The sequence below is a fragment of the Streptomyces sp. NPDC057002 genome (genome assembly GCF_042673825.1).
Lineage (GTDB): Bacteria > Actinomycetota > Actinomycetes > Streptomycetales > Streptomycetaceae > Streptomyces.
The window spans coordinates 1-57,671 of record NZ_JBHURZ010000014.1 but is presented as its reverse complement, the minus strand read 5'-3'; the positions used below and the strand labels follow the sequence as shown (position 1 = coordinate 57,671).

At 71.6% G+C, this 57,671-nt stretch carries 44 protein-coding genes, 1 other RNA gene and 1 pseudogene (1 of these 46 running past the window's edge); 35 read left to right on the top strand and 11 right to left on the bottom strand.

All coding sequences use genetic code 11. The annotated features are described in order from the left end of the window. Both ACFT32_RS42770 and ACFT32_RS42765 read right to left on the bottom strand, forming a co-directional pair. On the bottom strand, positions 1-794 hold the 5' portion of the coding sequence (locus tag ACFT32_RS42770; RefSeq protein WP_382500011.1) for an ABC transporter substrate-binding protein. Its footprint begins 613 nt before the window's first position; 794 of the gene's 1,407 nt are visible here — the first part of the coding sequence; its start codon is at positions 792-794; the stop codon falls past the left edge of the window. 199 nt (positions 795-993) lie between these two features. Next, the gene (locus ACFT32_RS42765; RefSeq protein ID WP_382500008.1) at positions 994-4,737 is read right to left on the bottom strand and encodes an FtsK/SpoIIIE domain-containing protein; all 3,744 of its coding nucleotides are present in this window, start codon (positions 4,735-4,737) and stop codon (positions 994-996) included. 365 nt (positions 4,738-5,102) lie between these two features. Between ACFT32_RS42765 and ACFT32_RS42760 the strand changes: the two genes are divergently transcribed. The 4 genes from ACFT32_RS42760 (at position 5,103) to ACFT32_RS42745 (ending at position 10,415) form a co-directional block, all read left to right on the top strand. Continuing rightward, the gene (locus ACFT32_RS42760) at positions 5,103-6,803 is read left to right on the top strand and encodes a serine/threonine-protein kinase (protein WP_382500005.1); all 1,701 of its coding nucleotides are present in this window, start codon (positions 5,103-5,105) and stop codon (positions 6,801-6,803) included. A gap of 122 nt (positions 6,804-6,925) precedes the next feature. After that, positions 6,926-8,170, top strand: coding sequence for a serine/threonine-protein kinase (locus ACFT32_RS42755; RefSeq protein ID WP_382500003.1), 1,245 nt, complete (start codon positions 6,926-6,928; stop codon positions 8,168-8,170). Positions 8,171-8,399: 229 nt separating this feature from the next. After that, complete coding sequence (gene prfB / locus ACFT32_RS42750; protein ID WP_382500001.1) at positions 8,400-9,506, top strand: peptide chain release factor 2; 1,107 nt, start codon at positions 8,400-8,402, stop codon at positions 9,504-9,506. A 288-nt stretch (positions 9,507-9,794) separates the two neighbouring features. Next, a complete protein-coding gene (locus tag ACFT32_RS42745; protein ID WP_382499999.1) occupies positions 9,795-10,415 on the top strand; it encodes a hypothetical protein in 621 nt (206 codons plus the stop codon). Between the two features lie 108 nt (positions 10,416-10,523). Here the strand turns inward: ACFT32_RS42745 and ACFT32_RS42740 are convergent, their stop codons facing one another. After that, positions 10,524-10,715 carry a hypothetical protein gene (locus tag ACFT32_RS42740; protein ID WP_261683029.1) on the bottom strand — a complete coding sequence of 64 codons (192 nt, stop codon included), beginning with the start codon at positions 10,713-10,715 and terminating at the stop codon, positions 10,524-10,526. A 220-nt stretch (positions 10,716-10,935) separates the two neighbouring features. Here ACFT32_RS42740 and ftsE point away from each other — a divergent pair, with 220 nt between their 5' ends. From ftsE to ssrA, 5 genes are all read left to right on the top strand, one after another. Beyond that, the gene (gene ftsE, locus ACFT32_RS42735; RefSeq protein ID WP_382499997.1) at positions 10,936-11,625 is read left to right on the top strand and encodes a cell division ATP-binding protein FtsE; all 690 of its coding nucleotides are present in this window, start codon (positions 10,936-10,938) and stop codon (positions 11,623-11,625) included. A gap of 39 nt (positions 11,626-11,664) precedes the next feature. Next, the gene (gene ftsX / locus ACFT32_RS42730) at positions 11,665-12,582 is read left to right on the top strand and encodes a permease-like cell division protein FtsX (protein WP_382499996.1); all 918 of its coding nucleotides are present in this window, start codon (positions 11,665-11,667) and stop codon (positions 12,580-12,582) included. 68 nt (positions 12,583-12,650) lie between these two features. Continuing rightward, the gene (locus tag ACFT32_RS42725) at positions 12,651-13,820 is read left to right on the top strand and encodes a S41 family peptidase (RefSeq protein ID WP_382499994.1); all 1,170 of its coding nucleotides are present in this window, start codon (positions 12,651-12,653) and stop codon (positions 13,818-13,820) included. 46 nt (positions 13,821-13,866) lie between these two features. Beyond that, positions 13,867-14,349 (top strand): SsrA-binding protein SmpB, encoded by a 483-nt coding sequence (smpB, locus tag ACFT32_RS42720; RefSeq protein WP_382499992.1) that lies wholly within the window; start codon positions 13,867-13,869, stop codon positions 14,347-14,349. A gap of 121 nt (positions 14,350-14,470) precedes the next feature. Continuing rightward, positions 14,471-14,874, top strand: a transfer-messenger RNA (tmRNA) gene (gene ssrA, locus ACFT32_RS42715). A gap of 60 nt (positions 14,875-14,934) precedes the next feature. On the opposite strand, the gene yicI is transcribed toward ssrA, so the two are convergent. Together yicI and ACFT32_RS42705 are read right to left on the bottom strand one after the other, a co-directional pair. Next, on the bottom strand, positions 14,935-17,151 hold the full coding sequence (yicI, locus tag ACFT32_RS42710) for an alpha-xylosidase (RefSeq protein WP_382499990.1): 2,217 nt from the start codon (positions 17,149-17,151) through the stop codon (positions 14,935-14,937). An 86-nt stretch (positions 17,152-17,237) separates the two neighbouring features. Further along, entirely contained in the window at positions 17,238-18,446 is a 1,209-nt protein-coding gene (locus ACFT32_RS42705) for an MFS transporter (RefSeq protein ID WP_382499988.1), read from the bottom strand. A 211-nt stretch (positions 18,447-18,657) separates the two neighbouring features. Between ACFT32_RS42705 and ACFT32_RS42700 the strand changes: the two genes are divergently transcribed. From ACFT32_RS42700 to ACFT32_RS42630, 15 genes are all read left to right on the top strand, one after another. Continuing rightward, positions 18,658-18,903 (top strand): hypothetical protein, encoded by a 246-nt coding sequence (locus tag ACFT32_RS42700; protein ID WP_382499985.1) that lies wholly within the window; start codon positions 18,658-18,660, stop codon positions 18,901-18,903. A 12-nt stretch (positions 18,904-18,915) separates the two neighbouring features. Then, entirely contained in the window at positions 18,916-19,749 is an 834-nt protein-coding gene (locus ACFT32_RS42695) for a hypothetical protein (protein ID WP_382499983.1), read from the top strand. Between the two features lie 328 nt (positions 19,750-20,077). Next, on the top strand, positions 20,078-21,043 hold the full coding sequence (locus ACFT32_RS42690) for a LysR family transcriptional regulator (protein WP_382499980.1): 966 nt from the start codon (positions 20,078-20,080) through the stop codon (positions 21,041-21,043). A gap of 167 nt (positions 21,044-21,210) precedes the next feature. Then, positions 21,211-22,278, top strand: a complete 1,068-nt coding sequence (locus ACFT32_RS42685) for a hypothetical protein (RefSeq protein ID WP_382499978.1) — start codon at positions 21,211-21,213, stop codon at positions 22,276-22,278. A gap of 150 nt (positions 22,279-22,428) precedes the next feature. Continuing rightward, the gene (locus ACFT32_RS42680) at positions 22,429-24,618 is read left to right on the top strand and encodes a bifunctional polysaccharide deacetylase/glycosyltransferase family 2 protein (RefSeq protein WP_382499977.1); all 2,190 of its coding nucleotides are present in this window, start codon (positions 22,429-22,431) and stop codon (positions 24,616-24,618) included. After that, on the top strand, positions 24,618-25,829 hold the full coding sequence (locus ACFT32_RS42675; RefSeq protein WP_382499975.1) for an acyltransferase family protein: 1,212 nt from the start codon (positions 24,618-24,620) through the stop codon (positions 25,827-25,829). Before ACFT32_RS42680 ends, ACFT32_RS42675 begins: the two co-directional genes overlap by 1 nt. A 93-nt stretch (positions 25,830-25,922) precedes the next feature. Next, a complete protein-coding gene (locus ACFT32_RS42670) occupies positions 25,923-26,879 on the top strand; it encodes a hypothetical protein (RefSeq protein ID WP_382499973.1) in 957 nt (318 codons plus the stop codon). A gap of 154 nt (positions 26,880-27,033) precedes the next feature. Then, the gene (locus tag ACFT32_RS42665; protein ID WP_382499971.1) at positions 27,034-28,419 is read left to right on the top strand and encodes a nitrate/nitrite transporter; all 1,386 of its coding nucleotides are present in this window, start codon (positions 27,034-27,036) and stop codon (positions 28,417-28,419) included. 116 nt (positions 28,420-28,535) lie between these two features. Continuing rightward, positions 28,536-29,687, top strand: a complete 1,152-nt coding sequence (locus ACFT32_RS42660; protein ID WP_382500080.1) for a uroporphyrinogen-III synthase — start codon at positions 28,536-28,538, stop codon at positions 29,685-29,687. A gap of 953 nt (positions 29,688-30,640) precedes the next feature. Then, positions 30,641-31,234 carry a CGNR zinc finger domain-containing protein gene (locus ACFT32_RS42655; protein ID WP_382499970.1) on the top strand — a complete coding sequence of 198 codons (594 nt, stop codon included), beginning with the start codon at positions 30,641-30,643 and terminating at the stop codon, positions 31,232-31,234. 373 nt (positions 31,235-31,607) lie between these two features. Beyond that, on the top strand, positions 31,608-32,129 hold the full coding sequence (locus ACFT32_RS42650; protein WP_010039908.1) for a sigma-70 family RNA polymerase sigma factor: 522 nt from the start codon (positions 31,608-31,610) through the stop codon (positions 32,127-32,129). Next, positions 32,129-32,956, top strand: coding sequence for an anti-sigma factor family protein (locus ACFT32_RS42645; protein ID WP_382499966.1), 828 nt, complete (start codon positions 32,129-32,131; stop codon positions 32,954-32,956). Before ACFT32_RS42650 ends, ACFT32_RS42645 begins: the two co-directional genes overlap by 1 nt. 60 nt (positions 32,957-33,016) lie before the next feature. Further along, a complete protein-coding gene (locus ACFT32_RS42640) occupies positions 33,017-35,305 on the top strand; it encodes a HelD family protein (RefSeq protein ID WP_382499964.1) in 2,289 nt (762 codons plus the stop codon). A gap of 367 nt (positions 35,306-35,672) precedes the next feature. Further along, positions 35,673-37,091: an NAD-dependent malic enzyme gene (locus ACFT32_RS42635; protein ID WP_382499962.1), complete on the top strand. Its 1,419-nt coding sequence runs from the start codon at positions 35,673-35,675 to the stop codon at positions 37,089-37,091. Positions 37,092-37,381: 290 nt separating this feature from the next. Further along, positions 37,382-37,663, top strand: coding sequence for an HU family DNA-binding protein (locus ACFT32_RS42630; RefSeq protein ID WP_003950507.1), 282 nt, complete (start codon positions 37,382-37,384; stop codon positions 37,661-37,663). Between the two features lie 101 nt (positions 37,664-37,764). Here ACFT32_RS42630 and murA read toward each other — a convergent pair whose 3' ends face one another. After that, positions 37,765-39,105 (bottom strand): UDP-N-acetylglucosamine 1-carboxyvinyltransferase, encoded by a 1,341-nt coding sequence (gene murA / locus ACFT32_RS42625; RefSeq protein WP_382499960.1) that lies wholly within the window; start codon positions 39,103-39,105, stop codon positions 37,765-37,767. 252 nt (positions 39,106-39,357) lie between these two features. Between murA and ACFT32_RS42620 the strand changes: the two genes are divergently transcribed. The 10 genes from ACFT32_RS42620 (at position 39,358) to ACFT32_RS42575 (ending at position 52,598) form a co-directional block, all read left to right on the top strand. Next, on the top strand, positions 39,358-39,930 hold the full coding sequence (locus ACFT32_RS42620) for a YqgE/AlgH family protein (RefSeq protein ID WP_382499958.1): 573 nt from the start codon (positions 39,358-39,360) through the stop codon (positions 39,928-39,930). A gap of 29 nt (positions 39,931-39,959) precedes the next feature. Continuing rightward, entirely contained in the window at positions 39,960-40,241 is a 282-nt protein-coding gene (locus ACFT32_RS42615) for a DUF3039 domain-containing protein (protein ID WP_003990595.1), read from the top strand. Positions 40,242-40,453: 212 nt separating this feature from the next. Next, positions 40,454-41,752: an extracellular solute-binding protein gene (locus ACFT32_RS42610; RefSeq protein WP_382499956.1), complete on the top strand. Its 1,299-nt coding sequence runs from the start codon at positions 40,454-40,456 to the stop codon at positions 41,750-41,752. Positions 41,753-42,192: 440 nt separating this feature from the next. After that, entirely contained in the window at positions 42,193-43,044 is an 852-nt protein-coding gene (locus ACFT32_RS42605) for a carbohydrate ABC transporter permease (protein ID WP_382500079.1), read from the top strand. Then, positions 43,041-43,886, top strand: coding sequence for a carbohydrate ABC transporter permease (locus ACFT32_RS42600; protein WP_382499954.1), 846 nt, complete (start codon positions 43,041-43,043; stop codon positions 43,884-43,886). The genes ACFT32_RS42605 and ACFT32_RS42600 overlap by 4 nt, the downstream gene beginning before the upstream one ends. Before the next feature lies 1 nt (position 43,887). After that, positions 43,888-45,540: a beta-N-acetylhexosaminidase gene (locus ACFT32_RS42595; RefSeq protein ID WP_382499952.1), complete on the top strand. Its 1,653-nt coding sequence runs from the start codon at positions 43,888-43,890 to the stop codon at positions 45,538-45,540. A 259-nt stretch (positions 45,541-45,799) separates the two neighbouring features. Further along, positions 45,800-46,693, top strand: coding sequence for an FAD binding domain-containing protein (locus ACFT32_RS42590; protein ID WP_382499950.1), 894 nt, complete (start codon positions 45,800-45,802; stop codon positions 46,691-46,693). Then, positions 46,690-48,825: a 2Fe-2S iron-sulfur cluster-binding protein gene (locus ACFT32_RS42585; protein ID WP_382499947.1), complete on the top strand. Its 2,136-nt coding sequence runs from the start codon at positions 46,690-46,692 to the stop codon at positions 48,823-48,825. Before ACFT32_RS42590 ends, ACFT32_RS42585 begins: the two co-directional genes overlap by 4 nt. After that, positions 48,822-51,131 (top strand): xanthine dehydrogenase family protein molybdopterin-binding subunit, encoded by a 2,310-nt coding sequence (locus tag ACFT32_RS42580; protein WP_382499945.1) that lies wholly within the window; start codon positions 48,822-48,824, stop codon positions 51,129-51,131. The genes ACFT32_RS42585 and ACFT32_RS42580 overlap by 4 nt, the downstream gene beginning before the upstream one ends. Positions 51,132-51,431: 300 nt before the next feature. Beyond that, positions 51,432-52,598 (top strand): SUKH-4 family immunity protein, encoded by a 1,167-nt coding sequence (locus tag ACFT32_RS42575; protein WP_382499943.1) that lies wholly within the window; start codon positions 51,432-51,434, stop codon positions 52,596-52,598. Here the strand turns inward: ACFT32_RS42575 and ACFT32_RS42570 are convergent. From ACFT32_RS42570 to ACFT32_RS42560, 3 genes are all read right to left on the bottom strand, one after another. After that, entirely contained in the window at positions 52,553-53,380 is an 828-nt protein-coding gene (locus ACFT32_RS42570) for a MerR family transcriptional regulator (protein ID WP_382499941.1), read from the bottom strand. The two genes, ACFT32_RS42575 and ACFT32_RS42570, sit on opposite strands and share 46 nt — an antisense overlap. A gap of 14 nt (positions 53,381-53,394) precedes the next feature. Next, positions 53,395-54,219 (bottom strand): alpha/beta hydrolase, encoded by an 825-nt coding sequence (locus ACFT32_RS42565; RefSeq protein ID WP_382499938.1) that lies wholly within the window; start codon positions 54,217-54,219, stop codon positions 53,395-53,397. 63 nt (positions 54,220-54,282) lie between these two features. Beyond that, a complete protein-coding gene (locus ACFT32_RS42560; RefSeq protein ID WP_382499936.1) occupies positions 54,283-55,446 on the bottom strand; it encodes a helix-turn-helix domain-containing protein in 1,164 nt (387 codons plus the stop codon). Between the two features lie 815 nt (positions 55,447-56,261). Between ACFT32_RS42560 and ACFT32_RS42555 the strand changes: the two genes are divergently transcribed. Next, positions 56,262-56,750, top strand: a complete 489-nt coding sequence (locus ACFT32_RS42555) for a DUF6083 domain-containing protein (RefSeq protein WP_382499934.1) — start codon at positions 56,262-56,264, stop codon at positions 56,748-56,750. A 259-nt stretch (positions 56,751-57,009) separates the two neighbouring features. Here ACFT32_RS42555 and ACFT32_RS42550 read toward each other — a convergent pair whose 3' ends face one another. Beyond that, entirely contained in the window at positions 57,010-57,291 is a 282-nt protein-coding gene (locus tag ACFT32_RS42550; RefSeq protein ID WP_382499932.1) for a hypothetical protein, read from the bottom strand. 203 nt (positions 57,292-57,494) lie between these two features. After that, a pseudogene (locus tag ACFT32_RS42545) lies at positions 57,495-57,671 on the bottom strand (IS5/IS1182 family transposase); the annotation flags it as partial.

Sequence of the window (57,671 nt, the reverse complement as noted above, 5' to 3'; positions counted from 1 at the left end):
GACGGGTCCGTCCACTTGATCTCGTGCTTGGCCAGCTGGTCGTACTTCTCCGGGCCCGCCTGGGAGAGGTAGACGTTCTCGAACCAGTCGGTCAGCGTCCAGCCCTCGGCGGCGCCGACGGAGAACGGGGTGACGCCGGAGTCGAAGACCGTCTGCGCGGTGTTGAGCAGATCCGGCCAGGTCTCGGGCTCACTCGCCCCCGCGTTCTCGAAGACCTGGTTGTTGTACCAGATCAGGGACTTGTTGGCGGCCTTGTAGTAGACGCCGTACTCCTTGCCGCTCACCTTGCCGATGTCCTGCCAGCCCTGCGAGTAGTTCTCGCCGAGCTCCTTGAGGGCGTCGGCGCCCAGTGGCTTGGCCCAGCCCCGGTCGACGGCCTGCTTGATGGCGCCGGGCTGCGGCAGCATCGCGATGTCCGGCGGCTGCCCGCCGGCCACCTTCGAGCCGATGAAGTTGATGATCGGGTCCTGGGCCGGCACGAACGTGACCGTGGCGCCCGTGCGCTTCTCGAACTCTTCCAGGACCTTCTTGAAGTTGGCCTGTTCGGTGCCGCTCCACACGGCGGCGACCTCGAGGCTCGTCCCGTCCAGCTTCGGAAGGGTGACGTTGTCGGCGGTCTGCTGGGTGTCGCCCGTGCTTCCACCGCTGTCGTTGTCGCTGCTTCCGCAGGCGGTGAGCGAGAGCGCGAGCGCTCCCGCGGCGACGGCGGCCGCTGCCCTGGTGGCTCTGCGGCTCTGAGGGGTCGCCTTGTCGGGCGACCAGCGTGTCCGGATGGTGCTGCTCGTCATGCGCATGACTGCCCCGTTCTTCGTTCCTCGTCGAACGTCGAGCGCGCTCCCGTGCGATCTGGTCTACGCCCGGGTGTGCGGGGCGGCAAGATGGCGTCGGCTGTCAAGCGGGGGATCGTGACCCCCTCGTGACCAGGGGCAGAACCTCTGATCATCGGATGGGGGTCGGCTTCCGGCCAGCACCACGTACGCGTGCTGGCGAGTGCTACAGAAGTGACGGCACCTCTGCCGCCGAGACCTCCCTCGCCGCCCTTTCCAGCGCGCTGGCCAACAGTGCCAGGTCGGTCGGGCCGTTTCCGAGTTCCCGCACCGGGCGCCGGGCCGGAGGGTCACCCATGCGGTGCCATTCCAGGGGTACGACCGTGGGGCGCAGGGTCGCCGTCCGGGGGATGCGGCCGGTGACCCGCCCGCCCTGGAGCGGTGTGACCCGCCCGTCCGCGCACGTCAGGCTGCCCCGGCCGGGCGCGGGCTCGTCCGGGCCGGGGGCCGGGGCGTCGAGCGCGACGCGCAGGGTGGCCCGGCGGGCCGGTTCCGTCTCCGCCGTACGGGGGCACGGGCCGGAGGCCGTCACCAGATGGACGCCCAGCCGCTCGCCCTCCCGGGCCACGGCCTCCAGCGCGCGCATCACCGAGCCGGCGGCGGGCCGCCCGGTCGAGCCGAGCGCGGGGGAGACCAGGGCGTCCAGATCGTCGACGACCACGACGAGCCGGGGCAGCGGCGGCGCCGCCTCCGTCCGCCGCCGGGCCGCTCCGGGCCGCAGCCGCATGGTCGAACTGGACGGGGAGTCGAGATCCCCGGCACCGGCGGCCGTCTCGCCCTGGACACCGCCCCGGGCCGTGGCCGTGCGCTGGGCGACCATACGGCCCGACAGCTGGCGACCGCTGTGCCACTCGGCGAAGTCGGACCGGCCCAGCAGCTCGGCGCGCCGCTTCAGCTCGGCGCTCAGGGACTGCGCGAACTCCCGCATCCGGACCGGGTCGTGGGCCGAGAGATGCGTGGTCACATGCGGTACGTCCGTACACACCCGCAGCCCCTCGCCGTGCCCGGCGCCCGCGCCGGAGCCGCCCCGGCCGTCGACCAGCACGATGCCCAGCCGGTCCGGCCGCTCGGCGGCGGCCAGGGACGCGACGACCGCCCGCAGCAGCTCGGTGCGGCCGCTGCCCGGCGGGCCCTCGATCAGCAGATGCGGTCCCTGGGCCGCGAGGTCCGCGCCGACCGGGCCGCGCGGCCCGGCGCCCAGCACCGCGCGCACCCGGCCGCCCAGCGCGTCCGCGTCGTCGGCCGCGTCCGCCCAGCGCGCCATCAGCGACGCCGGGGTGGCCCGGGCCAGGCCCAGCTCGTCCAGCAGCCGGGCCGCCTGGGGCAGCGGCGCGGAGACCCGCGGCTGCCGCTCGCTCGTCGCCGCGTCCGTCCGCAGGGGCGCCAGCGCCCGCGCGAACCGCTCCGCCCAGGCGGGGGAGACCGCGTCGACGGTGGCGACCGTGCCGTGACCGGCCGGCGCGGAGCCCGCTCCGGCCCGGGCCACGCGCATCAGCCGCAGCGCCGTCGCCACGTCCCCGCTGAGCAGCGCGACCGCGCCGCACTGCCGGAACGTCGGCGACACCGCGCAGGCCGCCTCGTATGTCTCCGTCACCGGTGAGGCCGGGGAGGCGGCGGCCGTCTCGGCCAGACACACCACGTGTATTCCGGCCCGCGGGCCCTCCGCCGCCAGCCGCGCCACGGCCTCGCGCAGATCGGCCCCGCCGGGGTCGCCGTCCACGACGAGCACGGTGAACGGGCCGGGGAAGGGGACGGAAGCGTCGGTAGCGAGGGCGTCGTCCGGGGCCGGGTGGCGGGTGAGGGGCTCGGCGCTCCCGGCTCCCGCCTCCGCCAGCTGGTCCTCCAGACGGCGGAGGAGCTCGTCGGTGCGGGCCGCCGCCTGTTCGCGGTCGTGGGCGAGGAGCAGCCGGCAGTCCTGGCCGTGCCCCGGACGGACATGCGGCAGCCAGCCCAGCCAGGACCACTCGGCGGTGCGCTCCTCCAGAGGGCGGGAGCGGTCAGCGGCGATCAGGACGATCTCCAGCATATCGGGGGAGTGCAACGCGGTGAGCTGGGCCAGCAGGGCCCGGGCCAGTCCGCCGAGCCGCGCCCGAGGCCCGGCGAGACCCAGAGCACCGACCTCGCGCAGCCCGGCGGTCACCGGCACCGCGGGCAGCAGGCCCGAGCCGTCCGGCACCGCGCGGTCGGCCGTGCCGAGGCGCACCGCGAGCGCCTCCGGGTGGCCCGGACCGCGCTCCCACAGCCGGGGCCCCGGGCCCAGTGCCGTCAGCAGCAGGGTGGCCGGATCCGGCCAGCTCTCCGGCACCGCCTTCACGACGGCCGAGCGCTCCGCCACTCCGTCGGCCGGCTCGTCCTCGTACGTCTCGCGCGCGTCCGGCCCCTGCTCGCCGCGCCCACCGGCCAGCCGCCGGGCCCACGCCCCGAGCCCGCCACGCCTGCGGGACCCTTGCGGTATGTCGGTCCCCCGGAGGGGAGTGCCCTTGCGCCCACGCCCGGAGGGCTCGTCCGGGGAGCCGCCCGGGGTGCCAGGACCCTGGCCACCACCGGAACGCGCGTCCCGTCCCGGCCCGGAGACAGCGGAAGCGGACCCGGCCTCCGCGGAAGCAGGCCCGCCGACGGCTCCGGCCCGAGGACCGGCACCGTGGGCCTCGCCGGTGCCGTAAGCCCCGCCCAGCGCCCCCGCGCCAAAGCGCCCCGCATGGGTGTCGCCGTCGCCGAGCCCCGCCTGCGACGCATCGCGCTGCCGGGACTGGGCCGGGCCGTTCGGGGAGGCCGTGGGTGACGAGCCCTCGGCAGCATCGCGCTGCCGGGACGCCTGCGCCGGGCCGTCCGGGGAGGCCATGGGCGACGAGCCCTCGGCGGCACCGCGCTGCCGGGGGGCACGAACCACCTCGTCCGGCGAAGCCGCACGTGTCTCTTCCCGGGACGCCGCACGCGTGGAGTCCTCAGGGGAGACGCCGGCAGCGTCGCCCCGGGCCCCCGAGACCCGCCGCCCCCGCGCACCCGGCACGGCACCGGACCTGCCCTGTCCGGGCTCCGGGTACGCCCCATGCTCGGCCGCCCCCGCACCTCTGCTCTCGACCCGGGGCGCCCCGCCCTGCCCCGGCACCACGGCCGAGTCGGCGGAGCCCTGCCCGGCGGTGCCCGGGGCGCCCCAGGCCGCCGAGCCGTAGGCCTGCCGCGTAGGGCCGGAAGGGCCGGCCGGGGTGGGGTTCGCCGCGCGCGGGTGGGTCGTCGGGCCTTCCCCGGCGGGGCCCGGCACGCGCACGTGCCCCTCCCCGTCCGGAGTCGTGCCGACCCGGGCGCCCGGTCCTCCGGCGGGAGCCAGCCGCAGGGCCGACTCGCCGATCCGCAGCAGCGCCCCGGGCGCGAACCGGACGGCGCGGCCGCCCACCGGCCTGCCGTCCAGCGACGTGCCGTTCGTGGAGTCCAGGTCGGCGACCGCGACACGGCCGTCGGCGCCCACGGTCACCGCGCAGTGCAGCCGGGAGACGTCCGGGTCGTCCAGGGGCACATCGGCGTCGGCGGAGCGGCCGATGCGGATCTCGCCGCCGTGCAGCAGATGGACGCCGCCGGCGTCGGGGCCGGCGACCACCTGGAGCTGGGCCGGGGCGTCGTCCAGCTCGGGGTGCGGCTCCGGCTCGCCCGGCGCGCCCACGGACAGCACCGCGCCGTCGGTCAGCGGGGGCTCGCCGAGCGTGCAGCGCTGGGCGTCGAGCCGCTGCTCCCCGGCGTACAGCACCACCGTGCCCGAGCCGTCCCCGCCGGAGACCACCTGGGCGAGCGCCGAGGACACCGCCGCGAGCGCCGTACCGGCGGGCGCCGTGACCAGCACGTCGCTGCGTGGGGCGCGGCCCTGCGCCGGCACCGACGGGCCCAGCGGATCTACGACGGTCAGCCGGATCTGCATCGCCGTCAGCGGTCCCTTCTGCCCGGGCGCGGAGTCCCCCACCCCGCCCCAGCACGTCGGCCAATACCTGCAGGCATCCTCGCACCTGCCACTGACACCGCGCCCCTCGCTCGGGAAAAGGTGATCTTGATTGGTCGGCTCTGCCCGCAAAAGTGCCTGAGAGATGACCCACAGGCGACGTCTTGAGATCAGTCACGTTCATTCCCGGCAACCACAAGACCGAGGTGAGCGTCTTTGCTTCGAACGGATGTGAGAACGGCTACGTAAGACCCACAGAAAGCCGACACGCCGGTCCCCGGCATCGCGGCACTACAGTGGGTCGGACACAAGCCAGCAGGCAAGGCAAGCAGCAGGGAGCGCATGACGTGCGGCCGGTAGGCAGCAAGTACCTGCTCGAGGAGCCGCTCGGACGCGGCGCCACGGGCACCGTCTGGCGAGCCCGCCAGCGCGAGACCGCGGGCGCCGAGGCGGCCGTGCCGGGGCAGCCCGGCGAGACCGTCGCCATCAAGGTCCTCAAGGAGGAGCTGGCCAACGACGCGGACGTCGTGATGCGGTTCCTCCGGGAGCGCTCCGTCCTGCTCCGGCTGACCCACCCGAACATCGTCCGGGTCCGTGACCTGGTGGTGGAGGGCGATCTGCTGGCCCTGGTCATGGACCTCGTCGAGGGCCCCGACCTGCACCACTACCTGCGCGACAACGGCCCCTTCAGCCCCGTCGCCGCGGCCCTGCTCACCGCGCAGATCGCCGACGCGCTCGCCGCCAGCCACGCCGACGGCGTCGTCCACCGCGACCTCAAGCCGGCGAACGTCCTGCTCCAGCAGTACGACGGCCGGATGCACCCGCTGCTGACCGACTTCGGCATCGCCCGCCTCGCCGACTCCCCGGGGCTGACCCGCACCCAGGAGTTCGTCGGCACCCCGGCGTACGTCGCGCCCGAGGGCGCCGAGGGCCGTCCGCAGACCTCCGCCGTCGACATCTACGGCGCCGGCATCCTGATGTACGAGCTGGTCACCGGCCGTCCGCCGTTCGCCGGCGGCTCCGCCCTCGAGGTGCTGCACCAGCACCTGAGCGCCGAGCCGCGCCGTCCCTCCACGGTCCCGGACCCGCTGTGGACGGTCATCGAGCGCTGTCTGCGCAAGAACCCGGACGAGCGGCCCAGCGCCGAGAACCTCGCCCGCGGCCTGCGCGTCGTCGCCGAGGGCATCGGCGTGCACGCGAACTCCGCGCAGATCGCCGCCGCCGAGGGCGTCGGCATGCTCCTGGCGCCCGACCCGGCGCCCGCGCCCGTACCGGACATGTCCGGCGGGGCCGACCCCACCCAGGTCCTCCCGCAGGGCGCGGGTTCGTACGACCCGAACGCGGCGACCAGCGTCATGCCGCACACCGGCGGCCCGGCCGGCGCCTCCGACCCCACCTCGGTCCTGCCCCACCGGGGCGCGGCCGACCCGACCGCCGTCATGCCGCCGGTCCCGCCGGGATCGCCCGGCCACCCCGGCCAGCAGGGCCAGGGCGGCGGGCCCGAGGACCCGCACCCCTGGCAGAACCAGCTGCGGGCCGCCCGCGACCGCAATGAGCAGACGCAGGTCCAGAACTACCTCGACCCGGGCCAGGACCCGCTGCGCCGCCGCCCCCAGCGCCAGGTCGCCCGGCCGCAGCAGCCCCCGCAGCGAGGCCGCCAGCCCCAGCCCGGACCCGGCTACGGCCATCCGCAGCAGCAGCCTCAGCAGTACGCCCCGCAGCATCAGCCCCAGCAGCCGCAGCGCTACGCCCCGCCCCCGCCGCCTCCTCAGCCGCAGCAGCCCCAGCAGCCGCAGCAGCCGCAGCGCGAGCCCCGGCAGCCGCGACAGCGCAGCGCCAACCCGATGCGGATCCCCGGGCTCGGCTGTCTGAAGGGCTGCCTCTTCACGATCGTCATCCTGTTCGTCGCCGGCTGGCTGATCTGGGAGCTGAGCCCGCTCCAGGAGTGGATCGGCACCGGCAAGGGCTACTGGGACCAGCTCACCGACTGGTTCAGCACGGTGACCGGCTGGATCGAGAAGCTCGGCGGCTCTTCGGGCACGAACTGACCCGAACCGCCATGCGGGGTTGGTGATTTGTCGACACCTGGCGGGTGATTTCCGCCCGGGCGGTGAAGGTTGGCTCTTCCTGCGCGTAGTTTTAGCGACAACACGCGTCGGTAGGAGCAGCCTTGGCACGGAAGATCGGCAGCCGGTACACCGCTCACCAGATCCTGGGGCGGGGCAGCGCCGGCACGGTGTGGCTGGGCGAGGGCCCCGAAGGCCCGGTCGCCATCAAGCTGCTGCGCGAGGACCTCGCGTCCGACCAGGAGCTCGTCGGACGCTTCGTACAGGAGCGGACGGCGCTGCTCGGCCTCGAGCACCCGCACGTCGTGTCGGTGCGCGACCTGGTGGTGGACGGCAACGACCTGGCGCTGGTCATGGACCTGGTCCGCGGTACGGACCTCAGGACCCGGCTGGAGCGGGAACGCCGGCTGCCGCCCGAGGCGGCCGTGGCGATCGCGGCCGACATCGCCGACGGGCTGGCGGCCGCGCACGCCGCGGGCGTCGTGCACCGGGACGTGAAGCCGGAGAACGTGCTCCTGGACATGCAGGGCCCGCTCGGCCCCGGCGGCTCCCATCGCGCGCTGCTGACCGACTTCGGCGTGGCCAAGCTCATCGACACCCCGCGCCGGACCAAGGCCACGAAGATCATCGGGACACCGGACTACCTCGCCCCGGAGATCGTCGAGGGCCTGCCACCGCGCGCGTCCGTCGACATCTACGCGCTCGCCACGGTGCTGTACGAGCTGCTCGCGGGCTTCACCCCGTTCGGCGGCGGCCATCCGGGCGCGGTGCTGCGCAGGCACGTCACGGAGACGGTCGTCCCGCTGCCCGGCATCCCCGACGAGTTGTGGCAACTGCTCGTGCAGTGCCTGGCCAAGGCGCCGGCCTCGCGGCTGCGGGCCTCGGAGCTCGGGGCGCGGCTGCGGGAACTGCTGCCGATGCTGGCGGGCATGCCGCCGCTGGAGGTGGACGAGCCGGACACGGAGTCCGAGGAGGCCGACCGGGAGGAGCAGCCGGCCGGACCGGCGCCGGCCGCGGAGCGGGTCCGCAGACGCGGCGCCGTCCCCTTGGTCCCGGGCGCGAAGCCGGCCGACTCCAACCGGGACACCCACACCTCGATGCGCGTCCCCGCCCCCGACGAACTGGCCGGCGGCGCCCACGGCACGGCCCGCGCCCCGCGCACGACGGGCACGCCGCGGCCCGGTTCGGCCCGCAACCGCGCCGCCGCCCGGCGCCGCCGTCTGGCGCTCGGGGCGGGCGCGGTCGCCCTCGTGGCCGCGATCGGCGTCGGCGCGTGGCTGTCCACGTCGGACGACGACGCGAGCACCCCTCCCCAGGACACGAGGAACTCGGCCCCGCAGTCGCCTTGACCCGTTCCGGAGAACCGGCGCGGGTCGACGGCGGTGGCGGTCGGAGCGGGTGCCGGGGGCTGTCGATGCCGGGTGACCGATGCCGCGGTGCCGCCGGAGACCGGGAACTGGGCACGAGCATCGTCCTGACCGGCCCCGGAGCGCGGGGGCGCCCCGTTCGCGCTCTCCCCGGCCGGTCGTCTCCGCCCGCCCGGCGATGGCCGCCGGACGGAGCCGTTACGCTGGAGGCGTGGCAGTCGTCGATGTATCCGAAGAGCTCAAGTCCCTCTCCTCGACCATGGAGTCGATCGAGGCCGTTCTGGACCTCGACAAGCTGAGGGCAGACATCGCCGTGCTCGAGGAGCAGGCGGCCGCGCCGTCCCTGTGGGACAACCCCGATGAGGCGCAGAAGATCACCAGCAAGCTGTCCCACCTCCAGGCCGAGGTGCGCAAGGCCGAGGCCCTGCGCGGTCGCCTCGACGACCTGGGCGTTCTCTTCGAGATGGCCGAGGAGGAGGACGACCCGGACACCCGCGCCGAGGCCGAGTCCGAGCTCGCCGCGGTGAAGAAGGCGCTGGACGAGATGGAGGTCCGCACCCTCCTCTCCGGCGAGTACGACTCCCGTGAGGCCCTGGTGAACATCCGCGCCGAGGCCGGCGGCGTCGACGCCGCCGACTTCGCCGAGAAGCTCCAGCGCATGTACCTGCGGTGGGCCGAGCAGCGCGGCTACAAGACCGAGATCTACGAGACGTCGTACGCGGAGGAGGCCGGCATCAAGTCGACCACCTTCGCCGTCCAGGCGCCCTACGCGTACGGCACGCTCTCCGTCGAGCAGGGCACGCACCGGCTCGTGCGCATCTCGCCCTTCGACAACCAGGGGCGCCGCCAGACCTCCTTCGCGGGCGTCGAGATCCTGCCTGTGGTCGAGCAGACCGACCACATCGAGATCGACGAGTCCGAACTGCGGATCGACGTGTACCGCTCGTCCGGCCCCGGCGGCCAGGGCGTCAACACCACCGACTCCGCGGTGCGCCTCACCCACCTCCCCACCGGCATCGTCGTCTCCTGCCAGAACGAGCGGTCGCAGATCCAGAACAAGGCGAGCGCGATGAACGTCCTCCAGGCCAAGCTCCTCGATCGGCGCCGCCAGGAGGAACAGGCCAAGATGGACGCCCTCAAGGGCGACGGCGGCAACTCCTGGGGCAACCAGATGCGTTCGTACGTGCTGCACCCGTACCAGATGGTCAAGGACCTGCGCACCGAGTGCGAGGTCGGCAACCCCGAGGCCGTGTTCAACGGCGAGATCGACGGGTTCCTCGAGGCCGGAATTCGCTGGCGCAAGCAGCAGGAGAAGTAAGTTTGTCGACAAGGCAACTGCCGACGCGAGTGCGGCAGTTGCCTTTTCTGTGCCCGGATGTCTGGGTTTTACATCACACTCACAGAGTTCGACTCTCCGCATAGCCCTCAGAGTTGGACATGGCGCCCGCAAACGCCCTTGACGTGTTCTTGAAAAATGGGAAGGGTAAAGCGCGGCATGCGTGTCTCTGGGGCGCATGTGAACCGGGGGGCTTTTTCACCGCAGCCGCCCTGTCGATCGCAGCCCCGAGCCTTGCCTCACTGACGAGCTACTGGGGGTAGCAACCACATGACGAAGAAGACGCGGATCCGTGTCGCACGGATAGCGGCCGGCGCCGTGATCGCGGCCGGTGCCTCGCTGACCGCCGCCGGTGCCGCATCCGCCGCGGAGGCCGAGGACTGCCTGCTCGGCATCCTGTGCGCCAACGAGTCGCCGTCCCCGACGCCGACCGACCCGCCGACCGAGCTCCCCACCGACCCGCCCACGGACCTCCCGACCGACCCGCCGTCGACCGAGGAGCCCACGGACGAGCCGACGGAGCCCACGGACGAGCCCACCGAGCCGACCGAGGACCCGACCGACGCGCCGACCGACCCGGGCAACGGGAACGGCAACGGTGGCGGCAACGGCAATGGTGGCAACAACGGCGGCGGCAACAACACCGACCCCGACGGCGGCACCTCCCCGCAGGAGGAGGGCTCCTCCTCCATCACGGACACCGGCTCGGACTCCACCCCGGCGGCCCCGCAGGGCCAGGCCCAGGCCCAGGGCAACGGCGCGGAGCTCGCCGAGACGGGTGCCGCGCAGACCACCTTCCTGGTGATCGGCGCCGCCACGATGATCGCCGGCGGTGTCGGCTTCCGCCTCCTGCCGCGCCTCGTTGGCGGCCGCGGCGGGGCTGCCGCCTGACGGTAGCCGCGTCCGTACGGACCGTAGGCACAGTGCGAAGCCGAGGGCCCGGAGCGAAACGCTCCGGGCCCTCGGCCTTGTCTGTGGTGTGTCTGTGGTCCGCGGGTGCTACGCGGTCTGGTGCGCCAGCAGCGCCACCGCGGCGATCAGCACCGTCAGCAGTGCGATCAGCGTCATCGGGTTCAGATTCGCGAGGAAGTTCTCCTGCTGCAGCCGCTCGCGGTTCGCGCGGCACACGGGGCACCTGCCCTCGCTCACTGGGGCCGCGCAGTTCGCGCACACCAACCGGTCGTACGTCATGCGCTCGCCCTCCTTGCGCCGGTTCCTTGTATGTAACGCTCGTGCGGGTGCGAACGTTCCCTCTCCACTGTGCCAGGTTCCTCCGGAGGGCGCGCGGCTCGCTCTCACAGGGGCGTACAAAACGGCACATCCCTTGCGCAACCACAGTCGGTGACTGCGGTCTGCTCCCCGGTTCGCGTATGGTCACGCTCATCTACCCCCGGCGACCCGTGGTGCATCCGTGATCCGATTCGACAACGTCTCCAAGGTCTACCCCAAGCAGACCCGCCCCGCCCTCAGGGATGTATCCCTGGAGGTCGACAAGGGCGAGTTCGTCTTCCTCGTGGGGTCCTCGGGCTCCGGAAAGTCCACCTTCCTGCGGCTGGTCCTCCGCGAGGAGCGGTGCAGTCACGGGCAGGTGCACGTCCTGGGCAAGGACCTCGCACGCCTCTCCAACTGGAAGGTGCCGCAGATGCGGCGCCAGCTGGGGACGGTCTTCCAGGACTTCCGCCTGCTGCCGAACAAGACGGTCGGCGAGAACGTCGCCTTCGCGCAGGAGGTCATCGGCAAGTCGCGCGGCGAGATCCGCAAGTCCGTCCCGCAGGTGCTCGACCTCGTCGGCCTCGGCGGCAAGGACGACCGGATGCCCGGCGAGCTGTCCGGCGGTGAGCAGCAGCGCGTCGCCATCGCGCGGGCCTTCGTCAACCGGCCCAAGCTGCTCATCGCCGACGAGCCCACCGGCAACCTCGACCCGCAGACCTCCGTCGGCATCATGAAGCTGCTCGACCGCATCAACCGGACGGGCACGACCGTGGTGATGGCCACGCACGACCAGAACATCGTCGACCAGATGCGCAAGCGCGTCATCGAACTGGAGCAGGGCCGCCTCGTCCGCGACCAGGCCCGCGGTGTCTACGGCTACCAGCACTGAGACCGCACCCGAGATCACGGAAAGGCATAACCAGTCGCCATGCGCGCCCAGTTCGTCCTGTCGGAGATCGGCGTCGGTCTCCGCCGCAACCTGACGATGACCTTCGCCGTCATCGTCTCCGTCGCCCTGTCGCTAGCCCTGTTCGGCGGGTCGCTCCTGATGAGCGACCAGGTCAACACCATGAAGGGCTACTGGTACGACAAGGTCAACGTCTCGGTCTTCCTCTGCAACAAGAGCGACGCCGAGTCCGACCCCAACTGCGCCAAGGGCGCGGTGACCGACGACCAGAAGAAGCAGATCCAGACCGACCTCGGCAAGATGGGTGTGGTCGAGAAGGTCACGTACGAGTCCCAGGACCAGGCGTACAAGCACTACAAGGAGCAGTTCGGCGACTCCCCGCTGGCCAGCTCCCTCACGCCGGACCAGATGCAGGAGTCGTACCGCATCAAGCTGAAGGACCCGCAGAAGTACCAGGTCATCGCGACCGCCTTCGACGGGCGGGACGGCGTGCAGTCCGTTCAGGACCAAAAGGGCATTCTGGACAATCTGTTCGGGCTACTCAATGGCATGAACTGGGCGGCGCGGGCGGTGATGGCGCTGATGCTCGTCGTCGCGCTGATGCTGATCGTCAACACAGTGCGCGTCTCGGCGTTCAGCCGGCGGCGTGAGACCGGCATCATGCGCCTGGTCGGCGCCTCGGGCTTCTACATCCAGGCGCCGTTCATCATGGAGGCCGCGGTCGCCGGACTCATCGGCGGCACGGTCGCCTGCGGCTTCCTGGTGGTCGCCAGATACTTCATCATCGACCACGGTCTGGCGCTGTCCGAGAAGCTGAATCTGATCAACTTCATCGGCTGGGACGCGGTCCTGACCAAGCTGCCGCTCATCCTCGCCACGAGCCTGCTGATGCCCGCGTTGGCCGCGTTCTTCGCGCTGCGCAAGTACTTGAAGGTGTGACACATGCCAACAGGGGCCGTACGGACAACAGACCGTACGGCCCTTCCCCTTGTCCTAGACTCACCGGCATGTCAGGTCGTGACCCGTTCTGTCAGCCCCGCCGCATCCGCCGCGGGGCCGCCCTGACCTTGCTCTTCACGAGCGTGCTCGTCGCCGGCGCGGCCACCGGGTCCCTCCCGCAGGCCGACCGCAAGTCCGCTCCCGACGAGGCCCGTTCGGCCACCCCGGCCGCGCGCCACGCCGATGTCGCCAGGGCCGCAGAGGAGGCCATGGCCGACGGAAAGTCCCCGATGGAGGCCGCGAAGCGCGCGGTCAGCCGCAGCGGGGACCGCTGGGGCGCCGTCTACTCCCAGGGCGAGTACGAGGAGTTCGAGGAGTCCCTCGACGGCCAGTACACCGGCGTCGGCCTGTGGGCCCGCAGCGAACGGGACGGCCGTATCGAGGTGACGAAGGTGCGCTCAGGCTCGCCCGCGGCCGCCTCCGGGATCCGCCCCGGGGACCTGCTGCGCAGCGTCGACGGCGCGAGGACCGACGGGCGGCCCGTCACCGAGGTCGTCTCCTTACTGCGCGGGGACGCCACCGAAGCCGGCGCAGGCACCACCGTCCGGCTCGGCCTGGAGCGCGGCACGCGCGCGTGGAGCGAGACCCTGCGCCGGGCCCAGCTGTCCACGGACTCGGTCAGTGTCCGGGAAGTCGCCGGTTCGGTCACCGTCATCAGGGTCGACACCTTCACCAAGGGCTCCGGCGAACAGATCCGCGAGGCCGTCCGGCAGGCCCCGCGCGGCGCCGGAATCGTCCTCGACCTGCGCGCCAACTCCGGCGGCCTGGTCACCGAGGCCGTCACCGCCGCCTCCGCCTTCCTCGACGGCGGCCTGGTCGCCACATACGACGTCGACGGCGAGCAGCGCGCCCTGCACGCCGACCCCGGCGGCGACACGACGAGACCCCTGGTCGCGCTCGTCGACGGCGGGACGATGAGCGCGGCCGAGCTTCTCACCGGTGCCGTCCAGGACCGCGGACGGGCCCTCGTCGTGGGCTCCCGCACCTTCGGCAAGGGCTCGGTCCAGATGCCGAGCAGGCTGCCCGACGGCTCCGTGGCGGAGCTGACCGTCGGGCACTACCGCACCCCCTCGGGCCGGGGCGTCGACGGCCGGGGCATCACGCCCGACCTGGAAACCGACGACGGAGCCCTCCAGCGGGCCGAGACCCTGCTGCGCGGCCTCGCCGGCCCGTCGTAATCGACTTTCCCGCGGCCCCCTCCGTAGTGCGAAAATGGACGGCACTATGGCTAAGGAAAAAGGGCGCAAGATGATCGCGCAGAACAAGAAGGCGCGGCACGACTACCTCATCATCGACACCTACGAGGCCGGTCTGGTCCTCTCCGGCACCGAGGTGAAGTCGCTGCGCCAGGGACGAGCGTCGCTGGCCGACGGCTTCGTGCAGATGGACGGGCACGAGGCGTGGCTGCACAACGTGCATGTGCCGGAGTACAGCCAGGGCACCTGGACCAACCACAGCGCCCGGCGCAAGCGGAAGCTGCTGCTGCACCGCGTCGAGATCGACAAGCTGGAGTCCAAGTCCCAGGAGACGGGACACACCATCGTGCCCCTCGCGCTGTACTTCAAGGACGGCCGCGCCAAGGTCGAGATCGCGCTGGCGAAGGGCAAGAAGGAGTACGACAAGCGCCAGACACTCCGCGAGAAGCAGGACCGGCGCGAGACGGAGCGGGCGGTCTCCGCGGTGCGCAGGAAGCAGGGGGCGTCGTAGGTCCCCGCACGTCACCCGGGGGTCTCCGGCGGGTGGGGGAATACGCTGGCACCGACCCGCGTTGGTCACGTACGATGGCACCTGCACCCCACGCAGGGCGCACGGTTTGAAAAATCAACATGGGGATGATCGGTTTCGACAGCGGCTGTCGAAGCAGGGGAAGCGTGTCGAGGAAGCGGCCATGATCTCGTAAACCACAGGCCGAAAAAAATAATCGCCAATTCCAAGCGATCTGTCTCCCAGGGCGAGCTCGCCCTCGCTGCCTGATTTTCAGGTAGCGAGCAGCGGCTCCCCTACTTAAGGGAGTGTCAGCCCGGGGGTGTTCCCGACCCGGATCCTGGCATCATTTAGGGGACTAAACCTTGATCCCGGTCACGGGGTGAAGAGGGAAACCAAACAGTGACTGGGCCCGTCGGAGACTTGTCGGCGTGATCTCCGGGGCCGAGAAAAGCACAGCCGACTGCACACGGAGAAGCCCTCCTTCCGCACCGTTGGACGCGGGTTCGATTCCCGCCATCTCCACTCATCCCATGTGGGCACAGGCCCCGTCGCTTCCGAGCGGCGGGGCCTGTGTCATGGCCTTTGTCATGGCCGGACATCGTGGCCACCGGCGTCTGTGAGCGTCCAGGCTGTCGCCGGGTCGCTGCACGACGCCCGCAGGGTGTCCCCTTCGCGTACGACCGTGAAGGTCACGTCCCCGACCGGCACGGTCACGCTGTCGCCGTCCCGGAGGCGGTACGCCCGCAGAGTCACCCCGGCGGCATGGTCGTAGTCCGGGCGGTCGTCCACCGCGCCCACCGGGATCACGGCCCCGGGCCGGACCAGCAGCGGCACACTCAGGAAACCGTGGCGTTCGCGCACCCAGCGCGGGCCGGTCACCGTCTCCCCGGTGAGGAAGTGGGTCCAGGTGCCCTCGGGGACGTAGTAGGTGACGTCGCCCTCGTCGCTGAACACCGGCGCGACCAGCAGGTCGGGGCCGAGCATGTACTGCCGTTCCAGGTGCGCGCACCCCGGGTCGTCCGGGAACTCCAGCACCATCGCCCGCATCACCGGCACGCCCTCGGTGTGGGCGGTCCGGGCCGCCTCGTACAGATAGGGCATGAGCCGCAGCTTCAGCCGGGTGAAGTGGCGCGTGACCTCCACCGACTCCTCGTCGAACAGCCAGGGGACGCGGTACGACGAGCTGCCGTGCAGCCGGCTGTGCGAGGAGAGCAGGCCGAAGGCCAGCCACCGTTTGAACAGGGCCGGGGACGGCGTGCCCTCGAAGCCGCCGATGTCATGGCTCCAGAAGCCGAAGCCCGACAGGCCGAGGGACAGGCCGCCGCGCAGGGACTCGGCCATCGACTCGTACGTCGCCTCGCAGTCGCCGCCCCAGTGCACCGGGAACTGCTGGCTGCCCGTGGTCGCCGAGCGGGCGAAGAGGACGGCCTCCTCCTCGCCGCGGTGCTTGCGCAGTACCTCGAAGACCGTGCGGTTGTACAGGTACGTGTAGTAGTTGTGCATCCGCTCCGGGTCGGAGCCGTCGGACCAGGTCACATCGAGCGGCACGCGTTCGCCGAAGTCGGTCTTGAAGCAGTCGACGCCCTGCGCGAGCAGCGCCTCCAGCTTGGCGGCGTACCAGTCGCGGGCGGCCGGGCTGGTGAAATCGACCAGGGCCATGCCGGGCTGCCACATGTCCCACTGCCAGACGCTGCCGTCCGGGCGCTTCAGCAGATGCCCGAGTTCCTTGCCCTCGGCGAACAGCGGGGAGCGCTGGGCGATGTACGGGTTGATCCAGACGCTGACACGCAGGTCACGGGCCTTGAGCCGGGCCAGCATGCCCTCCGGGTCCGGGAAGACCCGCGGATCCCACTGGAAGTCGCACCAGTGGAACTCGCGCATCCAGAAGCAGTCGAAGTGGAAGACGGAGAGGGGCAGCTCGCGCTCCCTCATGCCCTCGATGAAGGACGTCACCGTCTCCTCGTCGTACGAGGTGGTGAAGGACGTCGACAGCCACAGGCCGAACGACCAGGCGGGCGGCAGGGCCGGGCGGCCGGTCAGGGCCGTGTACTTGCGCAGGATGTCCTTCGGGGTCGGGCCGTAGATGACGTAGTACGTCAGCTCCTGCGTCTCCGCGCTGAACTGCACCCGGGACACGACTTCCGAGGCGACCTCGAAGGACACCTGGCCCGGGTGGTCGACGAAGACGCCGTAGCCCGCGTCCGTGAGGTAGAAGGGCACGTTCTTGTAGGCCTGTTCGCTGCACGTGCCGCCGTCGGCCTGCCAGATGTCGACGACCTGCCCGTTCTTCACCAGCGGGCCGAAGCGCTCACCGAGGCCGTAGACGGCGGTGCCGACCTGGAGCACCAGCTGTTCGCGCAGATGGTGGGCGCCGGTCGCGTCCCGCATGATGCCCATGCTCCTGTGGCCGCTGCCGGTGAGCGTGCGGCCGCGCGCGGCGAACTCGACATGCCAGGGGCCGCCGCGGGCCACCCGGACCGACAGCTCGCCCGAGGTCAGGGTCGTGTGCTCGTCGTCGTACGAGATCCGTGCGTCCGGCCGGGAGCCGGTGAGCTCGAACTCCGGGCCGCGGCGCTGCCCGCCCGTGAAGTGCGTCAGCGTCAGGCCGATGACGTCGGGCATGGGGGTGTGGGCGCGCAGCGTCAGGACGGGGCCCGTCATCAGGTCGCCGCGGGAGCGGATGGGCCGGGTCGGCGCGTGGAACTCCAGCGCGTCGTCCGACTCGGTGACGTCGAGGACCTCGGCCGGGTGGGCGGCGGTGACGCCCTCGCGCAGCAGCCAGTAGCCGTCGGTGAACTTCATGTGGGGGGTCCCTAACTTCCCGGCGCATGATGTCGATGATGTCGAAGCGCTTCGACAGTCGAACGTATGCGGGGTGCGTGAGGGCGTCAATGGGCAGTGAGGCAATCGGTGAAGCGATTCGACGCCACGATCGGGGACAACGCCAGGGCCAGGGCTGCCGCCGTCACCGGGATGCCGTATCCGGCCGTGGCCGACACATGCTCCACCGTCCAGCCGCCGAGCGCGCCGCCACCGGCGATGCCGCCCAGCAGGCCGGTCACCGCGAGGGTCATGCCCTCGTTCAGCCGGCCCTCGGGGGTGCGCTCCTGGACCAGCGTCATGGTGGTGACCATCGTCGGGGCCGTAGCCATCCCGGCGACCAGCAGCGCGCCCGCGAGGACCAGGAGGGAGCCGGTGAGGACGGCCGCGAGCAGCGGCAGCGTCAGCAGCGCGGTCATCGCGGCCACGCACCACGGCAGACGCGCCCCGGCAGGCCCGGTGGGCTTCGCGGCGCCGTACAGCAGGCCCGCCGCGCAGGAACCGGCCGCCTGGAGCGCGAGTACGGCACCGGCCGCCGACTGCTGCCCCCGGCTGTCCGCGAACGCGAGCGTGACGACCTCCGTCGAGCCGAAGATCCCGCCCATCGCCAGACAGACCGCGAGCAGCGGGGGCATGCCGGGGGCGCGCAGCGGCGCCTTCGCGGGTATGTGCTCGCGGACCGGCGGCTCCGTGGCGCGCCGGGTCGTGAACAGGAGCATGCCCGTCAGCAGCAGCACCGCACCGACGAGCGTGCCCGCCTCCGGGAAGAACGCCCCGCACAGGAAGGCCGCGAGCACCGGGCCCAGCATGAAGCACAGTTCGTCCGCGGCCTGCTCGAAGGAGTGGGCGGTGTGCAGGCCCTTCGGGTCGCCGGCCAGCAGATGCGCCCAGCGGGCCCGTGCCATGCCGCCGGTGTTGGGGGTCGTGGCGGTGGCCGCGTAGGAGGCGAACAGGGTCCAGTCCGGGGCGTCGTGACGCACGCACAGCAGCAGCGCGAGGGAGCCGAGGACGGCGATCACCGTCGCGGGCAGGGCCACCCGGGCCTGCCCGTGCCGGTCGACGAGCCGCGCGGTCCACGGCGCGACCACCGCGGTCGCCGCGAGCCCCGTCGCCGTGACCGCGCCGGCCAGGGCGTACGAACCCCGCGTCCCGGCGATCATGACGACCGCGCTGACGCTGAACATGCCCATCGGCAGTCGGGCGACCAGGTTCCCGGCGGTGAACGCGCGGGCGCCCGGCAGGCGGAAGAGGCGGCGGTACGGGGTGAGGTGCGGCATGCCCCCACCGTCGCCCGGCGGTGATCAAGCGGTCCAACACCTGTTCCGTACGGACTCACGCACCTGGGTTGTAGGACCGCCCGGTGTTTCTTCATACAGAGATATGGAGAGTACTGATGCTTCTATTGGCGGATGGAAAAGATGCTCAACCGGGAAATCCTTCACTCGTTTGCCGCGCATCCGCCGCAGAGGACCGACGGTTAGTCGGTACATGACCGAGGCGACCAGGAAAAATGGTTGGGCGGTAACGCTCGGCCCGTACACCTACATTCCCGCTCCGGCGCACTCGTCGGCCACCGTCAACGGCACGCTCACCAACGGCGGTTGCCCGGTCACACTGCAGGTGACCGAGCCGGTTCTGCGCGATTTCATCGACACCATGAGCGTGCTGGAAAAGGATCTTGCGCGACGGTGGATCAGTGCGACGGAATGGCCCGCATTCGCGCTTGCGGAATAGTCGGGTCGCGCCATGTATGACAATAAAATCGAAGGCAGTGGCCGGCACCGGGCTCCGGCCCGGGAATTCTTCACCCCCCTGACACCACCGGACCCGACCTGGGATCCGGCCGAGGAACTGGCGTTCATCCTCGAGGAGGCCCTGGGGCAACAGGCGGCGAGGGTTCCCGCTCCCCGTGACGAGGCGGCGGAGGCGGACCCGGACCCGATGGACCCGGAGCCGGTACCTGCTCCGGCGCCGGGCGTCCACATGAGGCGGCTCCAGGACATCACCGAGGAACTGCCGCCCGTGCGGGATTTCCACCGGCGCCACCGCAAGGTCCGCACCCGCAAGAAGCTCGGCCTGCTCCGCACCACCAGCCTCTTCGTCGCCGCCCTGGCGGCCGTCATCGCCTCCGCGGTGAGCCTCCTGGGCGGCATGGTCGCCTACGACCCCCTGCGCCTGGTCGGCGTGTCCCCCGAGGGGAAGAGTTTCGGCAGCTGGTGGCCCCTGCTGGTGTACGGGCCCTGGCTGGTGGCGTCCCTGTCCGTGCTGCGGGCCGCGCTCCATCAGCGCCGGGCCGTGCACTCCTGGTGCGTGGTCCTGGTCTTCTCCTGCGTCGCCGTACTGCTCTGTGTCGCCCAGGCGCCGAAGACCGTGCTCGGCACCGCGGCGGCCGCCCTGCCGGGTGTGGCGGCCCTGGCCTGCTTCCAGCAGGTCGTCCGCCAGATCACCCTGACCCGCCCGCCCCTGCGCTCGGTGCCCCGGCACCGCCTGGGCCAGACCGGCCCGCGGGACGTGCCAGGCGCCGACCCCGGCGAGGGCACGGGGCAGGGCGAGACTCCCGGGCGGGGCACCGGTTCCTGAGGCTCTCGGGCGGTCGGGGAGCGGCGTGGCCTGAGCTCTCGGGCGGTCGGGGAGCGGCGTGGCCTGAGGCTCTCGGGCGGTCGGGGAGCGCGGCGTGGCCTGAGATCCCGGGCGCTCCGGGAGCGGCGTGGCCTGCGTCCTTGCGCTGTCGGGGAGCGGGGTGGCCTGCGTCCTTGCGCTGTCGGGGAGCGGCGACGCCTGAGCTCCTGCGCTGTCGGGGAGCGGCGTGGCCTGCGTCCTCGCGCTGTCGGGGAGCGGCGAGGCCTGTCCTCCTCGTGCTTGTCGGGGAGCGGCGTCACCGCGTCGCTCCCCGCTGTAGGTTCACCGCATGCCCGCCCACCTCGACCCCCGGCTGCTGCGCGCCTTCGTCACCGTCGCCGAGGAACTCCACTTCACCCGTGCCGCGGTGCGGCTGCACGTGGCGCAGCAGGCGCTCAGCCGGGATGTGCGGCGGCTGGAGCGGGAGCTGGGCGCCGAGCTGTTCGTGCGCACCACCCGCCAGGTGACGCTCACGCCCGAGGGAGAACGGCTGCTGCCGTACGCCCGGCGCGTGCTGCGGGCGCAGGAAGAACTGCTCGCCGCCTTCGACCAGGCCCGGCCCCTGCTGGTGGACCTCAACTCCCCGGGACTGGTCACACCGCGCCGCGTACTGCACCGGGCGCGCGAACTCGCCCCCGGGCAAGAGCTGATGGCCCGCTACGAGAGCGGCCTGACCGGTGCCGCCGGGGAGCTGCTCGCCGGGCGGCTGGACGCGTCGTTCGGACGGTTCGGCGGGCTGGACCCGGCGCTGCGGGCCGGGCTCGACCACCAGCCCGTGCGGTACGAGCCCATGGCGGTCGTACTGCCCGAGGACCACCGGCTGGCCGCGCTGGCTGCGGTGCCGCTCGCCGAGCTGGCCGGCGAGACCGTCTACGCGGGGGCCGGCAATCCGCGGACGCCGGAGTGGACCGGCCTCGCGCGGCAGCTGTTCGAGGGGCGGGGCATCGAAATCGCGCCACCCGCGCCGCTGGCCGTGGGAGAGGAGGAGTTCCAGCGGATCATGGCCAGAACACGCAACCCGGTCCTGGCCGTTGTGGGGTTTCCCGCCCTGCCGTCCATGGTGTCGCGGCCCTTGGTCGATCCCGTTCCGCTGTCTCCCGTGTCGCTGGTGTGGCGCAGGGGCCTGACCCACCCCGCGTTCGACGCGCTGCGACGGGCCGCGGCCCGGCTCGCGGCCGAGGAGGGGTGGCTGGACAGGCCCGCCGGGGCCTGGGTTCCGGCCGGAGACGATGTCCGCATGGCGTCTCGCGGCTGACACGATTCGGTACGCCGTCCACACAGGACCTCCGCGTGCGCTACATTCAACGCCTGAGCACGGTGTGGTAATGGGGGGCGCTCGGACGGGTGAGGGGGCCCGGTCCGACGACGGGTGCTCAGGTCGTCAGCGCACCTGAACCATCCCGTGGGGGGAAGTGCGTGCGCGTGAAAAAGTGGCGAGAAGACGCCCAACCCGAGTGGCCCGAGGCCGCGGCGGTGACCGGTGAACTCCCCGCAGACGGCAGAGTCCGGGACCGCAGAGCCACTCAGCTCTTCGCCGGGAGCGACCTCCAGGGGACCGGCCACCGGCTGCCCGCCGGGACGGAGATACTGCGCGGCATTCCCCGGCAGAGCGAGGGCGAGACCGACTCGTTCGTCCCGGAACCCGGGTCCCGGCCCACCGTCCGCGACCCCTGGGAGGAAGAGCCCGGGGAAGCCGTCCCGTCCGGCCACGGCCGCGACTCCGCAGGGGACACCGACGACCCTGACGGGCACAGCCACGACCCGCACGAGGTCACCGTCCAGCTCGACGCCGTCCAGCTCGGCGACGGGATCCTCCGGCACGTCAAGGAAGTCCCCGGAGCGGGCTCCGCGGCCGCCGCCGACTCGCCCGTCTTCGTCGACGAGTCCGGCCGCCGCAGCCGCCGCTTCCGCCGGATCGGCATGGCGATCGCACTGGCCTGCGGGGTCTACGCCGTCGTCATCGTCGCCACGCTGATGTCGGGCAACTCCCAGGCGCCCTGGCTGCCCGTACCGGGCCAGAAGGACGCCCCGCCGGCCGGGCAGGTCGACACCCCGCCGCTGCCCGAGCAGTCGGCGCCGACCGACGGCACCGGAGCCACCGCCCCGGGCAGTACGCCAGCGACCGAAGCAGGCACGGTGCCCTCGCCCGGCGCGAGCGCGGGCGAACCCGTGGCCCCCGCGGCCCCCGGACGTTCCGGCACGACCGCCAAGCCCTCGCCGAGCGCGTCCCGGACCGCACCGGCCCCGGGCACCGGCGTCACCGACCCGGCCCCGAGCAAGCCGGCGGACCCGCCGAGCACGCCGGTGTCCGAGCCGACGCCGCCGGTCGAACCCACGCCCGACCCGCCGACCGAGACGACCGGCACCGGCGACAGCGGCGGCACCGGCACGGTCGCCGACGGGCCGGCTCCGACCCAGCCGGTCGCGCAGTCGCCCGTTGCCGACCAGCCCGTCGCCGAGCCGCCCGCGGCCGACCAGCCTGCCGCCTGAGCGCTCCGCTGAAGGTGCCGCGACGGGCCGTAGCTCGTCCGCGGCACCGTCGTGGCCGGTCGCGCGGTTCCCCGCGCCCCTTCAGGGCGCTGCCGCCGGCACCCGTCCCCGTACCACTCGCTCCCCGCACCACCCGGAGTACCACCACCCATGGCATCCCGTACCCGCCGTTCCGGGCTCGCGTCCCGAGCCCGTGGCGGCTCCAGGCGCCGCCGCCTGCCCATGCGCCTGCTGCTGCCCCTGCTACTCCTCGTCGCGCTGATGGCGATGCTCATGCTGCGCGGCTACGTGCACAGCGAGATCCTCGCCGACCACCGGGTCGGGCCGCCCACCTCTAGTGACCAGGTCCCGAAGGAGATCCTCGAGGGCGGGCCCGTCATAGACACCCGGGAGGAGAAGGCGACCGCGCTGGACCTCCCGGACCGCGAGCTGGTGCTGACCTTCGACGACGGGCCCGACCCCGTGTGGACGCCCAAGGTCCTCGACATGCTGAAGAAGCACGACGCCCACGCCGTCTTCTTCATCACCGGCACCATGGCCTCCCGCTACCCCGACCTCGTCCAGCGCATGGTCGACGAGGGCCATGAGATCGGCCTGCACACCTTCAACCACCCGGACCTCGCGCTGCAGAGCAAGAGCCGGGTCGACTGGGAGCTGTCGCAGAGCCAGCTCGCGCTGGCCGGCGCGGCGGGCATCCGCACCTCGCTCTTCCGCCCGCCCTACTCGTCGTACTCCCACCTCATGGACAACAAGTCCTGGCCGGTGACCGAGTACATCGGCAGCAAGGGCTACATCACCATCGTCAACGACACCGACAGCCAGGACTGGCGCAGGCCCGGTGTCGACCAGATCATCCGCAACGCCACGCCGAAGAACGGCGACGGTGCCATCGTGCTGATGCACGACTCCGGCGGCGACCGCTCCCAGACCGTGGCCGCGCTCGACCGGTTCATCTCGGGGCTGCAGGACGACGGCTACCGCTTCGACACCCTGACCGCCGCCCTCGACGCCCCCAGCGCGCACACCCCGGTCGCCGGGCTCGACGCGCTGAAGGGCAACGCGTGGGTCTTCCTCGTCCAAGCATCAGAGAAGACGACCGGCGTTCTCGTCGCCGGGCTCGCCGTCGTCGGCGTGCTGGTCTTCGCCCGGCTCGGGCTGATGCTGATCCTCTCCGTCGCGCACGCGCGCCGCGTCCGCCGCCGCGGCTTCCGCTGGGGCGAGACCGTCACGGAACCGGTGTCCGTCCTCGTGCCCGCCTACAACGAGGCCAAGTGCATCGAGCAGACGGTCCGTTCCCTCGTCGCGAGCGACCACCCCATCGAGGTGCTGGTCATCGACGACGGCTCCAGCGACGGCACCGCGCGCATCGTCGAGAACCTCGGCCTGCCCGGCGTACGCGTCGTGCGCCAGCTCAACGCGGGCAAGCCCGCCGCGCTCAACCGGGGCATCGCCAACGCCAAGTACGACCTGATCGTGATGATGGACGGCGACACCGTCTTCGAACCGACGACCGTCCGTGAACTGGTGCAGCCCTTCGGCGACCCGCGCGTCGGCGCCGTCGCGGGCAACGCCAAGGTCGGTAACCGGGACTCGCTGATCGGCGCGTGGCAGCACATCGAGTACGTGATGGGCTTCAACCTCGACCGGCGCATGTACGACGTGCTGCGCTGCATGCCGACCATCCCCGGCGCGGTGGGGGCCTTCCGGCGCAGCGCGCTGGAACGCGTCGGCGGCATGAGCGACGACACGCTCGCCGAGGACACCGACATCACCATGGCCATGCACCGCGACGGCTGGCACGTGGTGTACGCGGAGAAGGCCGTCGCCTGGACCGAGGCCCCGGAGTCCGTGCAGCAGCTGTGGTCCCAGCGCTACCGCTGGTCGTACGGCACGATGCAGGCGATCTGGAAGCACCGCCGCTCCCTCGTCGAACGCGGACCCTCGGGCCGTTTCGGCCGGGTGGGCATGCCGCTGGTGTCGATGTTCATGGTCGTGGCGCCGCTGCTGGCCCCGCTCATCGACGTGTTCCTGCTCTACGGCCTGGTGTTCGGCCCGACGGAGAAGACCATCGGCGCCTGGCTGGGTGTCCTCGCGGTGCAGGGGGTGTGCGCGGCCTACGCGTTCCACCTCGACAAGGAACGCATGACCCATCTGCTCTCGCTCCCGCTCCAGCAGCTCCTCTACCGCCAGCTCATGTACGTCGTGCTGCTCCAGTCCTGGATCACCGCCCTCACCGGCGGCCGGCTGCGCTGGCAGAAGCTGCGGCGCACCGGCGCGGTGGGCCTGCCCGGGGCGGGCAGCGGCGCGCCCCAGCAGCCGGTGGGCGGGAGGCAGGCCTGATGACCACGCACCCCGAAGTCGTAGCCGACGCCCCTGAGAAGGAGCGGACCACCGGCACCGGCCCCGTCCGCGACCGGTACTTCGATCTGCTGCGCGCCCTCGCCCTGTTCCGTGTCGTGCTGTACCACCTGACGGGCTGGGCCTGGCTGCCGCTGGTGTTCCCGTCGATGGGCGTGATGTTCGCCCTCGCCGGCAACCTCATGGCCCGCTCGCTCAAGCGCCCGCCCGTCCAGGTGATCCGCGGCCGGCTGCGACGGCTGCTGCCGCCGCTGTGGCTGCTGGGCGTCGTCGGCGTCACCGGCATGGTCCTCCAGGGCTGGGGGCCGGGCGACGACGGCCATCCGGGCTGGTGGTGGCTCCACCTCACCTTCTGGATCGTCCCGCTCAGCGACCCGCCGTACGCCGAGGGACTGCCCGGCGTCCACGGCTTCATCGGCGAGGACTGGGCCGCCGAACTCGCCGGCCCGCTCTGGTACATCCGCGCCTACCTCTGGTACGTGCTGCTGTCCCCGCTGCTCCTGAAGGCCCTGCGCGCCCTGCCGGTCGTCACGCTCCTGGCGCCGATCGCCCTGGCGGTCGCCCTGGAGCACAGCTACCTCACGCTGCCCGGCGAGCGGTTCCCCTCGGCGCTCACCGACTTCTCCACCTTCGGCGCCTGCTGGATCCTCGGCATGGCCCACCAGGAGGGCATCCTCAAGCGGCTGCCGCGCTACATCGTCCCGTCGGTGGCACCCGTCATCGCCCTGGCCGGCCTCTGGTACGCCCTGCACCACGACTTCGGCACCGGCAACGACCTGGACAGCATGCCCCTGGCCCAGGCCCTGTGGTCCTTCGGCACGGTGTTCCTGCTGCTGCACATCAGCCCGTCCTGGTCCGAGTGGCCGCCCAGGCTGCGCCGCTGGGCCGGGGCGATCACCCTGCTCAACTCCCGGGCCGTGACGATCTATCTGTGGCACAACACCTGCATCCTGATCGCCGCGACCCAGTGGGACCGGCTGTGGAGTGTCACCGTGCTGGAGCAGAACGTCCCGGGCCTGCTGGAGAGCCCCTGGCCGGTGCTGGTCCTGGTCTGGGTGCTGCTCGGCGGCTGTGTCCTGGCGTTCGGCTGGGTGGAGGACCTGGCGGCGAAGCAGAGGCCCCGGTTGTGGCCCAGGAGTGAGCCCCGGGTGAGGGTTCGGGGGAGCAGGCGGCGAGCCGTACCCGGCGGCTGATCCCCGTTCCCCGGGCGTCTCTCCGGTGTGGAAAACTGCCCGGGTTGCGCATGTGAACGACTGGGATCAGTGACGGGCCGGGGGAGCGGTGGGATGAGCAAGCGGCAGACACAGAAGATGCTGCGGCTGATGGCGAGCGGAGAGCCGGTCGAGCTGACCAGCCCGATGGCGTCCGTGAAGAAACTCGCCCGGCTGGCCTTCGTCGCCCAGCAGTTCGGCTACGAGTACGCGGACGTGCGGCAGAGCAGCGGCCGCAACGGCGCGCTCACGATGCTGATCCTGCCCGACCCCAGCCCGCACGCCCGGGGCCGGGCCGCGCAGAACTGGGCGCAGTATCCGAACGCCGCCGACGGTGTCTCCCTTCCGCCGCTCGTGCCCGACGCCTTCGAGCTCCTCAAGGCCCGTATCAACTTCGACCTCACCGGCAAGAGCGCCGAGAAGCGCATGGGCTACGCGGCCCTCGGCCTCACCGTCGGCTGCGTGATCCTCGGCGTACGCCTGGGCGGGGAGGCCTCCGACTTCGTCGCGGCGGGCCTGGTCTGGCTTCTCTTCATGGCGATCTTCGGCATCGGGCTCCTGGTCACCCGCAAGCGCAACGCGAAGTTCGCCGCCCGGCTGCGGGCGGCCGGCTTCATGCCGGTGACGGACGAGAACGGCCGCACGCGCTACCTCCCGCCCGGGGCCCAGCTGCCCGGGCACGGCAACCCCTTCGGCGGGGGGCCGTACGGCGGTGCGCCGGGCCAGGCGCCCGGGATGCCCGGTCCGGCCGTCGGGGCGCCCGCGGGTCACGGACATCAGCAGCCCGGGCAGACACCGGCCCCGGCACCGGGCCCGTATGCCCAGCCCGCCCCGGGCCCGTACGCCCAGCCCGCTCCGGGCCCGTACGCCCAGCCCGCTCCGGGCCCCTACCCGCCTCAGCCCGCGCCCGGTCCGTACGGGGCGCAGCCCCCTGCCACGCCGTATCCGCCGCAGCAGCAGCCCGGCCCCTATGCGCCGCAGCAGCCGCCCCACCCCGGGCAGAACCCCCACTGGCAGCACCCGCAACGCTGACACAACGCCGCCGAACCTCTCATCCCGCCCGGGCCCGGGGTGAGAGCAAAGTTCCCTCGAGGTCACTCGATGGCACAGTCACGAAACGAGCCCTCCCTACCTTCGGGATCAGCCACTCGTAGTAAGACCGAGTCCCGGAGCAAGTGGAGGCGTCATGACAGGCCCTGGCACGGCACCCGCACCCCCGAGCAGGGGCGGACGCTGGATCCGGCACTGGGATCCCGAGAACGAGACCTTCTGGAACGAGACCGGTGAGAAGGTCGCCCGCCGCAACCTCCTCTTCTCCGTGCTGTCGGAGCACATCGGTTTCTCGATCTGGACCCTGTGGTCCGTGATGGTGCTCTTCATGGGCCCGGAGTACGGCCTGACCCCCGCCGACAAGTTCATGCTGACCTCGATGGTCACCCTGGTCGGCGCGGTCGTCCGCGTCCCCTACACCTTCGCCGTCGCGATCTTCGGCGGCCGGAACTGGACGATCGTCTCCGCCGGTCTGCTGCTGGTCCCGACCGTCGCCGCGTTCACCGTGATGGAGCCGGGCACCTCCTTCTCCACCTTCCTGCTCGTGGGCCTGCTCGCCGGCATCGGCGGCGGCAACTTCGCCTCCTCCATGACCAACATCAACGCGTTCTTCCCGCTGCGGAAGAAGGGCTGGGCCCTCGGCCTGAACGCGGGCGGCGGCAACATCGGCGTCCCCGTGGCGCAGCTGGTCGCGCTCGCGATCATCGGCGCCGGCGGTGGCCCGCGCGTGCTGCTCGGGATTTACATCCCGTTGATCGTCGTAGCCGCTGTCATGGCCGCGCTCTTCATGGACAACCTGGAGAACGTCAAGAACGACACCGGTGCCGCCAAGGACGCCGCGCGGGACGCCCACACGTGGATCATGTCCATCCTCTACATCGGCACCTTCGGCTCCTTCATCGGCTACAGCTTCGCCTTCGGCCAGGTGCTCCAGAACGAGTTCGGCCGTACGCCGCTGCAGGCCGCGTACGTCACCTTCCTCGGCCCGCTGCTCGGCTCCCTGATCCGGCCCGTCGGCGGCTGGCTCGCCGACCGGTACGGCGGCGCGAAGATCAGCCTGTGGAACTACGTCGCCATGGGCGTCGCGACGGCGGTCCTGATCGGCGCCTCCATGGAGAAGTCGCTGGCGCTGTTCACCGGGGCGTTCGTGGTGCTGTTCGTGCTCAGCGGGCTCGGCAACGGCTCGACGTTCAAGATGATCCCGGGCATCTTCCAGAACAAGGCCCTGGCCAAGGGACTGCGGGGCGAGGAGGCCGCGGCCTACGGGCGCAGGCTCTCCGGCGCCTCCATGGGACTCATCGGCGCGGTGGGCGCGCTCGGCGGTGTCGGCATCAACCTCGCCTTCCGCCAGTCCTTCCTCTCCTACGGCTCCGGGACCGGCGCGTTCGTCGCCTTCCTCGCCTTCTACGTGGTCTGCTTCGGGATCACCTGGGCCGTATACCTTCGGCGTACGGCTCCGCGGGTACCCGTCAACACGGCGACCTCGGAGGCGAAGCCGCAGCTCAGCTACGCCAAGGTGTGACGTAACACCGCCGACATCATGCCGATCCGGGCCTGTCACGAGCCGTTGACAGGCTCGATCGGCATACACGTACGCCGAACCCATGGAGTACGACGACTCGAATGCGGGACGAGAGCATGCACGAGGAACAACAGCGACCGGAACACGGCCCACTGGCGGGATTCACCGTGGGCGTCACGGCCGCGCGCCGGGCCGAGGAGCTGGGCGCGCTGCTCCAGCGGCGCGGTGCCACCGTCCTGCATGCCCCCGCCCTGCGGATCGTGCCACTCGCCGACGACAGCGAGCTGCTGGCCGCGACCAAGGAGATCATCCACCAGGTTCCGGACATCGTCGTGGCGACGACCGCGATCGGTTTCCGGGGCTGGGTCGAGGCCGCGGACGGCTGGGGTCTGGGCGAGGATCTGCTGGCCCGGCTGGGCGGCGTACGGATCATGGCGCGCGGGCCCAAGGTCAAGGGCGCGGTCCGCGCCGCCGGGCTGACGGAGGAGTGGTCTCCGTCGTCGGAGTCCATGGCCGAGGTGCTCGACCGGCTGCTGGAGGAGGGCGTCGACGGGCTGCGGATCGCGATCCAGCTGCACGGGGAGCCGCTGCCCGGGTTCGTGGAGTCGCTGCGGGCGGGTGGTGCCGAGGTCGTCGGGGTGCCCGTCTACCGGTGGATGCCGCCGGAGGACATCGGGCCCGTCGATCGTCTCCTGGACGCGGTCGTGTCCCGTGGCGTCGACGCGCTGACCTTCACCAGCGCGCCCGCCGCGGCCTCCTTCCTCTCCCGGGCGGAGGAACGCGGACTGCTCCCCGAGGTGCTGACGGCACTCGGCCACGACGTCCTGCCGGCCTGTGTCGGCCCGGTCACCGCGGTGCCGCTGCAGGGCCACGGCATCGACACGGTCCAGCCCGAACGCTTCCGGCTCGGCCCGCTCGTCCAGCTCCTCTGCCAGGAGCTGCCCGCGCGGGCGCGCTCACTGCCGGTCGCCGGGCACCGGGTGGAGATCCGCGGCCATGCCGTCCTGGTCGACGGCGACCTCAAGCCCGTACCGCCGGCCGGAATGGCTCTCCTGCGCGCCCTCTCCCGCCGCCCGGGCTGGGTCGTCGCCCGCGCCGACCTGCTGCGTGCCCTGCCCGGAGCCGGCCGCGACGAACACGCCGTGGAGACGGCCATGGCCCGCCTCCGCACGGCCCTCGGCGCCCCGAAACTGATTCAGACGGTGGTCAAGCGGGGCTACCGCCTGGCCTTGGACCCGGCAGCGGAGACGAAGTACGCGGACGCGTGAGGTTGCGCGGGGGCTGGGCGGCATATCGCCATTGGCGCAGGTGGCGTGCTCTGGCCGACGTGTGCCGGCGCGTCGGGCCACGCGGCGGCCCGACGGGCATCTCGGCGGCATCGACTGCCCTCTCCCTCCGCGCGACGCCGATGACCCCTGGGGCGACCGTTGACGGGTCCTCCCCGGGGTGACCGCTGAGGCCCCCGGGCTGCCTACCGCCGACGGGCCCGGGCGCCGGCGTGCGGCGACAGCGGGCCCCCGCCTCCACCCAGCCCGGTTCGGGCACCCGCCGGTGCGCGGCGGTGCAGCGGGCACCGGGGGGTGAGCGCCTCGCGACTGGGCCGAGGGCATCGGGGCTGGGCCGAGGCCACCGGGCCGGATGGAGGGGCGCCGTGGGCAGAGCTGGGGTGCTGCTCGGCCCACAGTCCGTGGCGGGCCTTCGGCGGCAGCGCCTCGTGGATCGCGCGCCGATGGCTCAGCGGGTCCGCGGCCAAGGGCACGCAGCGCCCTTCTTTACCGAGGAACGGCGCCGGCAGGCGGCCCGCCCTCAATAGTGCGCCGGGTCGAGGCGTCGGCCGGGCACGGCCCAGGATCCGCCGCTGTGCCGGGCTCACCTACGGGCGGTCGACGCCGAAACGCCGCGCGGCCGGGCTGGAGACACCGGCGTGCGAGGCCGCTCCGCGACTGCCCGGAGGCCCCCCTCGTACGAGGCCCCTCCGCGACACCGGCCGACAAGGCCACTCCACGAGCCGCCCCGGCGGCCCCGGCGTACCGACCCGGACACCGACCCCTGGCCGGAACCCCCACCCCGGCGGGTCGGCTACCGGCGTCAGGCCCGTGCCGAGGGGTTTCCGGCGGGGGAGTGGGCAGGCACTGTATGAGGGAACGGTTTCCCAGCCCTCTCACTGGCATCTCACCGGCCCTCTCGCGACCGGGGTGAACCCCTAGGCGGTGACAGGCACATGGCATTGGGTACGGCCACGGCCCCGTACGAGCTGCGGTTCGATGCCGGGCGGATCTGCCTGGACCTGCTCTCCACCACGCATCCGGAGGAGCGGCTCGACTCCGTGGCCGTACTGCGCGCCTGGATCACCGGCTCCGGTCTCGTCCCGGCGGACACCGACCTGGCCCACGCCGACGCCGCCTGGCTGGCCGCCTTCCGCGAACTGCGCGACCAGGTCGGGAGGTTGGTGCGCGGCTGGTCGGCGCCCCGGGCCCGGGCGTACGACTTCGCGCTCGCGCGCGTCAACGACCTGGCCACTCCCGCGCCCCCGGCCCCGCGCGCCGTACGCGACGGAGACGGCGAGCTCATACGGCAGTTGGACGGCCCGCCCGACTGCGCCGCCCTGCTCGCTGCCGTCGCCCGGGACGCCGTGGACCTGCTCACGGACCCCGTCGCCCGCGCGGCGCTGCGCCAGTGCGAGGGGGACAACTGCCCCATCGTCTACCTCGACACCTCCCGGGGGCGAAGGAGGCGCTGGTGCTCCAGCGAGGTCTGCGGGAACCGCGAACGAGTCGCCCGCCATCGCCGCCGTGCGGCACTCGCACGCGCTTAAGTCCCTTTTGCCCATCGCGTCAAGGCAGTTGCGTGGCGCCTGCACTCAATTCCCGTGCCCTAAATGCCACTTCTGTGAACGCACTGTCGAAGTGATTTCGATTACATACCGTTTACCTACGCCACCGTAGGGAAAGCCTGACTTGATCTTGCTCATGTGGCAGAAATGTGAAGATCGCGGGGTGGGAATGTGACCCCATGTCCAGCTCGTCACGTCATCTCGAAGAAATCTGTCACGTCTCGTTGAACGCCCAACCGCTCGCTTCCGTACGGCATGTGGAGCGACCGACTGGGGGAACCCCCGGACACCGGAGGTGGGCGTGCGCAAGGATTCCGTCGTGGCCAATGAACGTGCACCGAGGGCCCGACATCGCATGTCCCAGCCCTCGGAACCCGACGAGGAGCTGATGCGTGCTCTGTACAGAGAACACGCCGGTCCCCTGCTGGCTTACGTCCTGCGACTGGTCGCCGGAGACCGGCAGCGCGCCGAGGACGTCGTGCAGGAGACGCTCATCCGTGCCTGGAAGAACGCCGGTCAGCTCAATCGGGCGACCGGATCGGTACGCCCCTGGCTGGTGACGGTCGCCCGGCGCATCGTCATCGACGGCCACCGCAGCCGGCAGGCCCGGCCGCAGGAGGTCGACCCGTCGCCGCTGGAGGTCATCCCCGCGGAGGACGAGATCGACAAGGCGCTGTGGCTGATGACTCTGTCGGACGCACTCGACGACCTGACCCCCGCGCACCGGGAGGTGCTCGTCGAGACGTACTTCAAGGGGCGTACCGTCAATGAGGCGGCCGAGACCCTGGGCATACCCAGCGGCACGGTCCGCTCGAGGGTGTTCTACGCCCTGCGTTCGATGAAGCTGGCACTGGAGGAGCGGGGGGTGACGGCGTGATGAGTGTTTACGGGGGTAACCAAGGGTTCGGTACGGGAGGCATGGGTATGTCTGGCCCCATGCAGGAATCTCCGGTGCCGAACGAGCACGAGACCGTCGGCGCCTACGCCCTCGGCATCCTCGACGACGCCGAAGCAACCGTTTTCGAAGCCCACCTCGCGGGCTGCGAATGGTGCGCCCAGCAGCTCGACGAGCTGGCCGGCATGGAGCCGATGCTCGCCGCCCTCGCCGACCTGCCCGGCTCCGGCACACCCGCGATCGGCGAGTCGCTGTCCGCGAAGCCCCGCCCGCGTCTGGTGGAGAAGCTCGTCGACGAGGTCGCCGACCGCCGCGCCCAGAAGCGCCGCCGCAGTTTCTACATGGTGGCCGCGTCCGCCGCGCTGATCGTCGGCGGTCCCTTCGTCGCGGTCGCGGCGAACGGCGGCGACGACGGCGGAGGAGCGGAGAACCGCCCCCTCGCCGCGAGCCCGGCCAAGGAAGCCTTCAACGGCATCTCCGACAAGATCACGGCCACCGACCCGACCACCAAGGTCACCGCGACGGTCGCCCTCCAGAAGAAGGACTGGGGCACCGGCATGGTCCTGGAGGCGAAGAACCTCAAGGGCCCGCTGAAGTGTGCCCTCGTCGCGGTCGGCAAGAACGGCGAGCGCGAGACCCTCTCCTCCTGGTCCGTCCCGAACTGGGGCTACGGCATCCCGGACGCCACAACCGAAAAGGCCAAGGAGCCGTTGTACGTCCAGGGCGGCGCCGCCTTCCAGCCGAACGAGATCGACCACTTCGAGATCGTGACCTTCGACGGCAAGCGTCTGGTCGAGGTCGACGCGTAGCCTTTCGGGGTCCCCTTCGCGTACGGTAGACGGCTGCCATGCACGTCAGAAGGGGGCCCGGTGGCCGCTCAGGCTCAACAGGAAACCGCGCTCGAAGACTCCCTGAGAGACCGCGAGATCAGCGTCGAACAGGAACACCTCGACCGGGTGTACCGACGCCTCGAGGAGAAGATCCACGAGGCTGAGTTCCTCATGAACGACGCGGCCCAGCGCGGCCAGGTCGGCACGCCCGGCGCACTCGCCGAGCGGGACGCGCAGGTCTTCCGGGCGGGCGTCCACCTCAATCGGCTCAACAACGAGTTCGAGGATTTCCTCTTCGGCCGTATCGACCTGCTGACCGGCAAGGACGGCAAGAAGGGCCCCGACGGCGCTTACACCGCGGTGGAGCCCGCCGAGGGCGCGGTCCGTGAGGACGACACCGCCGACATCGCCGAGACCCTGCACATCGGCCGCATCGGTGTCCTCGACCAGGACTACGCCCCGCTGGTGATCGACTGGCGGGCCCCGGCCGCCGCCCCCTTCTACCGCTCCACCCCGGTCGACCCCGGCCGGGTCGTCCGCCGCCGCGTCATCCGCTCCAAGGGCCGCAAGGTGCTCGGCGTCGAGGACGACCTGATGCGCCCCGAGCTGACGGCCTTCCTCGACGGCCATGAGCTGCCCGTCATCGGCGACGGCGCCCTGATGGCCGCGCTCGGCCAGGCCCGCAGCCACACCATGCGCGACATCGTCGCCTCCATCCAGGCCGAACAGGACCTGGTCATCCGCGCCCCCGCCGCCTCCGTGACCTACGTCGAGGGCGGTCCGGGCACCGGCAAGACCGCCGTGGCCCTGCACCGCGCCGCCTACCTCCTCTACCAGGACCGGCGCCGGTACGCGGGCGGCATCCTGATCGTCTCGCCGACCCCGCTGCTCGTCGCCTACACCGAGGGCGTGCTGCCCTCCCTCGGCGAGGAGGGCCAGGTCGCCATCCGCGCCATCGGCTCACTCGTCGAGGGCAGCGAGGCCGCGGTCTACGACGCCCCGTCCGTGGCCCGCGCCAAGGGCTCGTACCGCATGCTCAAGGTGCTGCGGAAGGCCGCCCGCGGCGCCCTGGAGATGAACGACGCGCCGACCCGGCTGCGCGTGGTCGCCTTCGGCCGCCGGCTGGAGCTGGAGGACCGGGAACTGGAGGGCATCCGCCGCGCCGTCCTCGGGGGCACCGCCCCCGTCAACCTGCTGCGCCCGCGCGCCCGCAAGCTGCTCCTGGACGCCCTGTGGGAGCAGTCCGGCTCGGCCGGCCGCCACAGCGATCCGGAACTGGCCGCCGAGCTGCGCTCCTCCTTCGACGAGGACATCACCTCCGAGGACGCCTTCATCGCGTTCCTCGACGCCTGGTGGCCGGAGCTGACCCCGGCGGCCGTCCTGGACGCCATGAGCGATGAGCGCCGCCTCGGCCGCTGGGCCCGGCGAATCCTCAATCCCGGCGAGGTCCGCAAGGTCGCCCGCTCCCTCAAGCGCGACGGCCGCTCCGTGCACGACATCGCCCTGCTCGACGAGCTCCAGTCCATCCTCGGCGCTCCCGCCCGCCCCCGGAAGAGGCGCGAGCTCGACCCGCTGGACCAGCTCACCGGCCTGGAGGAGCTGATGCCGGTGCGCGAGGAGTCCCAGCGCGAGCGGGCCGAGCGACTCGCCCAGGAGCGCACCGAGTACGCGCACGTCATCGTCGACGAGGCGCAGGACCTCACCCCGATGCAGTGGCGCATGATCGGCCGCCGCGGCCGGCACGCCACCTGGACGGTCGTCGGCGACCCGGCCCAGTCCTCCTGGTCCGACCCGGACGAGGCCGCCCAGGCCCGCGACGAGGCCCTCGGCACCCGCCCGCGCCGCCGCTTCCAGCTCACCGTGAACTACCGCAACCCGGCGGAGATCGCCGAGCTGGCCTCGAAGGTGCTGGCCCTGGCCATGCCCGGCTCCGAGTCCCCGAGAGCGGTCCGCTCAACCGGCGTCGAGCCCCGCTTCACGGTCGTGGAGGACACCCTCGCCCAGACCGTCCGCGACGAGGCGGCCCGGCTGCTGGAGCGCGTCGACGGCACCGTCGGCGTGGTCGTCGCCATGCAGCGCCGCGCGGAGGCCCGGCGCTGGCTCGCCGGGCTCGGCGACCGGGTCGTGGCACTCGGCAGCCTGGAGGCGAAGGGCCTGGAGTACGACGCGACGGTCGTGGTCTCCCCGGCGGAGATCGCCGACGAGTCCCCGGCCGGACTGCGTGTGCTCTACGTCGCACTGACCCGGGCCACCCAGCAGCTCACGGTCGTCTCGGCGGAGCGGGACGAGCCCGACGCGGCGGGGGTTCCGGACCTGCTGAGGGACTGATCCGGGCCGTCCGGCGGACCGCGCCCGGATACCCACTTGTCAGCGAAATGAACTCCCGGTACGGGAATGGCCTTACGGGATCTGTTTGTTAGCCTGGATGTGGCACCGGCTCGATCCAAGCCCCCGGGCCCAACCTTCGTCGCTACGAGCGACCACTTGCCGCGAGGCGAGCATGGCGGGTCGGTGCCACCTAACTTTCACAGGGGACTTGCGCAGAGACCCACGTCCAAGTGACGTGGGTCTCTTTTTGCTGGCCTGTTCCGCGAACAAAAAGTTCGCAATCGGAGGCGGCTACCAGCTACCCAGCGGTAGGTGCGACTATCGGACGGCACAACTCAGCGTCAGGTGAAAGCAGAGGAAGTCGGCCATGGCAACGGCGCCCAGCGTCTCCTACTCGATGACGGTCCGGCTGGAGGTGCCCGCGAGCGGAACCGCCGTCTCGCAGCTCACCACCGCCGTGGAGTCCTCCGGAGGCTCGGTGACCGGCCTCGACGTCACCGCGTCCGGTCACGAGAAGCTCCGTATCGACGTCACCATCGCGGCCTCGTCGACCGCGCACGCGGACGAGATCGTCGAGGAACTCCGCGGCATCGAGGGTGTCACGCTGGGCAAGGTCTCGGACCGGACCTTCCTCATGCACCTCGGCGGCAAGATCGAGATGGCGTCGAAGCACCCCATCCGCAACCGTGACGACCTGTCCATGGTCTACACGCCGGGCGTGGCCCGCGTCTGCATGGCGATCGCCGAGAACCCCGAGGACGCCCGCCGCCTCACCATCAAGCGCAACTCCGTTGCGGTCGTGACGGACGGTTCCGCCGTGCTGGGCCTGGGCAACATCGGCCCGAAGGCCGCGCTGCCCGTCATGGAGGGCAAGGCGGCCCTCTTCAAGCGGTTCGCCGGTATCGACGCCTGGCCGATCTGCCTCGACACCCAGGACACCGACGCGATCGTCGAGATCGTCAAGGCCATCGCCCCGGGCTTCGCCGGCATCAACCTCGAGGACATCTCCGCCCCCCGCTGCTTCGAGATCGAGGCCCGGCTGCGCGAGGCCCTCGACATCCCCGTCTTCCACGACGACCAGCACGGCACCGCGATCGTCGTCCTCGCCGCGCTGACCAACGCGCTGCGCGTCACGGGCAAGGCGATCGAGAACATCCGCGTCGTCATGTCCGGCGCGGGCGCGGCCGGTACGGCCATCCTGAAGCTGCTGCTCGCCGCGGGCGTCAAGAACGCCGTCGTCGCCGACATCCACGGTGTGGTGCACGCCGGCCGCGAGGACCTGGTGGACGCCGCCCCGGACTCCGCGCTGCGCTGGATCGCCGACAACACCAACCCCGAGGGCCTCACCGGCACGCTGAAGGAGGCCGTGCGCGGCGCCGACGTCTTCATCGGCGTCTCGGCCCCGAACGTCCTCGACGGCGACGACGTGGCCGCCATGGCCGACGGTGCCATCGTGTTCGCGCTTGCGAACCCGGACCCCGAGGTCGAACCGGCAATCGCCCGCCAGACCGCGGCCGTTGTCGCGACGGGCCGCTCCGACTTCCCGAACCAGATCAACAACGTGCTGGTCTTCCCGGGTGTCTTCCGCGGTCTGCTGGACGCGCAGTCCCGTACGGTCAACACCGAGATGATGCTGGCCGCCGCGACCGCCCTCGCGGACGTGGTGACCGAGGACGAGCTGAACCCGAACTACATCATCCCGAGCGTCTTCAACGACAAGGTCGCGGGAGCGGTCGCCGGGGCCGTGCGGGAGGCCGCCAAGGCGGTGGGGGCGTCGGCCCTCTGACTGTGAGTATCCCCACGGCAGCCCGGGGAACGGCGCGTCGCAGGACCTCTGTGAGCAGCGGAGCCCTATCGTGGCCGTCAGGCTCAGGCCCTCGTTTCGTGTGACTCCTGAAGGGTGTACTCACGACTCGTGCGGGTGCCGGATTGGCTTTCCCGCCGCAGGTAGGGGCAGGATGCGTCTCTGGGCGCGAGGGTCTGACGACGGACCCGGTCCGGGGACTCACGGAGGACCCTGGCAGCATCGGCTTCGATCTGACGCCTCAACGGCAAGATGAACACGGGAGTAACAACATGAACCGCAGTGAGCTGGTGGCCGCGCTGGCCGACCGCGCCGAGGTGACCCGCAAGGACGCCGACGCCGTGCTGGCCGCGTTCGCCGAGGTCGTCGGCGACATCGTCTCCAAGGGCGACGAGAAGGTCACGATCCCCGGCTTCCTGACCTTCGAGCGCACCCACCGTGCCGCTCGCACCGCCCGCAACCCGCAGACCGGCGAGCCGATCCAGATCCCGGCCGGCTACAGCGTGAAGGTCTCCGCGGGCTCGAAGCTCAAGGAAGCCGCCAAGGGCAAGTAATCCCTGTTCTTCGTACGCCCCGGACGGCGTACGAGGCACAGCGACACCAAAGGGGCGGCCACCCGAACCGGGTGGCCGCCCCTTTGGCATCACTGCGTGTGCTACCCGAGCGCCTTGCCCGGCAGCTCGACCTTCGCGCCGAGCTCCATGAGCTTCTCCATGAAGTTCTCGTAGCCGCGGTTGATGAGGCCGATGCCGTGGACTCGGGAGGTGCCCTGGGCCGCGAGGGCGGCGATGAGGTACGAGAAGCCGCCGCGGAGGTCGGGGATGACCAGGTCGGCGCCCTGGAGCTTGGTCGGGCCCGAGACGACGGCCGAGTGGAGGAAGTTGCGCTGGCCGAAGCGGCAGTCGGAGCCGCCCAGGCACTCGCGGTAGAGCTGGATGTGCGCGCCCATCTGGTTCAGCGCGGAGGTGAAGCCGAGGCGGGACTCGTAGACCGTCTCGTGGACGATGGACAGGCCCGTGGCCTGGGTCAGGGCCACCACCAGCGGCTGCTGCCAGTCGGTCTGGAAGCCGGGGTGGACGTCCGTCTCCAGCGCGATGGACTTGAGCTGGCCGCCGGGGTGCCAGAAGCGGATGCCCTCGTCGTCGATCTCGAAGGCCCCGCCCACCTTCCGGTAGGTGTTCAGGAACGTCATCATCGAGCGCTGCTGCGCGCCGCGGACGTAGACGTTGCCCTCGGTCGCCAGCGCCGCCGACGCCCAGGACGCGGCCTCCAGCCGGTCCGACAGGGCGTGGTGGGTGTACCCGCCGAGCTTGTCCACACCGGTGATGCGGATCGTCCGGTCGGTGTCCATCGCGATGATCGCGCCCATCTTCTGCAGAACGCAGATCAGGTCCTCGATCTCCGGCTCGACGGCCGCGTTGGACAGCTCCGTGACGCCCTCCGCGAGGACCGCCGTCAGCAGCACCTGCTCGGTCGCGCCGACGGACGGGTACGGCAGCCGGATCTTCGTACCGCGCAGCCGCTGCGGCGCCTCCAGGTACTGCCCGTCCTCCCGCTTCTCGATCCGCGCGCCGAACTGCCGCAGCACGTCGAAGTGGAAGTCGATGGGCCGGCCGCCGATGTCACAGCCGCCGAGGCCGGGAATGAAGGCGTGGCCGAGACGGTGCAGCAGCGGACCGCAGAACAGGATCGGGATACGGCTCGAACCGGCGTGGGCATCGATGTCAGCGACGTTGGCGCTCTCCACGCGCGTCGGATCCATCACCAGTTCGCCGGGTTCGTCCCCCGGACGGACCGTCACACCGTGCAGCTGCAGCAGACCCCGCACGACCCGTACGTCACGGATGTCCGGAACATTGCGCAGCCGGCTCGGAGCGCTGCCCAGCAGCGCTGCCACCATGGCCTTCGGTACGAGGTTCTTCGCACCGCGGACACGGATCTCGCCCTCCAGCGGGGTTCCGCCGTGGACAAGCAGGACATCGTCGTTGACGGTCATGAATCTCGCGTTCCGTGGAGTCGGGCAGGGGCCAGAAGGGAAAGGGTAATCGCCCACCACCCCCCTTCTGTAAGCCTGAGTCAGACCCAGACACGTCATAGCTCTGTCACAACACGAACCGTTCCGTGCCGGGCACATGGGGTCACGGTCACTTTCGCGCGCGTGGGACGCACCGGTGCGCCCTGAGCTGCGTACCCTCGCGTCCCCCCATTGCCTCCCCGCACGGAGGGAAGATGCGGGATCATGTCTGGCATGACCGAGGTGTCCTCGCTCACAGGGCGGTTGCTCGTGGCCACCCCCGCCCTGGCGGACCCGAACTTCGACCGCGCGGTCGTGCTGCTCCTCGACCACGACGAGGAGGGCTCCCTCGGTGTCGTCCTCAACCGCCCCACCCCGGTGGATGTGAACGACATCCTGGAGGGCTGGGGAGACCTCGCCGGCGAGCCGGGCGTCGTCTTCCAGGGCGGTCCGGTCTCGCTGGACTCGGCCCTCGGGGTCGCGGTCGTACCCGGCGGCGCGACCGGGGAGGCAGGCCCGCTGGGCTGGCGCCGGGTGCACGGCGCGATCGGCCTGGTCGATCTGGAGGCCCCGCCGCAGCTGCTCGCCTCCGCCCTCGGCTCCCTGCGGATCTTCGCCGGATACGCCGGCTGGGGCCCGGGACAGCTGGAGGACGAGCTGGTGGACGGCGCGTGGTACGTCGTGGAGTCGGAGCCCGGCGATGTCTCGTCCCCGTGTCCCGAGCGGCTCTGGCGCGAGGTCCTGCGCCGCCAGCGCAACGAGCTGGCGATGGTGGCGACGTATCCGGACGACCCTTCGCTCAACTGATGCGTGTGAGCTTCAGTACCCTGGGGCGTATGAGCACTCTCGAGCCCGAGCGCGGGACTGGTACGGGGACCCTCGTAGAGCCGACGCCGCAGACCTCGCACGGTGACGGTGACCACGAGCGCTTCGCCCATTACGTCCAGAAGGACAAGATCATGGCGAGCGCCCTCGACGGCACCCCCGTCGTGGCGCTGTGCGGCAAGGTGTGGGTGCCGGGCCGCGACCCGAAGAAGTACCCCGTGTGTCCCATGTGCAAGGAGATCTACGAGTCGATGAGCTCCGGCGACGACGACAAGGGCAAGGGCGACAAGTAGCGCCCGGCCTGTGCGGCGTAAGGCCTCCAGGGTGCGTTTTGCGTGCCCTGGAGGCTTTTGTGCTGTCCGGGCGTTGCGCGGGACGCTTCTGCCGGTCACAGAGTGGTTGAGACCTCTTGTGGTCGTGTTCATGCAGTCCCTAGCCTCCGATGTGTTGTGCACAGCGAAACCTTCATTGCGCATGTTGCAACACTCCCTCGGAGGAGCACTTCATGAAGCTGTCCGTCCGTTTTGCCGGGCTCACGGCGCTCGCCGCCCTGCTGGCCACCGCCTGCGCACCCCAGACCTCCAGTAACTCCTCCTCCGACAAGGACGAGAAGACCGGCGCGCTGCGTGTCTGGCTCTTCCAGGAGGTCGGCAACGCCCCCAAGGAGAAGGTCGTCGACTCGGTCGTCGCCGCCTTCGAGAAGGCCCACAAGGGCACCGAGGTCAACGTCGAGTACATCCCGATCGACACCCGCGCCCAGCGCGTCAAGGCCGCCTTCAACGACCCCGCCTCCGCTCCCGACGTCATGGAGTACGGCAACACCGACACGGCCGGCTATGTGAAGGACGGCGGACTCCTCGACGTCACGAAGGACTTCGGCGACTGGAGCGAGGCGAAGGACACCGACCCGACCGCGAAGCAGTCCGTGACGGTGGACGGCAAGATGTACGGCGCCCCGTTCTACGTCGGCGTCCGCGCCCTGTACTACCGCACGGACGTCTTCGAAGAGCTGGGTCTGAAGCCCCCGAAGACGATGGACGAACTCGCCTCCACCGCCCGCGCGATCCGCGCCGCGAAGCCCGACCTCTACGGGCTCGTCGTCGGCGGCGCCTACACCTACGGCGCGATGCCGTTCGTCTGGGCCAACGGCGGTGAACTCGCCAACGGCAAGGGCGGTTCGTACGCCTCCGGCATCGACAGCCCCGAGGCCCAGAAGGGCATCAAGGCCTACACGTCCCTCTTCGGTGACGACAACTGTCCGGCCGCCAAGTGCGCGGGCATGGGCGGCAACGACACGATCTCCGCCTTCGCCGCCGGGAAGGCCGGGATGGCGATCGGCGGCGACTTCAGCCACACCGCCGTCGAGGCCGGGAAGGTCAAGGGCAAGTACGCCGTCGTCCCGCTGCCGGGTGTGAAGTCCGGCTCGATCGCTCCCGCCTTCGCCGGCGGCAACAACATCGGCGTCCTGAAGAGCACCTCGCACCGCACGCTCGCCGTCGAGCTGATGGAACAGCTCGCCTCCAAGAAGACGCAGACCGAGCTCTTCGGCGCGATGGGCTTCCTGCCGACCTTCACGGACGTACGGCAGCAGGTCGCGACCGAGGAGCCCTTCGTGAAGCCCTTCGTGCAGACGCTCTCGGCCGGCACCAAGTTCGTCCCCGCCTCACCCGCCTGGGCCCAGATCGACTCCTCGCTCGTCCTGCCGACGATGTTCCAGGAGGTCATCGCGGGCAAGAAGGACGTGCCCGCCGCCTCCGAAGCCGCCGCGCAGAAGATGAACACCGCGTTCGGCTCCGCCGGGTGAGCCGGATGAACGACCGCACGGAATCGGCGGAAGCCGGCCTGGCCGGGACCGACGCCGCCGGGGTCGATTCGCCTGGTGCCGGCTCGGCGGGAACTGCGGGGGCGGCGGGCGGTCCTGCCGGGACTGATGGGGCGGGAGTCGATCGCCCGGGGCCTGCGGGGGTGGCGGGCCGTCCTGGCGGGAAGATCTCGGCGGGAGCCGCGCGTGAGCTGACCGGCGGCCATGCCGCGCCCGCGCCCGCTTCCGCGAGCGTCGCCGCAGCGCCCGTCGGCCCGGCCGGGCCGACCGGGGATCGTTCCCGCGAGGCCCGCGCCGAGGAGGGCGGCGGTTCGCCGCGCCGGCTTTCGGGCAAGGTCGCCGGGGCGCGGAGCGGGCGACCGGGGTCACGACGGGCCGCACCCGGCAGATCCGTCGGCGCCTCCGGCGGCTGGACGCCCTGGCTGTATCTCGCGCCCGCGCTCGTCGTGCTCGGCGGGCTGCTCGTCTACCCCATCTATCAACTCGGCCTGATCTCGTTCTTCGAGTACACCCAGGCCCAGGTCAGCGGCGGCGAACCGGCCACGTTCCAGGGGTTCGGGAACTACGCCGAGCTGTTCGGGGACCCGCAGTTCTGGCAGGTGCTGCTCGCCACCGTGCTGTTCGCGGCGGCCTGCGTCGTCTCCACACTCGCGGTCGGCTGCGCCCTCGCCGTGCTCCTCACCCGCGTGCGGGCCGTACCGCGGCTCGCGCTGATGCTCGCCGCGCTGGGCGCGTGGGCGACCCCGGCCGTCACCGGCTCCACGGTCTGGCTGTTCCTCTTCGACCCGGACTTCGGCCCGGTCAACCGGATGCTGGGCCTCGGCGACCACTCATGGACGTACGGGCGGATCAGCGCCTTCTTCCTCGTCCTGCTCGAAGTGGTGTGGTGCTCCTTCCCGTTCGTGATGGTGACCGTGTACGCCGGTATCCGCGCCGTACCCTCCGAGGTCCTGGAGGCCGCCGCCCTGGACGGCGCCTCGCAGTGGCGTATCTGGCGCTCCGTACTCGCCCCGATGCTCCGGCCGATCCTGGTCGTCGTCACCATCCAGTCGGTCATCTGGGACTTCAAGGTCTTCACCCAGATCTACGTCATGACGAACGGCGGCGGCATCGCGGGCCAGAACCTGGTCCTCAACGTCTACGCCTACCAGCAGGCGTTCGCGTCCTCGCAGTACAGCCTCGGCTCGGCGATCGGCATCGTGATGCTGCTGATCCTGCTCGCCGTCACGCTGGTGTACCTGCGGCTGCTGCGCCGGCAGGGGGAGGAACTGTGAATCTTCTACGCGCCCGGGTCCGCCGCCCGGGGCGGCTGGCCGCCGAGGCCTCGGTCCTGCTGATCGCGGTCGTCGTCGCCTTCCCCCTCTACTGGATGGTGCTCAGCGCCTTCAAACCGGCCGGGGAGATCGAGTCGAGCGAGCCCCGGCCGTGGACTCTCGCGCCCTCCCTGGATTCCTTCCGGCGCGTCTTCGGGCAGCAGGAATTCGGCCGTTACTTCCTCAACAGCCTCGTCGTCGCGAGCTGTGTCGTGATCGCCTCCGCGCTGATCGCGTTTCTCGCCGCGACCGCCGTGACACGATTCCGCTTCCGCCTCCGGACCACCCTGCTGATCATGTTTCTGGTGGCCCAGATGGTTCCCGTGGAAGCCCTCACGATCCCCCTCTTCTTCCTCATGCGGGACTTCGGTCAGCTGAACACGCTCGGCTCGCTGATCCTGCCCCACATCGCCTTCTCGCTGCCCTTCGCGATCTGGATGCTGCGGGGGTTCGTGAAAGGCGTTCCGGAGGCGCTGGAGGAGGCCGCGTACATCGACGGGGCGAGCCGGGCGCGATTCCTCTGGCAGATCCTTTTCCCCCTCGTCCTGCCGGGTCTCGTGGCCACCAGCGTGTTTTCCTTCATCTCCGCCTGGAACGACTTCCTCTTCGCCAAGTCGTTCATCATCAGTGACACTTCCCAGTCGACGCTGCCCATGGCGCTGCTGGTCTTCTACAAGCCCGACGACCCGGACTGGGGCGGCGTCATGGCCGCCTCCACGGTGATGACGATCCCGGTCCTGGTCTTCTTCGTACTCGTACAGCGGCGCCTGGTCTCCGGACTGGGCGGAGCGGTGAAGGACTGACGTGACCGATCTGATTCCGGCACCCCGCGACATCGCCACCAGCGCCGCCGCTGCCACCACCACCGGCTCCGGCTCCGGCTCCGGCGAGGTGCGGCTGACGGCCCGCTCCCGGCTCCACGCCGGCCCCGGGACGGAGGGCGTCGGCCGCTGGCTGCGCACCGCCCTGGGGCAGGCCACCGGCCTGCCCCTCCACGAAGGGCCCGAACCCGGCGGCGACGGCATCGGGCTCCGGCTCGACCCCGGACTCGGTCCCGAGGAGTACCGCCTCGTCAGCGACGTCAACGGCGTTCTCATCGAGGGCGGCAGCGCGGCCGGTGTCTTCTGGGGCGCCCAGACGCTGCGGCAGCTCCTCGGCCCCGACGCGTACCGCAGGGCCCCGCTCGGCCGTGACCGCGCCCGGTCCGTGCCGTACCTCACGATCGAGGACGCGCCCCGATTCCGCTGGCGCGGCCTGATGCTCGACGTCGCCCGGCACTTCATGCCCAAGGAAGGCGTCCTGCGTTACCTCGATCTGATGGCGGCGCACAAACTCAACGTCTTCCACTTCCATCTGACGGACGACCAGGGCTGGCGCATCGAGATCGAGCGGCATCCGCGGCTGACGGAGATCGGCTCCTGGCGGGCCCGTACGAAAACCGGCCACCGCGCCTCGCCGCTGTGGGAGGAGAAGCCGCACGGCGGCTACTACACCCGGGACGACATCCGGGAGATCGTCGCCTACGCCGCCGAGCGGCATATCACCGTCGTCCCCGAAATCGACGTACCCGGCCACTCGCAGGCCGCCATCGCCGCGTACCCGGAACTCGGCAACACCGACGTCATCGACACCAACAGCCTCTCCGTCTGGGACACCTGGGGAATCAACCCGAACGTACTCGCCCCCACTGACAACACCCTGCGCTTCTACGAGGGCGTCTTCGAGGAAGTCCTCGAGCTGTTCCCGTCGGAGTTCGTCCACATCGGCGGCGACGAATGCCCCAAGGACCAGTGGCGGCGGTCGGAGACCGCCCAGGCGCGCATCAGGGAACTCGGGCTCGCGGGCGAGGACGAGCTCCAGTCCTGGTTCATCGGGCACTTCGACGCGTGGCTCGCCGCGCGCGGGCGCCGGCTGATCGGCTGGGACGAGATCCTGGAGGGCGGGCTGGCGAAGGGCGCGGCCGTGTCCTCCTGGCGCGGCTACGCCGGAGGCATCGCCGCCGCGCGGGCCGGCCACGACGTCGTCATGTGCCCCGAGCAGCAGGTGTATCTGGACCACCGTCAGGACCCGGGCCCCGACGAGCCGGTACCGATCGGGTGGGTGCGCACCCTGGAGGACGTCTACCGGTTCGAGCCCGTGCCGCCGGAGCTGACGCCCGAGGAGGCCCGGCACGTGCTGGGCACCCAGGCCAACCTGTGGACCGAGGTGATGGAGGACCAGGCGCGCGTGGACTACCAGGCGTTCCCCCGGCTCGCGGCCTTCGCCGAGGTCGCCTGGAGCGCCCTTCCCGCCCCGGCGGAACGGGACTTCGCCGGCTTCGAGCACCGGATGACGGCCCACTACCGGCGGCTCGACGCCCTGGGCGTCGCCTACCGGTCACCCGCCGGGCCGCTGCCCTGGCAGCGGCGCCCCGGAGTGCTGGGGCGCCCGATCGACGGCCCGCCGCCGCACCGGTAGGACCGCTCGCGGGTACCGAACAGCTCGAACAGGCCACGGAAAATGCGCACAAGGGTCACCGAAAGTGCCAATCGGTACGCACTGGTGAACCCGTGCGAAAACGGACCATCTCCCCGATGAGGTGGGCGAATGCCTCCTAGCGGACCCGTGTCTTCGGCTCTCGCCAAGATGTGCCAGAGTTGCCACGTCCGCCCTGTCAGCACGTACCGTACGGCAGCACAGGTGGGACCAGGTGGGGCAGCGGGAAGGGGCAGCCGGTTTGACCACGCACGCACCGCAGGCGGCGCAGGCCGTCACGCTGCCCACGACGCTGGACGAGGCCGTGGCGGCACTCACCGCCGTGCCCGCCGCCGTGCCCGTCGCCGGTGGCACCGACCTGATGGCCTCCGTCAACTCCGGGCAGCTCAGGCCCGCCGCGCTGGTGGGACTCGGCCGGATCAGCGAGATCCGCGGCTGGCAGTACCAGGACGGTCACGCGCTGCTCGGCGCGGGCCTCACCCACGCGCGCATGGGACGCCCCGACTTCGCGGCCCTGATCCCGGCCCTGGCCGCCGCCGCGCGCGCCGCGGGCCCGCCGCACATCCGCAACGCGGGCACCCTGGGCGGCAACATCGCCTCGGCCGCCCCCACCGGTGACGCGCTGCCGGTCCTGGCCGCCCTGGAGGCGACACTGATCATCGCGGGCCCGGGCGGAGCCCGCCGGGAGATCCCGGTGTCGCACCTGCTGGCCGGGATGGACATGCTGCGCGCCGGTGAACTCATCGGCTACGTGCGCGTGCCGCTGCTGCACGCCCCGCAGGTCTTCCTGAAGGCGACCGGCCGCACCGGCCCCGGCCGCGCGGTGGCGTCCGTGGCCCTGGTCCTGGACCCCGCGCGCCGGGGTGTGCGCTGCGCGGTGGGCGCCATAGCGCCGATGGCGCTGCGGCCCCTCGATGCCGAGGAGTGGGTCGGCCGGCTCATCGACTGGGACAACAACCGCGCGATCGTGCCGGAGGCGCTGACCGCCTTCGGGGAGTACGTCGCCACGGCCTGCATCCCCGACGCGGCCCCGGCCGAGGACGGCTCCGTACCGCAGCTTCCGCCCGCCGTACTGCACCTGCGGCGCACCGTCGCCGCGCTGGCCCGACGAGCACTGGGGAGGGCGCTGTCGTGACCGACGACCAGCACGGACAGGGCGCACCCCGGGGCGGCAGCCGCTGGGACCCGCTGCCCCAGGGTGAGTACGACGACGGCGCCACCGCCTTCGTCGAGCTCCCCGAGGGAGGTATCGACGCCCTGCTGGCCGCCGACAGCCCCCTCGCCGCGCCCGGCCACGGCTACGTACCGCCGCAGATAACGGTCGACCCCGCCACGACCGCCGGAACCGACCCGGCCGCCACGGGCGGGTGGCCGGTGCCCGGAGCGCCCGTCGACGGCGCCCAGTGGCACGACCCGCACGCGGCACACCAGCAGCAGGGCCACGAGGTCGCCGAGCAGCCGTACGGAGCCGACACGCCGTACGGTTCCGACGCGCCCTACGGCTCCGGTACGTCGTACGGCTCCGACTCCGGGGCGGGGCAGCACGGCGCCGACGACCGGTTCACGTACAACCCGGGAGCCACCGGGCAGTGGAACTTCGAGGAGGCCGCGGCGGCGGAGCCCGCGCCCGGCCATGACGTGACCGGGCAGTGGTCCATCCCCGTCGCCGGGGGCGACCTTCCGGACGAGTCGGGCGAGTTCACCACGTCCTCGCTGGTCGAGCAGTGGGGCGGCGGCAACCCGCCGGCCACGCTGCCGGGCGGCGCTCCCGCACCGTGGGCGACCCAGGCGGCGGGCGAGCCGTGGGGGCAGCAGGCCCAGCAGGACGCCCCGGGGCAGGAGCAGGCCGGGCCCGGCTACCCGCGGGAGCACGAGCAGGGCCACGGACCGCAGGGGCTCGCCGGACCGCCCTCCGCGTACGCACCGGACCAGAGCGCGCACGCCCCGGAGCAGCCGCCTGCCGGGCCCCTGCCGCAGGAGACGGACCCGACGCACCGGACGCCGGGCGGCGGCCACGCGCCTCGGCCCGGGGGGCTCGGTCATGCGCCGGAGCCGTCCGGCTTCGGCGACCACGGGCCGGAGCCGTCAGGCTTCGCCGACCATCGAGTCGGGCACGGGGTCGAGCACGGCGCCGATCACAGGGGCGAGCACCGCCCCGAGCACGCGCCGGAGCCGTCCGGCGTACCCGGCCACGCACCGGAACCGTCCGGCCCCGCCGGACACCCGGACGAACACCCCGCGCCCTCCGCACCCGTCCAGCCGTACGAGGCACACGCCGAACACGCCGAACACGCCGAACACGCCGGACACGTCGAACCCACCGCGCCCCCGGAGGCCGTCCAGGACGCCTCACAGGCCGCTCCCGGGACCGGTGAGGCCGACGGGCCCGCCGAGGACGCCCCGGGCGCCGCAGAGGGCGCCGACAGCCCCGCCGAGCCGGTCGCCGTGCCCCTCCCCGCCATGGCGGACGCGGACACGGACGCCGGACCGGAGGCCGCCGACGGCCAGACCCCGGACGACCCGGCACCGCAGGACCCCTCCGGCGCCCCGGACGACGCGGCCCCCGCATCCCAGGACGCGCCCGCCCTCCCGCAGGAGGAACACCCCCTCGCCTCCTACGTCCTGCGCGTCAACGGCACCGACCGCCCCGTCACCGAGGCGTGGATCGGCGAGTCCCTGCTCTACGTGCTGCGCGAGCGGCTCGGCCTGGCCGGCGCCAAGGACGGCTGCTCGCAGGGCGAGTGCGGGGCGTGCAACGTCCAGGTCGACGGGCGGCTCGTCGCGTCCTGCCTGGTCCCGGCCGTGACCGCCGCCGGCAGCGAGGTCCGTACCGTCGAGGGCCTGGCCGAGGAAGGGCAGCCCTCGGACGTCCAGCGGGCGCTCGCGCGCTGCGGCGCCGTGCAGTGCGGCTTCTGCGTACCGGGCATGGCGATGACGCTGCACGACCTCCTGGAGGGCAACCCGGCGCCCACCGAGCTGGAGACCCGCCAGGCGCTCTGCGGCAACCTGTGCCGCTGCTCCGGCTACCGGGGCGTGGTCGACGCCGTGAAGGAAGTCGTCGCCGAACGCGAGACACACGCCGCGCCCGCCGCGGGCGACACCGACGAGGCCCGTATCCCGCGTCAGGCGGGCCCGGGCGCCGGCGGCGTCCACCCCTCGGCCTTCGGATCGCCCCCGGAGGCGCACGCCCAGGACGCGCGTTCCCCGGACCCGCATTCCCCTGACGCGCACGACCAGCCCTACGGCCAGGACGGAGGCCCCGCGTGAGCAACGAAGCAGCCACCGCGCAGGCCGCGGAGGCCGTCCCCGCCCCCGAAGCACCGCCGCACGGCCTCGGCGTGTCCCTCCCGGCCGCGGACGCCCGCGCCAAGACGGAGGGCACCTTCCCCTACGCCGCCGACCTGTGGGCCGAGGGACTGCTGTGGGCGGCCGTCCTGCGCTCACCGCACCCGCACGCGCGCATCGTGTCGATCGACACCTCCCACGCGCGCGAGATGCCCGGCGTACGCGCCGTCGTCACCCATGAGGACATCCCCGGCAGCCCGTTCCCCGGCCGCGGCACGGCCGACCGCCCGGTCTTCGCCTCCGAGGTCGTACGCCACCACGGCGAGCCCATCGCCGCCGTCGCCGCCGACCACCCGGACACCGCGCGCATGGCCGCCGCCGCCGTCATCGTCGAGTACGAGGTGCTCGACCCGGTGACCGACCCGGAGCACGCCTTCGAGGCCGAGCCCCTGCACCCCGACGGCAACCTGATCCGGCACATCCCGCTGCACCACGGCGACCCGGACGCGGCCGGCGAGATCGTCGTCGAGGGCCTGTACCGCATCGGCCGCCAGGACCCCGCGCCCATCGGCGCCGAGGCGGGACTGGCCGTACCGCGCCCGGACGGCGGCGTGGAGCTGTACCTCGCCTCCACCGACCCGCACGCCGACCGCGACGCGGCCGCCGCCGCCTTCGGCCTGGAGCCCGAGCGCGTCAAGGTCGTCGTCACCGGAGTCCCCGGCGCCACGGCCGACCGCGAGGACCAGAGCTTCCAGCTTCCACTGGGCCTGCTGGCGCTGCGGACCGGCTGCCCGGTGAAGCTCACGGCCACGCGCGAGGAGTCGTTCCTCGGCCACGCCCACCGGCACCCCACACTCCTGCGCTACCGCCACCACGCGGACGCCGAGGGCACACTCGTCAAGGTCGAGGCGCAGATCCTGCTCGACGCGGGCGCCTACGCCGACAGCTCCGCCGAGGCCCTCGCCGCCGCGGTCGGCTTCGCCTGCGGCCCGTACGTCGTCCCGAACGCCTTCATCGAGGGCTGGGCCGTACGCACCAACAACCCCCCGTCCGGCCATGTACGCGGCGAAGGGGCCATGCAGGTCTGCGCCGCTTACGAGGCGCAGATGGACAAGATCGCCAAGAAGCTCGGCATCGACCCGGCCGAGGTGCGGCTGCGCAACGCCATGGCCACCGGCGACGTGCTCCCGACCGGCCAGACGGTGACCTGCCCGGCCCCGGTCGCCGAACTGCTCCAGGCCGTACGGGACTTCCCGCTGCCGCCGCTGCCCAAGGACACGCCCGAGGACGAGTGGCTGCTGCCCGGCGGCCCCGAGGGCGCGGGCGAACCGGGCGCGGTGCGCCGGGGCGTGGGCTACGGCGTGGGCATGGTGCACATGCTCGGCGCGGAGGGCACGGACGAGGTCTCCACGGCGACCGTCAAGGTCCACGACGGTGTCGCGACGGTCCTGTGCGCGGCCGTCGAGACCGGCCAGGGCTTCACGACCCTGGCCCGGCAGATCGTCCAGGAGACGCTCGGCGTCGACGAGGTGCACGTGGCGCCGGTCGACACCGACCAGCCCACGGCGGGCGCGGCCTGCCACGGCCGGCACACCTGGGTGTCGGGCGGTGCGGTGGAGCGCGCGGCCAAGATGGTCCGTACGCAGCTCCTCCAGCCGCTCGCCCACAAGTTCGGCATGTCCACGGAGCTGCTCCAGATCAACGACGGCAAGATCACGTCGTACGACGGCGTCCTCTCGACGACCGTGACCGAGGCCCTGGACGGCAAGGAACTCTGGGCCACCGCCCAGTGCCGCCCGCACCCGACCGAGCCGCTGAACGAGGCCGGGCAGGGCGACGCCTTCGTGGGCATGTCCTTCTGCGCGATCCGCGCGGTGGTGGACGTCGACATCGAGATCGGTTCCGTACGGGTCGTGGAACTGGCCGTCGCCCAGGACGTGGGGCGGGTCCTGAACCCGGCCCAGCTGGCCGCCCGCATCGAGGCGGGTGTGACCCAGGGCGTGGGCATCGCGCTGACCGAGAACCTGCGCACCCCGCGCGGCCTGATCCGCCACCCGGACCTGACCGGTTACGCCCTCCCGACGGCCCTCGACGCGCCGGACATCCGCATCGTCCGGCTGGTCGAGGAACGGGACGTGATCGCCCCCTTCGGCGCGAAGGCGGTCAGCGCGGTGCCGGTGGTGACGTCCCCGGCGGCCGTCGCGTCCGCCGTGCGGGCCGCCACGGGCCGCCCCGTGAACCGGCTGCCGATCCGCCCGCAGGCCGCGGTGGTCACGGAACGGCCCTGACGTCCCTGCCGGGAACGGGTCGTTCTCGTGGGGGCGATTCCGGCGCGAATGGAACGCGCGAGGGGTGTCTGAGCGTCTGGTGAGGTGGACGCGCAGCCGCTCGACTTGAATTCACTGGACCTGAATTTCGCTCGACCTGAATTCGCTGGACGTGAAGTCGCTGGGCGCGCGTCGCTGTTCCGGGGCGTTGTCAGTGGCTGGGCGTAGTGTTCTGGGCAGTGGGGGACGGCTGCCGGGCCTGGCCGGGCGGTCTGCCGTGCTCCGCCAGGGGACGCTGAGCAAGCACATGCGGGGGAGCCCATGAGTACGACCGACGCCGGTTCCGCGGTGATCACCCTGACCGAGTCCGAACTGGACCCGTGGGTGACGCACGCGTCGACGCGGCACTGGCTGACCGGCCCCGGACTGCCCTCCGGGAACGGCGTGCTGAGCTTCGCCGAGCTGCGCCGGGAGGGCCTGCGCACGGTGGCGGACTCGACGGGCGATCCGGCCGACCTGCTGTCGGCGGAGCTGCGCGAGCAGCTGGTGATAGGCGGACTGCTGGGCCCCGGGGGTCTGGAGACGGAGTCGGTCCTGCTGGACGGGGCGACCGGCGAGATCTCGACGACGCCCTTCCTGCACGACCGCCCCGACCTGATGGACCGCCGCCCCTTGGCCCCCTCGCTGCGAACCCTGGTCCGCTTCGCGGAGGCCACGGACGAACTGGCGGGCCTGCGCGGCCAGTTCGCCTCCTACGCGGGCCGCTACGGCCCGAAGGCGGTCGCACAGGCGTCCCAGCACCTCCTGGCGGTGTTCCGCGACGGCACGGACGGCGAACCGGCCCCTTTCTGGAAGATGGCGGCCCTGATCCGCCCGCTCTCCCTCGTGGCGGGCCGCGGCGGCGCATCCGGCCTCTCCCTGGACCTCCCGCACCGGCTGCTGGACCAGGAGTTCGGCCCCGGCAAGGTGGTCCGCTTCGAGGACGTCGACTTCCCCGCGACACTCACCCACGAGCCGACGTGCCGCTTCCTCCGCGAGGCGGGCCTGCCCGAGGACGCCCATGTCTTCTCCCTGGACACGGACGTACCACTGGCGACACTGGCCGAGTACTACGCCGACGCGGACGCCCCGACGCAACTCCCCTCCCGCGCCGACCACTTGATACGCCTCGGCTGCCTGGTCGACGACAACAGCCTGGTCATCGACGGCGAGACGGGCGCGGTCCTGAACTGGAGCGAGTCCGAGGCGACGCTGTACCCGCTGAACACGGACGTCTCGACCCTCGCCTTCACCCTCTGGCTCCTGCACCGCGAACGCGCCATCGACTCCCAGTCGGACCATGAGCTGACGACCGACACGTACGACCAGCTGGCCATGACGATGCTCCAGGTCCTCTCGGCGGTCGACCCCACGGGAGTCATGGCCGGGAGGTCGGGCCGGCATTACTGGACGGACGTGTTCCGGGACGAGGCGGGTGGAGTGCTGTAGGGGGCGGGCGGGGTCACGGGCTGGAGGGTGGTCCAGCCGGCCCAGCCCCGCTGCCTCAGCAGCTCGATGAGCCGACGGGCGGACGGCACGGTGTCGAATACGAACGCGTCCATCAACTCGGCAAGCTCCGGCTCGATGCCGCCGCCCGGGTCGCCGACGTACTCCTCGCCCCGCTCCTCGGCCAGCTTCGTGACGTAGACGGCCACCCGGTCGGCCAGTTCGGCCAGCCGCGGATCGTTGTCGCTCCACCCGAGGGCCGCACTCAAGGCCAAGTAGAAGTCGGCGAACTCCGGATCGGCGATCTGCTCCCGCTTACGCGCGATCCACTCCGGCACCCGCTCGGGAGAGCGCGCGACCAGCGGGATCCAGCCGTCGCGCTCGGCCCGGACGATCCGCTCGTCGACGCCGAGCGCCCGCAGCCGGTCGAGGAACCCGACCACCTCAGGGGGCAGCGCCAGACTGTCTCCCGAGGCGAGGCGGGCGATCCGCGCGCGGTGCAGCTGCCGCACCCGGATCTCCGTTTCCAGCCGCCCGTCGATGTCCGCGACGGCCGAGGCGAACTCCTCCTCGCCGGCCTGGAGCAACTCCCGGACACGCGCCAGCGGAACCCCGGCCTCGGCGAGAGTCCGGATCCTGATCAGCTCCACCACGGCCCCGGCGTCGTACCGCCGATAGCCGGAGTGATCCCGCTCGGGCTCCGGCAGCAGTCCCTTGGCGTGATAGTGCCGCACGGCGCGCACGGTCACTCCGGCGTAGGCAGCGAGCTCGCCGATCGTCAGCATGGTCCGAGTCTGGCTCAGGAGGCCGGCTGGCCGACCGGCCCGTCGGCGGACTGGTGTGCGCTCCGGACGATCTCGGCGATGTCCGGCCCGTGGGTGAAGACCAGCCGGTGGTCGGCGTCGAGCCAGGAGACGGAGACGTTCGCCCGCTCCCGGACGAGCCTCTCGACCCCGGCCCGCCAGAGCCGGTTGTGCCGCGGCGCACGCCCCGCGGGGCCGCGGCCGGCGATCGCGCGGGACATGATCATGCGCACGGCTCCATCAACCTCTTGGTACCGCCCGAGAATCCCGGCTCGAACAGCATCCATCTCAAGCCCCAGCTCGAAGACATCCTCGGCGCTCAGCAACACCTGACGCGCGCGCTCGCGGCCCTTGCTCTGCTCGACCGTCTGCCGCGCCATCTCCCGGAACTCCGCGAGGTCGACGTCGGCGACGAACGGCTCGGGCAGCGGATTCGCCCCGTCGATGAGCACGAGCCCGGCGACGCCGTCGGGACACTCGGCCGCGTAGTGCACGGCCAGATCCGCGCCCAGGGAGTACCCCACGAGCAGGGGCGCCGAGGGCAACTCGAGATCCCCCATCACGGCACGGAGATCGCCCAGAAACGCGTCGAAGGAGTACCGCTCGGCGGCGGAGGAGAGGCCGTGCCCCCGGAGATCGAAGGCCACGACATCATGATCGCGCCGCAGCAGATCGATCAGCTCATACAGGTCGGCCTGTGTGCAGTTCAGCCCCGGACACAGCACCAGAGGTCTTCCCCGGCCGCCGCGGGACACCGCGATGGTGACGCCGTGGTGCTGAATGGCGAGGTGCCGCGTGGTGCTGTCACTTGTGGCAGTCATGCGGATCAGGGTGGGGGGTTGCCCTTGCGTCAGGGTCAACCGCGTGAACTGTCGTAGCGGACCTCAGAAGGGGACGCCCGCGCGTTTGGCGAGCTTGGTCAGCCGGGGGTTGCTGCGGCGGTGCAGTGAGGTCAGTACGCGCATCAGCTCTTGGCTCGTCGGGTGGACCCGGGCCATCTCGGGTGCGACCTTCCACGCCTCCTCGAGGGACGCCAGTGCGGAGTCCCGGTCACCGAGGGCGAGGTGCGAACGGCCCAGGTTCATGTGCAGGGGACCGATGCGGGTGGCGGGCAGTTCCGTGCTGCGCCGGACGAGGCTGTCGGCGGTCTCCAGTGCGCGGCGGTGCTGGTCCATGTCGGAGAACGTCGAGATGACGTGCGTAGCGGTCTGGTCCGGCCCGAAATGGATGCCGTGCTCGTCGGCGTCCTCGCCGTACTCCTCGGCCGTCCGCCAAGCCGCCCTGATGTGCTCCTCAACGGCTGTCTTGTCCTTGAGCCGGCCGGCCAGCGTGAGCCCGCGCAGGTGCAGGAGGCCCAGGCCGAACGCCCGCTCGCGGCCGTCGAGCGTCGACTCGGCCTCGACGATGGCACGGTCGACGATCGCGAGCCCGCCCGCGAAGTCGCCGGAGTTGAGGAAGGTGCCGGCCTCGTCCCGGGCCGCCACGGTGGCGGTCATGGGGTGAGCACGCTCACTGGCCAACCGCTGCTTCATGACGGCCAGCTCCGCGAGGTGCATCCAGCGGTGCCGGGCGGCCAGCCAGTAGACCACGCTGTAGCTGTCGGCAACGCGGGTCCAGGAGTCGGGCGACTCGGTGGCGTGCGCGTAGTTGGTGGTGTCGGTCAGTACCGCCGGGAGTTTCTGGAGCACGGCCGACAGCTCGGTCCGGTAGCGGTGATGGTTCAGCTCGGCCAGCCGACGGGGCAGGTCCTCCGGGTGGGCGGGGGGCGGGTCGGGGATGTCGAACCGCCGGATGGCGTGGTTGAGGGCCGTGAGGCTGTTCTCGTCGGCGCGTTCGACCGGGGACGTGCCCAGCAACTCATCCAGCGTCAAGCTCATGGCATGTGCGAGAGCGGCGGCAATGCCCTGGGTCAGGGCGCGGTCGCCCACCTCGATCTTGCTGAGCAGTGAGACCGACACACCGGCGCGCCGCGCAAGCGCAACCTGGCTGAAGCCGCGCGCCTTGCGACACACGGCCACATTCGCTCCGGGCCCGGGAACCCTGCTCATGCTCATCTTGTGCGTCTTCCCCGCTCGACGTCCGATACGTCCCATGGTCTCACCGTGATCGCACGTGTGCGCTGCGTTGTGCGAGACGTGTGCAAGTTCGCATCGCCCGGCGGCAGTTCTCTTGTGTGAGACACATATGCGCAGGTGGGGCGAGGAGTCATGGCAAGCACACAAGACTATTCACCGACGACGCTCAGCCACGGTGATCTGCCCTACCCACAAGGCACGTTGGTCGAGGACGCAGAAACGGGACGAACGGGCGAGCTGCAAGGGGTGATCGAGGAGCGCACCAAGGAGGCCAACAGGCTCATCAGCCGAACCGCGTACCTGCGGCCGAGAGGGGGTGGAGTCGAATGGGAGACCCCTTTGAACCGCATCCGCCCCGCCGACGCACACGCTTAGGCCTGCCCACCAAGTGCGCGGCCCTGATCAGCGAGGGCGACGTGATCGGCTACGAGGGGCAATGGCGCACGGTGAAGAGGACTACGACCGCCTTGGGGCCGATGGGCGGATTGGCCGTCGTGGTCACCTGGACGGAGGGCGGCACGGCACGCTTCCCAGCCGGGGATGAATTGCTGGTGAGAGGGGCTGACGACTGAGCGTGCGCTGACGTCCGGCCACCAACTCGTGACATGGGTGGCCGGACGTTGATGAGCTCGAGTGTGCGGAAGTACTGAAGGCAGCGGGCGCTGCGCTGAACCCGCGTTGAGACCTCGAAGCGGACGTCGGCGTCAGGCGGCCGGCAGCCCCGACTGCTCCCGTTGCGCCCTGATTGCGCCCTACCCCGGTCCCGGACACCCCCTGATGCTCGATTCATGGGGGATAAAGCTGAGCCGAGCATCATCCCGTTACACGGCCCCGACGGACACCGGCAGGCGCCACCGGGCATGCCGCAGCCGTGGGAGAAGACCGACCGGGCCCAGGCCGCGATGGAAGGCGCCACGGGGCCCGAGCCGCCCGCCCCGCCCGTCTGCCCCAACTGCGGGCTCGTAGGCGATCGGCGTGTCACCTACTACGGCTGGCACGTCCTCCTCGAACCGGACATGCCGGTGCCGGCGCACATGGTGCCCGCATGGCACCGCTGGTACGTGGACGCCAACGGAACGGCCTGGAACAGCCGCGCGGACGAGCCCGCGCCCGGTGCCGTGTGCCGGATACCGCACCGGATCGCCTGCCCTGGCCTGAGACTCGAGGAGATCGGCCTCTGGCGCTGGCTGGACGCCGTACGTACGGAGAACGCCCGCCGGGCATGGCGAAAGGCCGACGAGGAAGCCACCCGGGAGCCGCTTCCGGACGCCGGGTGACGCTGTGGAGGCCGTGGCGGGATTCGAACCCACGTAACTCGCTTTGCAGGTTTGTCGGAGCTGCTCAGAGTGCTACTCGGGTGTCTCCGTCGCCGTTCAGCCCCGTGCGAACGGCCGCACCCGCCGAGTAGCGTGAACTGCGCCGTACGGCCGTGTACGGCGATGAACGAGACGGAAAATGACGGGCGCGCACGTCTTTGTACCTCGTGGGCGAACGTCCAGCGCTGCCGGAAAAGGTTTGGCCCCACGGCGCCTGGTGCTAGGCGCTCTTCGGCCAGCACCTGGAGCACGGGACCAGTCCCGTCTGCAGGGCCTCATACAGGGTGATCTCTTCCGGCCTGCTTGCCGGGAAGCAACTCCGATTCGTTGTCGCGTGGTAGAGGGTGCCGCGTCCCTTCGCGCCACTGGGGGCATGCCGCCACTGAGAGGCGACCACCGTCGTCTCCAGTTGCTTCAGTTGCCGCTGGACCTGTGCCAGCTCGTCCTGAAGTTCCCGCTGGCGTGCGCGCAGCCGTTCCTGGGCGGCGGTGGCGGATTCCATCTGCCTTTCGGTCCTCTCACGACGTGCTGGGCGCTCTCGGCGGGCCGTACACCGTGGAGCCGGCGCTAATGGGCCTTTTGCGGCCGCTCAGAGAGCACCACCGCCCGCGGTCTGCGGGGCCACGTGATGCTTCGCCTCCGCTTCGCGGTGTGAGGGCTCGGCGCCTGCAGGCCCAGGCGCTTCGCTAGGTCGTGTCCGTAAAGTCAGGGGAGCCATAGGCGTAGGCAGGCGAGGGTGACCAGGGCTTCGTAGTGACGGGCGCGTTTGTCGTAGCGAGTGGCCAGGGCTTTGTTGTGCTTGAGCTTGTTGAAGCAGCGCTCGACGAGGTTGCGGCGCCGGTAGGCGCTCCGGTCGAGTCGGCAGAGGCTTTCGCCGCGGCG

Excerpts from the sequence above, each read along its gene's own strand:
- ACFT32_RS42765 (WP_382500008.1), bottom strand. The coding sequence starts at position 4,737 with ATGCAGATCCGGCTGACCGTCGTAGATCCGCTGGGCCCGTCGGTGCCG.
- ACFT32_RS42745 (WP_382499999.1), top strand. The coding sequence starts at position 9,795 with ATGACGAAGAAGACGCGGATCCGTGTCGCACGGATAGCGGCCGGCGCC.
- ACFT32_RS42740 (WP_261683029.1), bottom strand. The coding sequence starts at position 10,715 with ATGACGTACGACCGGTTGGTGTGCGCGAACTGCGCGGCCCCAGTGAGC.
- ftsX (WP_382499996.1), top strand. The coding sequence starts at position 11,665 with ATGCGCGCCCAGTTCGTCCTGTCGGAGATCGGCGTCGGTCTCCGCCGC.
- ACFT32_RS42725 (WP_382499994.1), top strand. The coding sequence starts at position 12,651 with ATGTCAGGTCGTGACCCGTTCTGTCAGCCCCGCCGCATCCGCCGCGGG.
- smpB (WP_382499992.1), top strand. The coding sequence starts at position 13,867 with ATGGCTAAGGAAAAAGGGCGCAAGATGATCGCGCAGAACAAGAAGGCG.
- yicI (WP_382499990.1), bottom strand. The coding sequence starts at position 17,151 with ATGAAGTTCACCGACGGCTACTGGCTGCTGCGCGAGGGCGTCACCGCC.
- ACFT32_RS42705 (WP_382499988.1), bottom strand. The coding sequence starts at position 18,446 with ATGCCGCACCTCACCCCGTACCGCCGCCTCTTCCGCCTGCCGGGCGCC.
- ACFT32_RS42700 (WP_382499985.1), top strand. The coding sequence starts at position 18,658 with ATGACCGAGGCGACCAGGAAAAATGGTTGGGCGGTAACGCTCGGCCCG.
- ACFT32_RS42695 (WP_382499983.1), top strand. The coding sequence starts at position 18,916 with ATGTATGACAATAAAATCGAAGGCAGTGGCCGGCACCGGGCTCCGGCC.
- ACFT32_RS42690 (WP_382499980.1), top strand. The coding sequence starts at position 20,078 with ATGCCCGCCCACCTCGACCCCCGGCTGCTGCGCGCCTTCGTCACCGTC.
- ACFT32_RS42680 (WP_382499977.1), top strand. The coding sequence starts at position 22,429 with ATGGCATCCCGTACCCGCCGTTCCGGGCTCGCGTCCCGAGCCCGTGGC.
- ACFT32_RS42675 (WP_382499975.1), top strand. The coding sequence starts at position 24,618 with ATGACCACGCACCCCGAAGTCGTAGCCGACGCCCCTGAGAAGGAGCGG.
- ACFT32_RS42670 (WP_382499973.1), top strand. The coding sequence starts at position 25,923 with ATGAGCAAGCGGCAGACACAGAAGATGCTGCGGCTGATGGCGAGCGGA.
- ACFT32_RS42665 (WP_382499971.1), top strand. The coding sequence starts at position 27,034 with ATGACAGGCCCTGGCACGGCACCCGCACCCCCGAGCAGGGGCGGACGC.
- ACFT32_RS42660 (WP_382500080.1), top strand. The coding sequence starts at position 28,536 with ATGCACGAGGAACAACAGCGACCGGAACACGGCCCACTGGCGGGATTC.
- ACFT32_RS42655 (WP_382499970.1), top strand. The coding sequence starts at position 30,641 with ATGGCATTGGGTACGGCCACGGCCCCGTACGAGCTGCGGTTCGATGCC.
- ACFT32_RS42650 (WP_010039908.1), top strand. The coding sequence starts at position 31,608 with ATGTCCCAGCCCTCGGAACCCGACGAGGAGCTGATGCGTGCTCTGTAC.
- ACFT32_RS42645 (WP_382499966.1), top strand. The coding sequence starts at position 32,129 with ATGAGTGTTTACGGGGGTAACCAAGGGTTCGGTACGGGAGGCATGGGT.
- ACFT32_RS42635 (WP_382499962.1), top strand. The coding sequence starts at position 35,673 with ATGGCAACGGCGCCCAGCGTCTCCTACTCGATGACGGTCCGGCTGGAG.
- ACFT32_RS42630 (WP_003950507.1), top strand. The coding sequence starts at position 37,382 with ATGAACCGCAGTGAGCTGGTGGCCGCGCTGGCCGACCGCGCCGAGGTG.
- murA (WP_382499960.1), bottom strand. The coding sequence starts at position 39,105 with ATGACCGTCAACGACGATGTCCTGCTTGTCCACGGCGGAACCCCGCTG.
- ACFT32_RS42620 (WP_382499958.1), top strand. The coding sequence starts at position 39,358 with ATGACCGAGGTGTCCTCGCTCACAGGGCGGTTGCTCGTGGCCACCCCC.
- ACFT32_RS42615 (WP_003990595.1), top strand. The coding sequence starts at position 39,960 with ATGAGCACTCTCGAGCCCGAGCGCGGGACTGGTACGGGGACCCTCGTA.
- ACFT32_RS42610 (WP_382499956.1), top strand. The coding sequence starts at position 40,454 with ATGAAGCTGTCCGTCCGTTTTGCCGGGCTCACGGCGCTCGCCGCCCTG.
- ACFT32_RS42575 (WP_382499943.1), top strand. The coding sequence starts at position 51,432 with ATGAGTACGACCGACGCCGGTTCCGCGGTGATCACCCTGACCGAGTCC.
- ACFT32_RS42570 (WP_382499941.1), bottom strand. The coding sequence starts at position 53,380 with ATGCTGACGATCGGCGAGCTCGCTGCCTACGCCGGAGTGACCGTGCGC.
- ACFT32_RS42565 (WP_382499938.1), bottom strand. The coding sequence starts at position 54,219 with ATGACTGCCACAAGTGACAGCACCACGCGGCACCTCGCCATTCAGCAC.
- ACFT32_RS42560 (WP_382499936.1), bottom strand. The coding sequence starts at position 55,446 with ATGAGCAGGGTTCCCGGGCCCGGAGCGAATGTGGCCGTGTGTCGCAAG.
- ACFT32_RS42555 (WP_382499934.1), top strand. The coding sequence starts at position 56,262 with ATGGGGGATAAAGCTGAGCCGAGCATCATCCCGTTACACGGCCCCGAC.
- ACFT32_RS42550 (WP_382499932.1), bottom strand. The coding sequence starts at position 57,291 with ATGGAATCCGCCACCGCCGCCCAGGAACGGCTGCGCGCACGCCAGCGG.